This is a genomic window from Ancylobacter lacus, from assembly GCF_018390635.1.
In the GTDB taxonomy this organism is placed as follows: Bacteria; Pseudomonadota; Alphaproteobacteria; order Rhizobiales; family Xanthobacteraceae; genus Ancylobacter; species Ancylobacter lacus.
Genome location: NZ_JAHBGE010000087.1, coordinates 1 through 54,906, shown reverse-complemented (window position 1 = coordinate 54,906; position 54,906 = coordinate 1). Strand labels below are relative to the sequence as shown.

The window sequence follows — 54,906 nt, the reverse complement described above, 5'->3', positions numbered from 1 at the left end:
GCTGGCCGGATGACGATTGGAAACCCGGCCGGATGAACGTCGGAATCTGCAGGCGACATAGACCCGCTCGCGTTGGAGATAGTCCGCGACCGCCTGGCGCAATCCCGGATCGGCAATCCAGTGGGCCGAGCGTGTTGTCACCGGCAGGTAGCCGCGGGCCAGCTTATGCTCGCCCTGCGCTCCGGCCTCGACGACGCGGAGCCGATGGGCGATGGCGTATTCGATGGCCTGATGGTAGCAGACCTCGAAATGCAGGAAGGGGTGGTGCTCGATCGCGCCCCAATGGCGACCGAACAGGGTGCCGGCACCGATGAAATTGATCGCACCCGCGATCCAGCGGCCCGCGCGCCGCGCCATCACCAGCAGGATGCGATCCGCCATCCGCTCGGTCACCAGCGAGTAGAAGCTCCGGGTGAGATAGGGACGGCCCCATTTGCGCGAGCCGGTCTCCTGATAGAAGGCAAAAAAGGCGTCGAGCGCCTCCTCGGTGATGTCGGAGCCGGTGAGCCAGCGAATGTCGATGCCGCTTTCCACCGCTTCGCGCCGCTCGCGCCGGATCGCCTTGCGCTTGCGGGAGGCGAGCGCGCCGAGAAAATCCTCGAAGCTGCCATAGCCCTCATTGTGCCAGTGGAACTGCTGGTCCGTGCGCGGCAGGAAGCCGACCGCCTCAAGGGCGCCGGCATCGTCCGGGCGCAGGAAGGTGGCGTGCACAGAGGACGCGCTGCGCAGCTCCGCCAGCGCGGTCAGTCCCTGCGCCAGCGCCCCCCGAACGGCAGCCTCCCCGGCGCCCGGCCGTGCCAGCAGACGGGGGCCGGTAGCCGGGGTGAAAGGCACCGACACCTGGAGCTTGGGATAATAACGGCCGCCGGCGCGCTCATAAGCGTCGGCCCATCCCTCATCGAAGACATATTCTCCGCGCGAATGCGACTTCAGATAGGCGGGGCAGGCGCCCAGGATGCGGCCCTCCGCATCCTCCAGAACGAGATGCTGGGGGAGCCAGCCGGTCTTCGCCGTCGCCGAGCCGGAATCCTCCAGCGCCGAGAGGAAGGCGTGGGTGACGAAGGGGTTGGCACGCGCGTCTGGAATAGCCGGCGGCATGTGTCCATCCGGCGATAGGGCTGCGTCTGCGTTCGGCGATGTTCGATTTTCCCCCGCGCAGGCGTCCCACTCGGCGGCGGGAATAGCGGCGAGCCGGTTCTCGACGCGGAGGCGGAGCGGTGCTTCATGCATGGTCGGGAGCGGCCGGCATCAGGCTGGAGAGGCGCGGCGACAGGCCGTGCGGGGACAATTAGTGTCACCCGGAACGAACCGAGGCGGAAGCCCGCTCACGACCTTGGGAAGGGCAGGTTCCGCTTCAGGGGATAAATCCCTCGAAGATGATCTGGTCGGCATGACGCCGCGCGCTCTGGCGGTCGTCTGCGGTGCGCACCGTCCAGGCCAGCACGGGGGTGCCGGAAACCGCCCGCGCCATCGCCACGACAGGCGAGTCGATCTCACGGACATAGTGGGCGAGGAAGTGCGGGCGGGTGTGCGGCGCGTGCCGAAGATGCGCCCAGGCGAACTTGGTCTCGTGATCGAGGAAATCCCATTCGGGGTCCTCGTAATGCTGCTCCATGGTGAAGCCGCGCGGTAGATGCGGCGCCATGTGGCGGACGGCGGCGACGAGATCGGGATCGAACGACATCAATGCGACCGGCCCACGATAGCCAGCCAGCCGGGTGCATGTGTTGGCCGCGACCTGGGTGGCGCCGTCGAAGCGGCTTTTCAGCTCGATCAGCAGCGGAACCCGACCGGCCACCCGCTCCAGCAGGTCGGTGAGGGTCATCACCCGCTCCGGCGTCTGCCGGAACGCCACCTGCCGAAGCTGGTGGAGCGTGTGGTCCTTCACCCACCCGGTGCCGAGGGTGAGCCGTTCCAGCGTGTCGTCATGGAATACCACCACCTCACCATCCGCGGTGAGCTGGACGTCGACTTCAATCGCGTAATCCCGGGCCACGGCAGCGTCGACCGAGGCGGGCATGTTTTCGATGCGTCCGGCAGCCGCGTCATGGAGCGCACGATGGGCGATCGGCCGCGCGAGCAGCCAGTCGAGGGAAGGGGACGGCTCCATGGAACGCTCCGCAGGATGGATCAGGCGATCTCGACGACCGCCTCGACCTCGACGCTGACATTGAAGGGCAGGGCGGCCACACCCACCGCCGAACGCGCATGGCGGCCGGCATCGCCGAACACGTCAACCAGCAGGTCAGAGCAGCCGTTCACCACCTTCGGCTGGTCTGTGAAGTCCGGCGCCGAATTGACGAAGCCGACCAGCTTCACCACGCGCTTCACCCGGTCGAGATCGCCGAGGGCGGCCTTCATCTGGGCGATGAGGTTGATGGCGCACTGGCGGGCGGCGGCGCGGCCCGCTTCGACATCGGCGTCGTCGCCCAGCTTGCCGGTCATCAGCACGCCGTTGGCGATGGATATCTGGCCGGAGATCCAAAGCTGGTTGCCGGTCTGAACCGTCGGCACGTAATTGGCCGCAGGGGCGGTTGCCGTGGGGATGACGATCCCGAGGGCCGCCAGCTTCGATTCGACCGTTCCCGACATGTGTTGCTTCTCCGCCAGAGGGCTGAAACGATGGCGTTCCAACTTTCGCCCTTGTTCTCGCCTGTGTTCGGGCGGGATGTTTGGACGATCCGCCGCTGCCACGCAAGGAGGTTTACCTCCGGCCGCGGCCCATCTTTCACGGGAGCCGTGCCGATGACCGTCGTCTTCCCCGCCAGCCTCGTCCGCCTGGTGCTCGCGGCCCTGCTCAGCGCCCTTCCGCTCGGCGTTGCCGAGGCCGTGCAGCTGACGCCGCACCGCGCGGTGTACGAGCTGTCGCTCGACGGCTCCAAGGCGGCCAAGCGAGTCGAAGCGGCGCGGGGCGAGATTGTCTACGAGCTCAAGGGCAACGCCTGCAGCGGATATTCCGTGAATCTGCGCCAGGTCACGGAGCTGGAGACCGATGGTGGCGACCGCGTCCGCAGCGCGTTGAACACCGTGACATGGGAGGACGGCGCTGCCGATACCTATCGCTTCCGCATCCAGAACACCGTGAACGACGAGCCGCAGGACGACGCCGACGGCGTGGCCGAGCGCAAGGGTGGGGTGCTCGACGTGCGCACCACCAAGCCGGAGGCGGGAAACGCGATACTCGGTGACGCCGTTGTCCTGCCGACGCAGCACGTCGTAAAGATGATCACGGCCGCCACGCAGGGCGATACGGTCCTGGAAGCGAGGGTTTTCGACGGCTCGCCGGATGGGCGGAAGGTGTACGATACGCTCTCGGTGATCGGAAAGGCGACCACCGCGCAGGACGGCGTCGAGCCCGCTCTCTCCAGCCTTGCCAGCCTCGCGCGCTATCCCGTGACCGTGAGCTATTACGAGCATGGCGCGGCCGCCGAGACGCCAGATTATGTGATCAGCTTCGATCTTTATGCCAACGGCGTCAGTCGGGCGCTGAAGCTCGACTATGGCGATTTCGTCCTGCGCGGCACCCTCACCGCGTACGAGGCGCTGCCCGAGGAGCCGTGCTCGAAATAGGTGACTCGCCGGCGGCGCGGGGGCGGTCGAGCCGCAACCCGGTCTCGATGGCGCCGGCACCGAATTTCTCCCGCAGGGCGTCCATGGCCCGTTCCGCCGCCCCCTTCTTCGCCGCGCTGGGGTCGATGAGGACAGGCGGGTCGGCGAGGGCGGGGTCGCACAGCTCCGACAGCCCCACCCCGATCAGCCGGTAGCGAACGGCGTCCGTCGCTTCGCGCGCGAGCAGGTCCCGCGCACTGGCGAAAATCCGGTGGGCGAGCTGGGTCGGGTTCTCCAGCGAGCGCGCCCGCGTCACCAGCCGGAAGTCCGCGGTCTTGAGTTTCAGCGTCACCGTCCGGCCGGCAAAGCCCGCCTTCTTCATCCGCGCCGACACCTTCTCCGCCAGTGGGTACAGCGATTGTTCCAGCGTTCGCAGGTCGTGGATGTCGCTGTCGAAGGTGGTTTCGGCGGAGATGCTCTTGGTCTCGCGCTCCGGGTTCACGCGCCGGCTATCCTCGCCGCGCGCGAGCCGGGCCAGCCGCAGCCCTTCCGCGCCATAGCGGCGGGCGAGATCGTTCTCGCCAGCGGCCTGAAGGTCGGCGATGAGGCGATAGCCGTCGCGGGCGAGACGTTCCTGCGTTGCCCGTCCCACGCCCCAGATGGAGCCGACCGAGCGCGGGGCTAGAAAGGCCTGCGCCTCCGCGGCGCCAATGACGGCGAAACCGCGCGGCTTGTCGAGATCGGAGGCGATCTTGGCGAGGAACTTGTTGGCGGCGAGACCGATCGACAGGGTGATGCCAATCTCGGCCTCAACCTCACGCGCCAACCGGGCCAGCGTCCGGGCTGGTGGCTCGCCGTGCAGGCGTTCGGTGCCGGCGAGGTCGAGAAACGCCTCGTCGATCGACAGCGGTTCCACCAGCGGTGTCAGGCGCAGCATCCGCTCGCGCACCTGCCGGCCGACCGCGACGTATTTCGCCATGTTCGGGCGGATCACCACCGCCTCCGGGCAGAGTTCGCGCGCCCTGAACATCGGCATGGCGGAACGCACCCCGCGGATGCGGGCGATGTAGCAGGCCGTCGACACCACTCCGCGCCGGCCACCACCGATGATCACCGGCCGGTCGCGCAGGGAGGGATCGTCCCGCTTCTCGACCGCTGCATAAAAGGCGTCGCAATCGATATGGGCGATGTGGAGCTTGAACAGCTCGGGATGCCGGATGACCCGCGGGCTGCCACAGGAGGGGCATCGTCCCTCCCGCGTGACGGAGGCGAGGCAATCCCGGCAGAAGGCCGCCAACGACATGGTGGTCTCAGCGCTCGCGCCGGCCGGCGCCTTCATGGGTCAGAATTTCGCGCGCGGCCACCACATGGCCGGGGTCGATGCCGGCGCCGTTGGCATATTCGATCAGCAGGTCCTGCCGCTCGATGAGATAGTCCAGCACGCCCACCTGAAAAGCGGTGGAGCCGACAGCGCCCCGCAGGTCGCCCGGCGCCATGCCGCTCGCTGCCAGCATCGGGCCGATTCGCTCGGGGTCGGAGACGAGGAAGGTCAGCGCGCCGACGGCAACTTCGCGCGCCGCGGCTGCCGTTGTCAGGGACCGGGTTCTTCCGGGTGATCTGCCGAGCGCCATTTGCGGTTCCGTAAGGAATGGAGGGTAGGGTCGGGCGGTCGAAATCCACCGTCCACGCGGCCTTTTTCGTTCCGAGTCTTATAGCAGCCGCGCGCCGCCGGGGCGAACGGCCGGGGATCACGCTTCCATGCCGAAGACCGTCATGATCGTGGAAGACAACGAGCTGAACATGAAGCTCTTCCATGATCTGCTCGAAGCCCATGGTTACGCCACGGTGGAGACACGCAGCGGCGTCGAAGCGCTGGAGCTTGCGCGCGAGCACCGGCCGGATCTGATCCTGATGGACATCCAGCTGCCGGAGGTATCCGGCCTCGACGTCACCCGGCAGCTCAAGGCCGATCCCGAGCTCCGCGCCATCCCCGTTGTCGCCGTCACCGCCTTTGCCATGAAGGGCGATGAGGAGCGGATTCGGGAGGGGGGCTGCGAGGCCTATCTGTCGAAGCCGATCTCGGTGGCCAAGTTTCTCGAGACCGTCCGGCATTTCGTCAACGACGAGTGAGCGGCGCAGCCACGCACAGGGTAAGCCCAGCGCCCGCAATGCGCTCATAATTCGACATTGCAATCATTAAGCATTGGATTAGCTTCGAAGGGCTCCGACAGCCCTGCGGGGTGCCCGGGTTCGCCGCATCTCCCGGGTCCGTAGGGTCAGGCCGGCGAGCGCCGCCGGCGGATAGCCTCTCCAGCCCCGTCGCTCGCCGGCCACCCCATCCGGGGGGGAGGTATCCCCTTGGCGACGACTTGCCGCTGGCCGCACTCAGCGTTCACAACAAAAAAGGCGCCTTATGGCGCCTTTTGTCGCTACCGAACCCGGTTGGTTCAGATCACTTGATCTTGCCTTCGCGGAATTCGACATGCTTCTTCGCGACGGGGTCGTACTTCTTCACGACCAGCTTGTCGGTCATCGTGCGCGAATTCTTCTTGGTCACGTAGAAAAAGCCGGTGTCGGCGCTCGACACGAGCCGGATCTTGATGGTCGCCGCCTTGGCCATGGCCGGTCTCCTTGTGGGTGGCGGGGACGATTCCGGCCGCGCCTATATGAAACGGATCGCGCGACCACACGGCCGCTCGTTGGCGTTCGTATCGTAGATCGCGGGACGAATGTCAAGGAACGCGCGCCACCCGCCAGGCCACGACGGCCACATACAGCGCCATCAGCGCCGCCAGCGTCAGGGCAAAGCCATGGGGATCAACGGTGTCCATGCCGATGCCGACCAGAGGCGGGCCGATGGTGAGGCCGATGGCATAGAGCATCACGAACACCGAATTGGCCGCCGCCAGCTCCGCTCCGTGGAATCGGGCGCCGAGATGGGCAAGGCCCACGGTGTAGAGCCCGGCCACCACGCCGATGGAGACGAACAGCACCGCCCGGATCGTCCACCCGTCAATGGCGAGCCAGGGCAGAATCAGTGCGCCGGCCAAGCCTGTGATGCCGCAGGCGAGCAGGAGCTTGCGGCGGCTCATCCGGTCACTGAGCAGGCCCAGCGGAAGCTGGAACACGACGCCACCCAACAGGGCGATCGTCATCAGCATCGCGGCGCTCGATTCGTCGAGCCCGCGCCGGATGCCGTAAATGGCGAGGAAGCTCATCTCGCCCGTCTCGACGGCGCCGAAGATGAAGGCGGCAAGGCTCGCGCTGGGGGCGATCCGCAGCAGGGCGAAGACGCTGAGCCGGCTCTCTTCATGCACCTCGGGCGCGCCGGAGGCCCCGATGATCACCGGCACCATGCCGGCGCTGAAGATCACGGCGCCGGCGATGTAGGGCGCCCAGCCTTCCGACCCCGTCACCCCGAGAATGGCCGGGCCGGCCGCCACCGCGAGCGACATGGCGGTGGCGTAGATCCCCATGACCAGTCCCCGCCGCTCCGGCGGGGCGGCGGCGTTGATCCAGAACTCGCTCACGACGAACAGCACGCAGAACGCCGCGCCCGCGATGAAGCGCAGGGCACACCAGACGGCGAAGGAGGAGGTGAGCTTGAAGGCGAGCAGGCTCAACGCCGCGAGCGCCAGAGCGCCGAACAGCAGCGTGCTCACGCCATGGCGCCGCACCATTCCGGTGACGAAGGGAGCCACGACGATGTTGGCGATGCCGGCCACAGCCGTGTTGAGCCCGATCAGCGTTCGCGGTACGCCCCGCGACTCCATCTCGATGGCGAGCAGCGGCACGGTCAGGCCGAGGCCCACGCCGACAACGGCGATGGTTCCGATCGCGGCGGCGATGGAGGCGCTTCGGGAACCAGTGACGGGAGCAGGGGCAAGCATGCGCGCCTTGTAGGGGCCGCGCCTGTCTCAGTCCAGCGTGTCCCGGTGGAAGCGGTTCCCCCGCATATAGTAGAAGGGCACCACCGGGCGGGCATAGGGGCCGGCCGACAACAGGGCCTCGACATCCTCAAGCACCGCTTGGGTGATGATCGGAAGGTCGAGCCGACGCGCTTCGTCGAAGCCGGCCCACACCAGTTCCGTCAGCTCCGATTGCGGCCCGACCACGTCGCCGAGCCGGTGGGCGATGGCGCTGGCCTCCGCGAGGAAAAAGCGCGTGTCGTAGCGGCGGGAGCGGCGCGGGGGGGTAACGGCGCGGGCGACGAAGCGCAGGGCCTCCAGGTCGGGATAGAGCCCGGCCTCTGCGAAGGGTCGCCACGCCTCCGGCACGCCCTCGGGAGCGCCGGCATCGCGGGTGCCGAGCAGCAGGCCGGTTTCCTCGCAGGTTTCGCGAATGGCGGCGAGAGCCAGTGCCCGCGAGCGGGCCGCGCTGGGGCGCACCACGCGCGCCGCCAGCCGGCGCTCGCTGTCGGCATCCAGCATGCCGAACACCGGCATGCGCCGGTCCACCGGGTCGACCCGGCCGCCGGGAAACACGTATTTCCCCGGCAGGAATACCTGCTGCTCGTGGCGCCGGCCGAACAGGATCCGCGGCTTGCGCCCACTGCGGTCGACCAAAATGAGGGTTGCGGCATCGACCGGACGCCGGTTCGCATGAGCGCCGGTGGCCTTGATGCCGGCGAGTTTCTCGGCAACGTCCGCGGAGCTCATGCGATCGGCGCGTCCGCCTGCACCGCACGCCGGCTGGGCGGCACCGGGTCGTATTCGTCGCTGCTGCGGTCGAAGCCGTGCATGCGCACCGCCCATTGATAGCCGATCAGTGCCCCCTTAAGCGGTGGTAGCAACAGCAGGCTGAGCACAAGGGTCAGCGGCAGCCAGATCGCCAGATGCAGCCATTCGGGCGGATGCCAGGCCATCTCCACCGCCAGCACCAGCGGCACGATGATGTGACCCACCACGGTGATGACGGCATAGGGCGGCGCATCGTCGGCGCGGTGGTGCCACAGCTCTTCGCCGCAGGCCGGGCAACGCTCGTTCACCTTGAGGTAGCCGCCGAACATCGCTCCTTCGCCGCAGGCGGGGCAGCGCAGGCGAAAGCCGCGCGCGATGGATTGACCCATCGGGCGGGGCGGGGCGGGTGGGCTGCGGCGTGGCGTATTCATCGGCGTCTCCCCGGGCGTGGCGGCCCGCGGCGCGCAGGAGTGTCGCCGTGGCGGCCATGGCCGCGTTCGCTGCGGCGCGCGCCGCGTATATGGTGGCCCTCGGACAGAAGCTCAAACCGCAGCGCGCCGGCAACCGGCGCGGCCTCCACCAGACGGACTTCGACCCGGTCGCCGAGCTGGTGGGCTTCACCCGAGCGCTCGCCGATCAGGGCGTGACGAGCTTCATCATAGCGGTAGTAGTCCTGTCCCAGCGTTGCCGCTGGAATGAATCCGTCGGCTCCGGTGTCGTCCAGTGCCACGAACAGCCCGGCCTTGGTGACACCGGCGATGCGGCCCTTGAACACCGCGCCGACCTGTTCGGCGAGGTGGTGGGCGATCAGCCGGTCGATCGTCTCGCGCTCGGCCGCCATGGCCCGTCGCTCGGCGGCCGAGATGCGGGCCGCCACTTCGGCCAGCACCTCCGGCGTCGCGCTGTCCGGCAGGCCGTCGCGCCCCAGTTCGAGCGCCCGGACCAGAGCCCGGTGCACGATGAGGTCGGCGTAGCGGCGGATCGGTGAGGTGAAATGGGCATAGCGGCGCAGGTGCAGGCCGAAATGGCCGTAATTCTCGTGGGCGTACTCCGCCTGCGCCTGCGACCGCAGGATCACCTGATTGACCAGCGGCGCGATCTCGGTGTCCACCACCCGGGCGAGAATGGCGTTGAAATGCGCAGGGCGAACCGTGTCGATCTTCGGCAGCTTTATGTCCATGGTCTGGAGGAACTCGCGGAGTGCCGCGACCTTCTCCAGCGAGGGAGCATCGTGCACGCGGTAGAGCAGGGGCGTGCGCTTTTCCTCCAGCGTCTCCGCCGCGGCGACATTGGCGAGGATCATGAACTCCTCGATCAGCCGGTGGGCGTCGAGCCGCTCGGGCACGATGACACGGTCCACCGTGCCCTCGGGCGTCAGCAGCACCTTGCGTTCGGGCAGATCCAGCTCCAGCGGCTCGCGGGCGTCGCGCGCTTTCTTGACCAGGGCGTAGGCGGCATAGAGCGGCCGCAGCACCGGCTCCAGCAGGGCGCCGGTGACATCGTCGGGCCGGCCGTCGATCGCCGCCTGCGCCTGGGCATAGGCGAGCCGCGCGGCGGAACGCATCATGATCCGGTGGAAGCTGTGGCTCCTCTTGCGCCCGTTCGGCCCGATCACCATCCGCACCGCCAGCGCCGGGCGGTCCTCCAGCGGGCGCAGCGAGCACAGGTCGTTCGAAATGCGCTCGGGCAGCATCGGCACCACCCGGTCGGGGAAATACACCGAGTTGCCGCGGACCAGCGCCTCCCGGTCCAGCGCGCTGCCGGGACGGACATAGCTCGCCACATCCGCAATGGCGACCGTAACGACATAGCCGCCCTCATTGGCCGGGTCCTCGTCGATCACCGCGTGAACGGCGTCGTCATGGTCCTTGGCATCCGGCGGGTCGATGGTCACGAGAGGAAGGTCGCGCCAGTCCTCGCGGTGCGCCAGCGTCACCGGACGGGCAGCGTCCGCTTCCGCCAGCGCGTCGCGGCGGAACACGTGGGGAATGCCGTGGGCGTGGATGGCGATGAGGCTGAGCGCCTTCTCCGTTGCCAGCGAGCCGAGCCGCTCGCGGACCTTGGCGGTCGGCAGCCCATAGGCGTGGTGACGCAGGATTTCGACCGCGACGAGATCGCCGTCCTCCGCGCCATTCTCCTGCCCGTCGGGAATGGCCAGCTCGCGCCCCATGTTGCGCTTGTCCACCGGCACGAGGCGACCGCCGCCCTCCCGGCCGCCCTTGCGGTAGATGCCGAGAACCTGTGAGCGCGCCTTCTCCAGCAGCTTGAGAACGCGGCCGGAATGGCGGACCTCGCCTTCGGCATCGGCAATCTCTTCCGTCCGCAGCAATACGCGGTCGCCGATGGTGGGCGCGGGGCCCGGCAGCCGGCCCCCGATGCGGCTGCTGCGCGCCAGCTTCACCAATATGCGCGGCGGGGCGCCGTGCTCGTCCTCGTCCCAGTCGACAGGGACCGCGATCAGCTCGCCATCCTCGTCCCGCTCGGTCACCTCGGCGAGGACGGCGGCGGGCAGTTCGCCGGGCACATGGAGCTTGCGGCGGCTGCGACTGACGAGGCCTTCATCCGCAAGCTCGCGCAGCATCGCCTTCAGTGCGATCCGCTCCTGGCCGTCGAGCCCGAAGGCGCGCGAAATCTCCCGCTTGCCGACATCACCACCATGGGCGGCGACATAGGCGGTCAGTTCCTCCTTGGAGGGCAAACCGCGCGGCATGCGGGGCTTCGGGGGCGCTTTGGGCTTGGAAGGCTTGCGCACGTGCGGACATGTCTCCTTGGCGTAATGGCTGCGACGCTAGCCGACCCTCGTCGCCGCGTCGACCGGGGAACGCACCGCGACCCATCGCGTTCGTTCATGGTTTTGATCATTCCATTCATGGAACCCAGAAGTGATCGCTCTGTGCTTGCATTCCCTCGCGACCGCGGCATGGTGCCGCCGTCGCCGGGGGGCGATAGCTTCAATGTGACGGACCCCATCGATGGATGCGCGCACCCCGCAAGACCAAGCCCCGGCCGCGTTGGACCATGCCGCGATTCGCACGATCATGATCGGCATCATGCTGGCCATGTTCCTCAGCGCGCTGGACCAGACGATCGTCTCCACCGCATTGCCGACCATTGGCCTTGCCTTTGGCGACGTGGCGAACCTGCCCTGGGTGGTGACGGCCTATCTGCTGACGGCAACCGCCGTGACGCCGTTGACCGGCAAGCTCGCCGATATCTACGGCCCCCGGCCGGTGCTGCTGGCGGGCATCGGCCTGTTTCTGGTCGGTTCGGTGGCCTGTGCGCTGGCGTCCAGCATGGTCGGCCTCGTGCTCGCCCGCGCCCTTCAGGGCGTTGGCGGTGGCGGCCTCATCTCGCTGGCTCAGACCATCATCGGCGTCATGGTCGCACCACGCGAACGCGGACGCTATCAGGGCTATTTCGCCGCCGTCTTCATCTCGTCCAGCATTGCCGGGCCGGTGATGGGTGGCTTCATGGCCGAGCACCTGCACTGGTCTCTGATCTTCTGGATCAATGTGCCGCTCGGCCTTCTCGCCGCCGTCATGAGCGAGCGCTCGCTGCGGCGCCTGCCGCCCCATCATCATCCGCACCGGCTGGACCTGCTCGGCGCGCTGCTGATGGCGGGCGCGACGGTCGCGCTGCTTCTGGCGTTGAGCTGGGGCGGCGGGCGGTATCATTGGCTCTCGCTGCAGGTGGGCGGGCTGATCGCCGCGTCCGCTGCGCTGTGGGTGCTGTTCGGCGTGCGCATCCGCTTCGCCGCGGAACCCCTGTTGCCGCTTTCGGTACTGGGCAATCAGGTCGTGCGCACCGGTGTGGTCGCCGCCGCCTTCGCCATGGGAACGCTGATCGGCCTGTCGATCGAGATCCCGCTCTATCTCGAAGGCGTGCTGCATCTGTCGGCCAGCCAATCCGGTGCGGCTTTGATTCCGCTGATGGCCGGCGTGGTGGTGGGCGCCACCGGCACAGGACGCATGATGGGGCGTATCACCCATTACAAGCGCATCCCTATGGTAGGCCTCACCGTCGGCACGCTGGCGCTGGTCGCGCTGGCCGCCGGCTCGACCAGGGTGCCGGTTGCTGGGCTCGTCGTGCTGCTCGGCTTCGCCGGGATCGGGCTCGGCACGGTTCTGCCGATCTCCACCGTTGCGATCCAGAACGCGGTGCCGCTGCCGCAGATCGGCACCGCAACGGCGGCCATGAACTTCTTCCGCTCGCTTGGCGGGGCGGTGCTGACCGCCGCCTTTGGCGCGATCCTGATTGGCGGTGCCGGTCTGGAGGGCGGCTCGCTCGGCGAGCGGCTTCTGCTCCACCACGGCGACGCGGACGTGCTGGCTGCCGCTTTCCGCTGGGTCTTCGCCGCGGCGGCGCTGGCGCTTGCCGGCGCGCTGTTGGCGGTGGTGGCAATGGAGGAGCGGCCGCTGCGCACCAGCGTTCATGCCGCGGCCGCGATCGAGTGAGCGCCGGCGCGTGGCAGCGCGCCGGTCTTCCGTTTTTGCGCCTCCCCACGCCCTGACCGGCTGAGGCGGACGAGGGAGCCCTTCGGAAGGTCAGCCTTCCGCGGATTTGCGCGTGGTCGCCGGTTTCGTGGCCGGCTTCTTCGCCGATTTCGCCCCAGACGTGGCAGTTTTGGCCACGGGCGGCTTTTTTGCGGTGGTTTTGGCCGCAGCTTTCGGGCTCGATGTCTTCTCGGCCGCAGCCACTGTTTCCGCGGGCGCCTTCGATGCAGCAGCCTTGCCCGTCGCCCTCGGTGCGCGAGCGGGCCGGGCAGGAGCGGCGTCCGCCTTCGCGGCGATGAGCGCGACCGCCTGTTCCAGCGTCACCTCGTCCGGCGGCATGTCCTTGGGCAGCGTCGCATTGACCTTGCCGTGATTGACATAGGCGCCGAAACGGCCGGGCCGCACCGTGATCGGCCCGCCAAGCGTGGGGTGGTCGCCCAGCGCCCGCCCCGCCGGGGTGCCGCGCCGGCCGGGGCCACGGTTCTGCTTGTCGGCGATCAGCGCGATGGCGCGGTTGAGGCCGATGGCGAGCACATCGTCGTCGGCTTCCAGATTGGCGTAGGTCTTGCCGCTCTGCACATAGGGGCCGAAACGTCCGATGCCGGCGAGGATGGGTTCGCCCGATTCCGGATTGCGCCCGATCTCACGCGGCAGCGACAGCAGGGCCAGCGCGGTCTCAAGGTCCACCGCCGCCGGGCTGAGCCCTTTGGGCAGGCTGGAGCGCTTCGGCTTTTCCCCGTCCTTGGCTTCGCCGAGCTGGAGATAGGTGCCGAAGCGGCCATCGCGGACCGTCACTTCGAGCCCGGAAGCCGGGTCGACACCCAGCGAGCGCGTGCCGGTTTCCGCTTCGCCGCTCTCCCCCTGCTGAACGGCGAGGGGACGCGTGTATTTGCACTCGGGATAGTTCGAGCAGCCGATGAAGGCGCCGAACTTGCCGACCTTGAGCGAGAGCCGCCCGCTGCCGCAGGTGGGGCACAGCCGTGGGTCGCTGCCATCCTCCTTCGGCGGGAAGATATGGGCGGTCAGCATCTCATCGAGGGCGGAGATGACGTCCGAGACGCGCAGTTCCTTCGTCTCGCCGACCGCGGCGGAGAAATCGCGCCAGAAGTCGCGCAGCACGTCCTTCCAGTCCAGTTCGGCGGCGGAGATGCGGTCGAGCTTCTCCTCGAGCCCGGCGGTGAAGTCGTACTCAACGTAGCGCTCGAAGAAGCTTTCCAGGAAGGCGGTGACGAGTCGTCCCTTGTCCTCCGGCACCAGCCGGCGCTTGTCGAGCCGCACATATTCGCGCTCGCGCAGCACGGCGAGGACCGAGGCATAGGTCGAGGGGCGGCCGATGCCGAGCTCTTCCATCCGCTTGACGAGGGAGGCTTCCGAATAGCGCGGCGGCGGCTCGGTGAAGTGTTGCTCGGCCTTGATGCCCCGGTTGGCCAGCGGCTCGCCCGCGGTCATGGCCGGCAGGCGACGGTTTTCCTCATCGTCGCCTTCGGCGGCGTCGTCACGCCCTTCGCGGTAAAGGACGAGGAAGCCGTCGAACTTCACCACCGAGCCAGTGGCGCGCAACTCGAGGTTGCGTCCTGCCACGGCGGCTTCGATGTCGACCGTGGTGCGTTCGATCTCGGCCGATTCCATCTGGCTGGCGACGGTGCGCAACCAGATGAGCTCGTAGAGCTTTGCCTGGTCCGGCTCCAGAATGCGCGCGACGTCCTTCGGCCGGCGCGACAGGTCGGTCGGGCGCACAGCCTCGTGCGCCTCCTGGGCGTTCTTCGCCTTGGTGGTGTATTTGCGCGGTGCCGACGGCACATAACGCTCGCCATAGTCGCGGCCGATCACGGCCCGGGCGGCATCGACCGCTTCCGGCGCCATGTCGACGCCATCGGTACGCATATAGGTGATCAGGCCAACGGTATCGCCGCCGATATCGACGCCTTCATACAGCCTCTGCGCGATCCGCATCGTGGTCGCCGGGGCAAGGCCCAGCTTGCGGCTGGCCTCCTGCTGCAGTGTCGAGGTGGTGAAGGGGGGGTAGGGGTGCCGCCGGCCGGGTTTTGCCTCGACCGAGCGCACCCGGAACGCCGCCGCCTCCAGCGCGGTGCGGAAGGCCGCGGCCTCCGCCGCCGTGCCGACGTCGAGCCGGGTGATCTTCTGGCCGTCGGCACCGACCAGCCGGGCCTCGAACACGTCCTGGCGGGGCGTGGCGAGCTGGGCGGCGATCGACCAGTATTCCCGCGTGACGAAGGTCTCGATCTCGCGTTCGCGGTCGCAGACCAGCCGCAGCGCCACGGACTGCACCCGCCCCGCGGAGCGTGCTCCCGGCAGCTTGCGCCACAGCACCGGCGACAGCGTGAAGCCCACGAGATAGTCGAGCGCCCGGCGGGCGAGATAGGCATCCACCAGCGCGGCGTCGATGACGCGCGGGTTCTTCATCGCCTCGGTCACCGCCTGCTTGGTGATGGCGTTGAACACCACGCGCGAGACCGGCTGGTCCTTCAGCGCCCGCTTTTCCCGCAGCACTTCGAGGACATGCCAGGAAATGGCTTCGCCTTCCCGATCCGGGTCGGTGGCGAGGATCAGCGCGTCGGCGCCCTTCACGGCCCGGGCGATGTCGGCGAGGCGCTTCTGCGCCTTGGGGTCGACATCCCAGAGCATGCGGAAATCCTGCTCCGGGTCCACCGAGCCGTCCTTGGCCGGCAGATCGCGCACGTGGCCATACGAGGCGATCACCTCGTAGCCCGGCCCCAGATATTTGTTGATCGTCTTCGCCTTGGCCGGCGATTCGACGATGACGACCTGCATGCACCCGCCGCGTAGGTTGGAGGAATTTCAGCCCCGATGGGAGGCCGGAAAATGGGGGAGCCCTCCCGCTCTGTCAAATGCCGCTCCGCGCACAATGGTGCTTCGAGGGTTTCGAACGGAGAGCCCGCCCAGATCGCGGCCGGCCGCCGAAAGGGAAGGAGTGCACGTTATGGTGTGTTCATATATGATATTGTAATCGGAGGTTGTGTCACCAGACGGGCCGGCGCTATGGTGCCGCGGTGTCGCAGGTGGGGGCTTGGACGAATGCCGGAGAGCCCGGACGAACAGCGGGTGGCTGCAGAATATGTCGCTGCCCTGGTTGGCGAGCTGGCGCGCATCGCCCATGGCCAGGGGTGGGACACGCTGCGCTATCTCCTGGAAATGGCGCGGGAGGAGGCGAGGTCGATCGTTGTCGCCCGTGAGCCGACACGCCGCCGCAAGTGAGCGACCTCTCAGAGAAGGGATACGCCCCCGCCGGGGTGCCGCTCGAGCCGTCCGGCAAGTTCCAGCTCAAGCAGGATGATGTGCACCTCTCCGGCTCCGGCACCGGAAAGGACGATGAGATCGTCAACGTTCACGGGGGAGGGGCCGAGCAGGCCAAGCACGCGGGTGCGGGCTCCCTCGCTCGGCTCGCCGTCGTCGAGGGGCACGTCCGGCTCGTCGAGGCTGCTGTCGGGCCCGCGCTCGCGCAGCGGCGAGAGCGCCTCGATGACATCCGCGGCGCTCGTGATGAGGGAGGCGCCCTGCTTGATGAGCCGATTGGCTCCCGCGGCGCGTGGATCCAGCGGCGAGCCGGGAACCGCGAAGACCTCGCGACCCTGCTCGGCGGCCAGCCGCGCGGTGATGAGCGAGCCCGAGCGCTCGGCCGCTTCGACGATGATCACGCCCAGGGCGACGCCCGAGACGAGCCGGTTGCGGCGCGGGAAGTCGCGTGCGCGGGGCTCCCAGCCCATCGGCATCTCGGTAAGGATCGCGCCCTCCTCGGCGATGCGCTCGAGCAGGGCAAGGTTTTCCGGCGGGTAGGGGCGGTCGTGGCCGCCGGCAAGGACGGCCAGCGTCCCGGTGGCAAGGCTGGCTTCATGGGCGGTGGTGTCGATGCCACGGGCGAGACCGGAGGCGATCATCCAGCCGGCGAGGCCAAGGTCGCGCGCGAGACGGGCCGCCATGGTGCGCCCCGCGCCCGACGCGTTGCGCGAGCCCACGATGGCCACCATCGGCTGGGTCAGCAGATCGAGCCGGCCGCGTATGGCGATGAGGGGCGGGGCGTCCTCGATGGCGCGCAGCGCCGGCGGGTAATCGCGTTCGCCGAGCGCGACGAGAGTCCCGCCCAGCCGGGCCAGTGCCGCCATCTCGGCGTCGGCCTCCGCGATCGAGAAGATGCGCGGCGGCAGCAGGCCGCCACCCTTTCGCGCGAGCTGGGGCAGGGCCTCGATGGCCGCCGCGGCCCCGCCGAAACGGTTGATCAGGCTGCGAAAGGTCCGGGGACCGACATTCTCGCTGCGGATAAGGCGAAGCCAGTCGCGGCGCTGGCGATCGTCGAGGCGGGTTCCACCGGCTGATCGCGCCGCGCCCGTCATGTCATTTCTGCCCGATCCGGCCTTCCGTCCCGGCCAGCAGGCGCTGGATGTTCGCGCGATGCTTGAACCAGAGCAGAGCCGTGAGGAGGCCGAGGAGAATGGCTGTCGGTGCCCCGGCCAGATAGCCGCCGGCGGAGGTGGTCGCGACGGAGGCGATCAGCGCCGAGAGCGAGGAATAGCGGGTGGCGAAGGCCACCGCCAGCCACACCGCGGCAAAGGCCAGCGCCGCGGGCCAGGCCAGCGCCAGGCTCACGCCGAGAAAGGTCGCGACGCCCTTGCCACCCCTGAAGCGGAGCCAGACCGGAAAGACATGGCCGAGAAACGCGCCCAGTGCCGCGATCAGCGCCGCGTCATCCCCGAAAAAGTGCCGGGCGAGCAGCACCGCGGCCGTGCCCTTCAGCGCGTCGCCTAGCAGCGTGGCGGCCGCCAGCCCCTTCCGGCCGGTGCGCAGCACGTTGGTGGCGCCGATATTGCCGGAGCCGATCGAGCGGATATCCGCCGTACCGGCAGCGCGGGTGAGCAGCAGCCCGAACGGGATGGACCCGAGCAGATAGCCGATGACCAGTGCGGTCAGGCTCGCAGAGAGCGGCAGCGTCCCGTTCATCGCCGTGGGCCTTCCGTTCGGGAGTTGCACTCCCTTGGGTCAAACGTATTCGTACACCGTGCGCCCGGCAACAAGGGTGCGCACCACGCGGCCCTGAAAGCGGGCCTCGTCGAACGGCGTGTTCCGGCAGCGGGATTTCAGGGTCGCGGCATCGAGGATCCACGCTTCGTCTGGCGCGATCACCGCAATATCCGCGGCGGCGCCGGGCTTGAGCGTGCCGGCGTCGAGGCCGAGGATTTCAGCAGGCCGGGTCGACATCGCCCGGACCAGCGTCATCAGGTCGAGCGCGCCGCCATCCACCAGCCGCAGCCCGGTGGCGAGCATGGTTTCCAGCCCGATGGCGCCGAACGCCGCCTCGGAAAAGGGGAGGCGCTTCACCTCGACGTCCTGCGGGTTGTGGTCCGACACCACGACATCGATCAGCCCGTCGGCGACCGCCGCCAGCAGCGCCTCCCGGTCTTCCTCCGCGCGGAGCGGCGGGGCGACCTTGAAGAATGTGCGATAGCCCACGACGTCGCGTTCGTTCAGCGCGAGATGGTTGATCGAGGCCGAGGCGGTGACCGCCAGCCCCTCTTCCTTCGCCCGGCGCAGCACCGCCAGCGATTCCGCGCAGGTGAGCGACGCGGCATGGTAGCGCCCGCGAGTGATGGCGGCGAGACGCACGTCCCGTTCCAGCACGATGGTCTCGGCCGCCTTGGGAACCCCGGCGAGGCCGAGGCGGGAGGCGAGCTCGCCCTCGTTCATCACGCCTTCGCCGGTCAGCGTGGCGTCCTCGGTGTGGTGCACGATCAGTGCGTCGAAGTCGCGGCCATAGGTGAAGGCGCGGCGTAGCACCTGGGCCGAGGCGATGGAATGGGCGGCGTCGGTGAAGGCCACCGCACCGGCCGAGGCCAGCAGGCCGATCTCGGTCATCTCCCGCCCCAGCAGCCCGCGGGTGAGGGCGGCCATGGGGTGGATGTTGACGATGGCGGTGTCGCGGGCGCGTCGTTTCACGAAGTCCACGATGGCGGGATCGTCGATCACCGGGTCGGTGTCGGGCTGGCAGATCACCGTGGTGACGCCGCCCGCCGCCGCCGCCTGGCTGGCGGAGGCGAGCGTCTCGCGGTGCTCGGCGCCAGGCTCGCCGATGAAGGCGCGCATGTCGACGAGGCCCGGGATGACGATCTGGCCGGCGCAGTCGATGCGCTCGGTCCCGTCAGGAAGTCCGGCAACGCCGAGGCCCTGCGCGATGTCCTTGATGACGCCGTCGGCAATCAGCACGTCGGCGTGGCGGTCGAGGTCGCGGGAGGGGTCGACGACCCGGCCGCCGGTCAGCAGGATGGGGCGGGACTCACGCATTGGGCAGGTTCCTCGACAGGGCGTCGAGCACCGCCATGCGCACCGCGACGCCCATCTCCACCTGCTCGCGGATCAGCGACTGCGGGCCATCGGCGACGGCCGAATCGATTTCGACGCCGCGATTCATCGGGCCGGGATGCATCACCAGAGCGTCCGGCCGGGCATGGCGCAGCTTGGCGGCATCGAGCCCCCAATAGTGGAAATATTCTTTCACCGAGGGCACGAAGGAGCCGCTCATCCGCTCGCGCTGGAGACGCAGCATCATCACGATGTCGGCGTTGGCGAGCCCCTCGCGCATGTCGCGGTACACCTCGACGCCGAAGCGCTCGATGTCGCGCGGCAGCAGGGTAGAGGGCCCGATCACCCGCACCCGTGCGCCCATCGTGTGCAGCAGCAATATATTGGAGCGGGCGACGCGGGAATGCAGGATGTCGCCGCAGATCGCGACGGTCAGCCCTTCGATGCGACCCTTGTTGCGGCGGATGGTGAGCGCGTCGAGCAGGGCCTGGGTGGGGTGCTCGTGGGCGCCGTCGCCGGCGTTCACCACCGCGCAGTCGACCTTGCGGGCCAGCAACTCCACCGCGCCCGAGGCGCTGTGCCGCACGATGATCATGTCGGGATGCATCGCGTTCAGCGTCGCCGCCGTGTCGATGAGCGTCTCGCCCTTTTTCACCGACGAGGTGCTGATCGACATGTTCATCACGTCGGCCCCGAGCCGCTTGCCGGCAAGCTCGAAGGAGGACTGGGTGCGGGTCGAGGCTTCGAAGAACAGATTGATCTGGGTGCGGCCCCGCAGGGTCGCCCGCTTCTTCTCGACCTGGCGGTTGAGGGTCACGAACTCCTCGGCAAGGTCGAGAAGCCCGGTGATTTCCTCGGCGGACAGGCCTTCGATGCCGAGCAGGTGCCGGCGCGACAGGCTGAAGGGTGCGGTCGGGTTCGATGTCATATCGAAGTCGGCTGGATAGACGCACGGGCGCCCCTCCGCAAGACGCGTGAGGCGTTTTGGGCCTTTGTCCCATCATTCCTGATGTGCGACGGCGGCGCGGCGGGGGTGGCGTTGCCGTCGCGGTAAAATGACGCCATCTTCATGACGGACGATCGAACAAGAGCCACGAAAGCGCCACCGTGCATTCAGACCGTGTTCACCGGAATCGGTGCATTGTCGGGCCAATCGCATCGGGCTCGGTGCGAACCAGGGAGTAGCTTCCATGATGACTTCGCGTTTTGGCAGGGCCATGGCGCAGGCGGGCATCGCCGCCGCGCTGATCGGCTCGCTGGCCTCGCCGCTGGCCGCCGCCCCGCTCGGCGCCGTCAACCTCGCCTCGACCGTTGTGCCCGCCGCGCCGGTCGAGAACGTGACCTGCACCGGCTGCTACGTGGCGGGCGGTCTCGCCGCCGGCCTCCTTGCCGGTGCGGCGATCGCCAACGCCCAGCCGCGCTACTACGCGCCGCCGCCGCCGCCGGTCTATTACGCCCCGCCGCCGCCGCCGCCGGTGGTGTATGCGCCCGCGCCCCGCTACTACGCCTATGGCAAGTGCTGGATCCAGACCGGCCCCTATCAGGGCCAGGGCTATTACGGCCGCTGCTGACCGCTCCGCCGGATTGAACGTGCTGTGACATTGGATGAGGCAATGCCGTCAAGGCATTGCCTCATATGTGTTTCTGGATGATCTCTATCGCGGCGATCACGAGCGGCATCGTCACTGCGGCCGCCAGGGTCTGGACGGTGAGCATCTCTGCGAGCAGCGGCGCGTCCCCGCCCATCTGCCGTGCCAGCACGTAGCCGTTGGGCGCGGACGGCACCGCCGCCGCGACGGCGACGATGAGCAGGTCCACCCCGGCGAGCCGCCACCAGACCCCGATCGCGACGGCGAGCGCGGGCAGAACGGCCAGTTTCAGCACGCTCGCCACCCAGGTCGCCGCCCGCGGCCGGCGGAGGTCGCCGAGCCGCAGCCCGGCCCCCACCACCAGCAGCCCGAGCGCCAGCGAGGCGCGGCCGAGGATGTCGCCGAAGGTCACGATCACCGGCGGCACCGGCAGGTGGAAGGCGTTGATGGCGGCGCCGGCGGCGCAGGACCAGATGAACGGGTTGCGCACGACCTGCAGGCCGATGCGGCGCAGACCCGGCGCGGCATTGTGGCCGTGCCGCGCCAGCGTGATGACGCTCAGCGTGTTCAGCGCCGGGATCATCACCGCCAGCCCCACCGCCGCCACCGCCAGTCCCGCAGGGCCGGCGAGACCGCCCGCCACCGCTAGCCCGACATAGGTGTTCCAGCGCACAGCGCCTTGAAATACCGAGGTAAATCCCGGTCCGTCGAGCCGCAGGGCGCGGCAGAGGGCGGGCCGGGCGAGCCACAAGCCCGCGGACATGAGGGCGATGGCGCCCAGCAGCGCGACGCACACCTCCAGCACCGCCACCCCGCCGAGATCAGCGCGGGCGATGTTCACCACCAGCAGGGCGGGGAACAGGACGTAGTAGCTGAGCCGCTCCAGCGCGACCCAGTGCGTATCCTCTTGAAGCAAAACGCGTTTCAGCACCGCGCCCAGCGCGATGACGAGGAAGACGGGCATGAGGGCGGAGAGCACGTTGGCCATGGCGGAGCCGTCAGCGCGCCGCGCCGAGCATCCGCAGCCGGTCGAGCGCACCCTGCAGGATGAACGCGGCCGCGTGCTGGTCGATCACCGCGGCGCGGCGGGCGCGGCTGACGTCGGCGCCGACCAGCTCGCGCTCGACCGCAGCGGTGGAAAGCCTTTCATCCCAAAGACATATGGGCAGCTCGGTGAGCCGCGCGAGGTTGCGCGCGAAGGCCCGCGTGGCCTGGGCGCGGGGGCCTTCGGAGCCGTCCATGTTGATGGGCAGGCCCAGCACCAGCCCCACCGCGCCGCGCGCGGCGGCAAGCTCCAGCAGCCGCGCCGCGTCGGGCGTAAACTGTTTACGGGCAATGGTTTCGACCCCCGCCGCCAGCCGCCGGTCGGGGTCGCAGCTGGCGATTCCGATGGTCTTGGTGCCGAGATCGATGCCGATCAGGCTCCCGCGCGGGGGCAGGAGGGCGGCGGCGTCGGCGAGGGGCAGGATCGGGGCGCTCATGGCTTCTGCGCTAGCACGCCGCCCCGGCCGACGCCATCGGACAACGGTGCGATGAGTGCGGTGAGGTGGACGATGAGTCCGATCATGCCGAACCGGACGGCGCGCGCCGGTGCATTCCCGACCGATGGCGGCGGCCCGCGACCGCTGCGCAGCCGGCCTCCGCACCGCGCCGCCACGCACGCCAGGCGTGCGCCGCGCCGCCGCGCTTCTCCTCGCGCTCTCGCGCCGGGGGCTGCCGCCGTCGCCGTCCCGTCGCCGTGGCGGCGGTAGGCTTCGCCCTTGTGTCGCGGGTCGCCCGCCCTATCTTGCCCGACCGGTAACAACGGAGCTGCCCATGAAGATCACCTGGTATGGCCACGCTGCCTTCCGTCTCGACTTCGCGGACAAGGTCGTGCTGATCGATCCCTTCCTGTCGGGGAACCCCGGCTTCACCTCGAGCCGCGACGTCGCCGTGCTCGGCACCACCCATATCCTGCTCACCCATGGCCATGGCGACCATGTCGGCGACACGGTGGCGATTGCCGAGGCGACCGGGGCCAAGGTGGTGGCCAATGCCGATCTCTGCGGCTGGCTGGCGAGCCAGGGGGTGAAGGCGCTCGATTCCATGAACACCGGGGGCACCACCGATCAGGGCGGCTTCACCGTGACGATGGTGCGGGCCGACCATTCCTCGGGCGAGATGGTGGAGGGGCGGCCGGTCTATCTCGGCAATCCCAACGGGCTCATCCTCCACGCGCCGGGCGAGCCGACGGTCTGGCACATGGGCGACACCGACATCTTCTCCGACATGGCGCTGATCGCCGAGCTGCACCAGCCGGAGGTCGTGATCGTGCCGATCGGCGACCGCTACACCATGGGGCCGCGCACCGCCGCCGTCGCGGTGCGGCGCTATCTGCCGGGGCTGACGGTGATTCCCTGTCACTACGCCTCCTTCCCGCCGCTGGAGCCGACCGCCGACCGCTTCGTCGAGGCGGTGGGCGAGGAGGCGACGGTGAAGGTGCTGGAGAGCGGCGTGCCGGTGGCGTTCGCCAAGCCCTGAGGCCGGCGCCGGGGAGGGCCGGCCAGTCGCTGCCCCCAAGCGGTGCGGCCGGCCGCCTTCGCTCCTGGGGAAGGGCCGCAAACGCGGTGACCCCGCCTTGAGAGGGACGCGCCGCCGGCCCGGCCGGCATCGGCGCTCCGGGGGCTCGTGGCCCACGGCGAGGGAGGCCCCCCGCCGTGGGCCCACGGTTCGCCCTCGGGGTCCGGTGGGCCGGCGGCGGCTCGGCCGCAGCGGGCGCGGGTCGGGCCGGGCTCTCGCACCAGGGCGGGGGTGTCGACGGGCCCGCCCGAAAGGCGGCGGGTTTCGATGGGCGGGGCGGTTCGCTCTTCCCGCCGTTCCGACGGCGTCGCGGTCGCCCCGGCGCCGGGGCGCAAGAAGGCGGAACCGGCGAGGGCGGAACGAACGAGGGCGGAGCGGGGAGGGTGGAACGGGCTGGGGCGCAGCGGGCCAGACCTGAACCCTGTGTGGCTCTCGCGCGCCGCCGGCCCTTGCGGGGTGCGGCACGTCTCGGCTGGTGGCACCTCGGGTGCCGGCGGGGAGACGCTGCCGGCCGCTCGGAGGCCCTGCGGCGCGGCTGCCCGCCCACCGGCTCGCCACCGCCCAGGAACCCGGCAGCCCGGCTGGGTGGGCCGCGCGGCTGTTGATCGGCGGCCGCGCCGCGCCGGCGCGATCTTCCCCGTCCCTCCGCCGCTGCCGCTCCGCCGCCGCCTCTTCGGACCCCGCCTCCCGGGCCCCGCCGTTCCGGTGCCGCCTGTCGCGCGTTCCCCGCCGCTCCGGCCCCGGCCCGACACGTCCGTCGCCCGCCGGCGCCCGGGCGCTACGGCGGCGGGGTGCCGTCGACGGCGGCATAGCCGCGGCGGATGCCGGTGGTGTGGCGCACGAAGGCGGTGGCGGCCAGATGGTCCAGCGCGTCGGCGAGCGTCGGCAGCGCCTCCACCGTGCCGGCCGTGCTCTCGATGCGGCGCACCAGCCCCACCTCGGCGGCGCCGCGCAGGATGCCGAGCACATGGGAGCGCGACACCCGGTAGGTCCGCGCGATCTGCGAGATGGAGCGGGGCGTGCCACTGCGCGCGGCGTCGTACAGCTCCAGCGCGATGACGAGGCCGCCGTCACGATCGGCGAAGCCGCGCAGCGCCGGCACCTCGTCCACCAGCCGCCAGCCATTGCGGAACGGCTCCAGCAGCGTGTCGACGAAGGCGCCGACGAAGCGGTCGTCCTCCAGAAGGGTCAGCGCCCGCGCCGCCTCCGGCCACAGCTCCACCAGCGGCTCGAACAGCGAGCGCCAGCGCTGGCGGTGGAGCGCGATGAAGCGTTCCGTCGCCACCAGCCGGCGCCGGCGCCGGTCGGCGTCGGGCGCCGGCGCCAGCAAGCCGAGCAGGCGGAAGGTGGCCACCACCGCCGCCACCCGGCCGGGGCTGCACACGCCGAGCGCGGCGGCCTCCGCCTTCAGCCGGCCGGTGGTGAGGCCGCGCGCCTCCGGTCCTGATTCGAAATGCATGCTGAGCATCATCAGCCCGAGCGCGACCCGGCCGCGGTCGTTGAGCAGGCGGGCGAGCAGAAGATTGCCGCGGTAGCTGTTCGCCATGCCGCGGGCGGCCCGCAGCGCCGCCTCGGGAAAGGCCGGAAGCGTGCGCAAACGGGCGCGTTCGGCGCGTTCGGCAGGGCTCAACCGGCCGCTTTCGCCGTCGGTTTCCAGCCGAACCGTCATTTCGATCGCCGCCATCGCCACCCAGCCCCGCTGCCTCGGGTCACCCGTTCCGGTCATTACGATCAAGAATCGACATTGCGGTTATGGCGCGAAGAAGACTAATGCGGCACCGTCCCCTAACGGAATTTTCAACGGAGGACACGCCATGTCCAGTTTCTCCCACCCGCTCGCCGGCCTCTCCCGCCGAGCACGTCGTCCCGGCCGCCTGCTGCCGACCGGCTTCGCCCTCGTCGCCGCGGCGCTCGCCCTCGCCAGCTTCGCCGGCGCCGACAACGCCGAAGCGGCGGTGGTCTACTGCACGGCTCCGGGCGTGCCGGCCGGCTGCGTCGTGCGGCCCACCCCGGCCGCGCGGGCGACGGTCTACTGCACCCGTCCGGGCTATCCCGTCGGCTGCACGGCGGGCGCCGATCCGGCCGCCCGTGCGGTCGCCCGGCCCGGCGCCGGCGTCAATGGCGGCGGTCCGGTGAACCGGGCCGGCCTGCGCTGACGATCCCGCCTTCGACACCCTACACGACGCGTTCCAAAAATACCTGTTTCCAGGGAGTTACCCCATGAGCCTTTCCCTCGTCCTGCGCCGCGGCGCCGTTGCCGCCACCTGCCTCGCCGCCCTGCTGGCGGCGGGCGCCGCCCAGGCCAACCGCGCCGCGGGCGATGCCTGCGCCGCCGGCCTCAGCCCGGACGCCAAGGCGATCTATTCCTCCGTGGTCGGCCAGCTCGGCTCGGGCGACCTGCGCTCGCTGGTGACGGACACCACCAAGTCGCTCGCCATGTCCGGCAAGATCGACCGTGGCAACGCCCGCAGCAATGCCCAGGCCGCCGGAAAGTGCCTCGAGACCGCCGCCAACTGAGCGGTGTTTCCCCCGCCGGCCCGGCCGGATGAACACGGATCGGCACGCCCTGCGTTGCGGGGCGCGCCGACGCCCTGCTATACGGCGCCCGGTTGAAGTCCAGCTTGGCGGGATTACGGGATGTCGGTCGATCAGGCGACGGTTCGGCGGGTGGCGCATCTGGCGCGCATCGCGGTCACGGACGAGGAAGTGGCCCATCTGCAGGGCGAACTGAACGCCATCCTCGCCTTTGTGGACGAGCTGGCGGAAGTGGACGTCACCGGCGTCGAGCCGATGACCAGCGTCACCCCCATGAAGCTGCCGCTGCGCGCCGACGTGGTCACCGACGGCGACTGCGCCGACAAGGTGCTCGCCAACGCCCCGGCGGCCGAAGACGGCTTCTACGCCGTTCCCAAGGTCGTGGAGTGACCGCGATGACCGACCTCACCTCCCTCACCCTCACCGCCGCCCGCGAGGGCCTCGCCCTCGGCCATTTCACCGCGGTTGAGCTGACCCAGGCCTATCTCGACGCCATCGAGGCGGCCGGCGCCCTCAACGCCTATGTCCTCGCCACCCCCGAGAAGGCGCTGGAGATGGCGAAGCTGAGCGACGCCCGCCTAGCCGCCGGCGAGGCCGGCCCGCTGGAGGGCATCCCGCTCGGCGTGAAGGACATGTTCGCCACCGAGGGCGTGCGCACCACCGCCGCCTCCGGCATCCTCGCCCATTTCGTGCCGCCCTATGAATCCACCGTCACCGCGCGGCTGTGGGCCGATGGCGCGGTGCTGCTGGGCAAGCTGAACCAGGACGAGTTCGCGATGGGCTCGTCCAACGAATCGAGCGCCTTCGGCCCGGTGGTGAACCCCTGGCGCAAGACCGGCTCGACCCAGAAGCTGGTGCCCGGCGGCTCCTCCGGCGGCTCGGCGGCGGCGGTGGCGGCGCATCTGTGCGCCGGCGCGGCCGGCACCGACACCGGCGGCTCGATCCGCCAGCCGGCGGCCTTCACCGGCACGGTCGGCATCAAGCCGACCTATGGCCGCTGCTCGCGCTGGGGCATCATCGCTTACGCCTCCTCGCTGGACCAGGCGGGGCCGCTGGCCCGCTCGGTGAACGACGCCGCGGTGCTGCTGCGCTCCATGGCCGGCTACGACGCCAAGGATTCCACCTGCGCCGACCGGCCGGTGCCGGATTTCGAGGCCGCCGTCGGCGCCTCGGTGAAGGGCCGGCGCATCGGCATTCCCCGCGAATACCGGGTGGAGGGCATGTCCGCCGAGATCGCCGCGCTGTGGGACAAGGGCGCGCAGATGCTGCGCGAGGCCGGCGCCGAGATCGTCGAGATCAGCCTGCCGCACACGAAATACGCCCTGCCGGCCTATTACATCGTGGCGCTGGCCGAGGCCTCCTCCAACCTCGCCCGCTATGACGGCGTGCGCTATGGCGAGCGCGTCGCCGGGCGCGACATCGTCGACATGTACGAGAAGACCCGCGCCAGCGGCTTCGGCGCGGAAGTGCGCCGCCGCATCATGATCGGCACCTATGTGCTCTCGGCCGGCTATTACGACGCCTATTACGTCCGCGCCCAGAAGGTGCGCAGCCTGATCAAGCGCGACTTCGAGGCCGCCTTCGCCGAGGGCATCGACGCGGTGCTGGCCCCGGCGACGCCCTCGCCGGCCTTCGGCATCGGCGAGAAATCCGGCGCCGACCCGGTGGAGATGTATCTGCAGGACGTGTTCACCGTGACGCTGAACATGGCGGGCCTGCCGGGCATCGCGGTGCCGGCCGGGCTTTCCGCCGAGGGGCTGCCGCTCGGCCTCCAGCTCATCGGCCGGCCCTTCGACGAGGAGGCGCTGTTCGCCCTCGCGCAGGTCATCGAGGAGGCCGCCGGCCGCTTCCCGGTTCCCGCGCGCTGGTGGGCCTGATGGCCCGGCCGCTGCCCGAGGAGGAGCGGCCGCTGGCGCCGTTCCGCGCCGAGATCGACGCCATCGACGCCGAGATCGTCGCGCTGCTGGCGCGCCGGCTCGACGTGGTGCAGCGGGTGGTGGCGGTGAAGCGGGCGGAGGGCCTCGCCGCCCTGCTGCCGGAGCGGGTCGAGGACGTGGTGGAGAAGGTCCGCGCCGAGGCGCAGGCTCGCGGCGTGCCGCCGGAGCTGGCGGAGCGGCTGTGGCGCGAGCTGATCGCCTTCGTCGTCGCCTATGAGGAAGAGCGGCTCGGCTGAGCGGGGGGCGCCACGAGGCGGTTGACACCGGACTCCCGCGCCGCGCTGCGGCCCCCGTTGCCCACGCGCCATGGTGTCGCGCCTCCCGCGCCGGGTCGCCGCGCCCCGCCGCCGCCCCGCCGCTGCGGAAGATCGTTGCAGGCGGCCGCGTTGAGGCGCACTCTTGGGGCCGTGCCGGTGGCATCCCGGGGGGCGGGATGCGCCCGCGCGGGGGCGCGTTGCCATGGAGTGGCTGGGGGCACTGTTCCAGAACGGGCCGGACATCATCCGCGCCGCGAGCGAGACCGGGCTCGGCATCGTGGCGCTTTGCTGCCTCGTCATCGGCTGCGCCGGCGTGGTCTATCTCGCCCGCACCCGCACCTCCCACCCCTGGATCGGCTTCGCCATCTTCGTGATGCTGGTGCTGGGCTCGCTCGGCCTCTCGGTGGTGGCGCTGTACACCGGGGCGCGCCGCCCGCTCGCGCTCGGCAGCGCCACCGCCATCGCGTTCAAGACGCCCTATTACAACGAGCAGACCCACACCTACCGCCTGCTCGACGCCACCGTGACCAATGTCGGCGACAAGCTGTGGCGCGAGCTGCAGGAGCGTCCGGACGGCAATGCCGAGTACTACCACATCGTGAAGGCGATCGAGCCGGACCGCATGCTGTTCGTGCGCCGGCCTCCGGCCGACGGCAGCACCGACAGCACCGAGCTGATCGTCGATGTCAGCCGCAGCCTGCTGTGCTACCGCGACAGCCCCGGCACCGCGACGCTGCAATGTCCCTACGCGCTGGTGTCGATCCACTGAGGCGCCGGCCGTCCCCCGGCCCGCCCGTCCCCCGGCCCGCCCGCCCCGGCCGGCGGTTGCCATCGGCCCGTGCCCGGGAGTAGGGAAGGGCGCGACCCTTCGATCACAGCAGGCCCGCCGCCATGAACATGTATGCCCGTCCCGCCGACCCGAAGAAGCTCATCAAGGGCGCGACCGGCGACTGGGAGGTGGTGATCGGCATGGAAATCCATGCCCAGGTCACCTCCAACGCCAAGCTGTTCTCCGGCGCCTCCACCGCCTTCGGCGGCGCGCCGAACAGCCACGTCTCCCTCGTCGATGCCGCCATGCCCGGCATGCTGCCCGTCATCAACGAGGAATGCGTGAAGCAGGCGGTGCGCACCGGGCTGGGGCTCAAGGCGGAAATCCACCTGCGCTCGGTGTTCGACCGCAAGAACTACTTCTACCCCGACCTGCCGCAGGGCTACCAGATCAGCCAGTACAAGAGCCCCATCGTCGGCGAGGGGGCGGTGAAGGTGGACCTGCCGGAGGGCGGCATCGAGGTCGGCATCGAGCGGCTGCACCTCGAGCAGGACGCCGGCAAGTCGATCCACGATCTCAGCCCGACCCAGTCGCTGGTCGACCTCAACCGCTCGGGCGTGGCGCTGATGGAGATCGTCTCCAAGCCGGACCTGCGCTCCTCGGAAGAGGCCAAGGCCTATGTGACCAAGCTGCGCACCATCCTGCGCTATCTCGGCACCTGCGACGGCGACATGGAGAAGGGCAACCTGCGCGCCGACGTCAACGTCTCGGTGCGGCGGCCCGGCGAGCCCTTCGGCACGCGCTGCGAGATCAAGAACGTCAACTCCATCCGCTTCATCGGCCAGGCGGTCGAGGTCGAGGCGCGCCGGCAGATCGGCATTCTGGAGGATGGCGGCGTCATCGAGCAGGAGACCCGGCTGTTCGACCCCGGCCGGGGCGAGACCCGCTCCATGCGCTCCAAGGAGGAGGCGCACGACTACCGCTATTTCCCCGACCCCGACCTGCTGCCGCTGGAATTCGACGACGCCTTCGTCGAGGCGCTGAAGGCGCATCTGCCGGAGCTGCCGGACGAGAAGAAGGCCCGCTTCATCGCCGATTACGGCCTCTCCGCCTATGACGCCGACGTGCTGGTGGCGGAGAAGGAGACGGCGGATTACTACGAGGCCGCCGTCGCCCATGGCGGGGTCAGGCGCGACGCCAAGGCGGTGGCGAACTGGGTGATGGGCGACGTCTCCGCCTTCGCCAACGCCTCGGGCCTCTCGGTCTACGAGACCCATATCACCCCGGCGCAGATCGCCGGGCTGGTCGATCTCATCGCCGACGGCACCATCTCCGGCAAGATCGCCAAGGACGTGCTGGCGATCATCATCGCCGAGGAGAAGGAGGGCGACCCCCGCGCCATCGTCGAGGCCCGCGGCATGAAGCAGGTCACCGACACCGGCGCCATCGAGGCGGCGGTGGACGCGATCATCGCCGCCAACCCCGACAAGGTGGCGCAGGTGAAGGCCAAGCCCACCATGCTCGGCTGGTTCGTCGGGCAGGTGATGAAGCAGACCGGCGGCAAGGCCGCTCCGCAGCTCGTCAACGACCTGCTCAAGGCGCGGCTCGACATCGCGGGCTGACGCTCACTCCCCCGGGACGGCGCGGCGCCCGCCGCGCACTTCCCCTCAACTCGCCCCCGGTGCACCCGCGTGACCCTTCCCGACGCCGATCTCACCTTCGCGCCGGCGAGCCGGGCCGACCTGCCGGCCATCGTCGCCATCCTCGCCACCGACCGTGCGTTCGGCGAGCGCGACAGCGCCGACCCTGCCTTCGCGGCGGAGTATGAGGCGGCGTTCGACGCCATCGCCGCCAACAACGCCACCACGCTCTATGTCGCCAAGCGGGGCGGCCGGGTGGTCGGCACCTTCGAGCTGATCGTGGTGCACGCCCTGCTGCGCCATGGCCGCTGCCTCGCCATCGCCGAGGCGGTGCATGTCGCGCCCGATATGCGGGGCCAGGGGGTGGGCAAGGCGATGATGGCCTTCGCCCGCGCCGAGGCGCGCCGGCTGGGGGCGGGCTCGCTGCAGCTCACCACCCATCTCAAGCGCCTGCCGGCCCATCGCTTCTATGAGGCCGCCGGCTTCGAGCCGCGCCATCTCGGCTTCAAGGTCGAGCTGGACTGACGCCGGCTTCCCCATGGGAAATATAATGGCGCTGCCGATGTCGGATCGGCCGCGCGGCCCGCGTCCTTGGCGTGGAGAGGCCGTGGGGCCTCGCGGATGTGGGAGAGCACGATGCGGGTGATGGTTCTGGTGAAGGCGACCGCCGACAGCGAGGCGGGGGTGCTGCCCTCCAGCGCGCTGCTGGAGGCGATGGGCCGCTTCAACGCGGCGCTGATGGAGGCCGGCATCATGCTGGCGGGCGACGGGCTGAAGCCCTCGGCGCTGGGCAGGCGCGTCGCCTTCGACGGCGACCGCCGGGTGGTGACCGACGGCCCCTTCGCCGAGACCAAGGAGGTCGTGGCGGGTTACTGGATCTGGCAGGTGCGCGACATGGCGGAGGCGGTGGACTGGGTGAAGCGCTGCCCCAACCCCATGCCCGGCCCCAGCGAGATCGAGATTCGCCCGCTCTACGAGATGGAGGACTTCGCCGAGGTGATGACGCCGGAGGCCGAGGCGCTGCATCGCCGCTGACGCCGGGCCGGCCCGCCGCCCCGCCGCCCCGCCGCGCGGCATGGGCGCGGGGGCGGCGGATGGCGGGGGAGGCTTGCCAGCCGTTGCGGCTGGCCCTACCTGTTGTGGTTGACGAGGGCAGCCCAGCCGCCCGGGCGAATGGAAGGCGTCAACCCATGGCTCCGCTGCAGACCCAGCCGATCGAGCTCTATTACTGGCCGACGCCGAATGGCTGGAAGATCAGCATCATGCTGGAGGAGTGCGGGCTCCCCTACGTGGTTCACCCCGTGAACATCGCCCGCGGCGAGCAGTTCAGGCCGGACTTCCTCGCCATCTCGCCCAACAACAAGATGCCCGCCATCGTCGACCCGGAGGGGCCGGACGGGGCGCCGATCTCGATCTTCGAATCGGGCGCGATCCTGCAGTATCTCGGCCGCAAGACCGGGCTGTTCTACCCCGCGGACGAGCGCGGCCGGGTCGAGGTCGACCAGTGGCTGTTCTGGCAGATGGCCGGGCTCGGGCCGATGGCGGGGCAGGCCCACCATTTCCGCATCTATGCCCCGGAGAAGCTTCCCTACGCCATCGACCGCTACACCAACGAGGTGCACCGGCTCTACGGCGTGATGAACGGCCGGCTGAAGGACCGCGAATTCCTCGCCGGCGCCTATTCCATCGCCGACATCGCCTGCGTCGGCTGGGCCAAGCTGTGGCAGCGCCAGGGCCAGGACATCGCCGAATTCCCCCATTTCGCCCGCTGGCTGGAGGCGGTGCTGGCCCGCCCCGCGGTGAAGCGCGGCTTCGCGGTGAATGCCGAGGACCGCGGCAAGATCGACCTCGCCACCGACAAGGAAGCGCAGAGCGTGCTGTTCGGCCAGCGCGCCCGCTGAGCCCTCACGCCGGCCCCGCGCGGGGGCCGGCTGATCCCGGCGGGACCGGCTCAGTCCGGCTTCGCCGTCGGCGCCCCGTCCTCTTCCGGCGTGCCGCCGGCCTCCGGTTTCCCGCCCTTCTTCGCCGCACGCCTGGCCTTGGGCGGACGGGGGCCGACGCAGTGCGGGTCGATCGCCCGCCCGGCCATCGCCCGGAACGAGGACCACGGGCAGAAGCCGTTGCTGCCGCCGGTGCAGCTTTCGATGGCGACCAGGGTCGAGCTCGGCGGCGCGGCGTCGCTCAATTCGGCATCGGAGCGGAGCTGGTCGAGGGTCTGGGCGTAATAGACCGGGCGCAGCATCGGCTCGCCGGTGGGCGGCTGCCACAGCTCGAAGGCGATGCCGCCGCCCGGCGGCACCTGATAGGGGTGGAAGCCCGGCAACTGCCAGCTCAGCCCCAGCAGCCCCGCCGCGTTGAGAATCAGCGTGTCGTGGCTGGAGAAGAAGGTGAAGGCCGGCCCCCGGCCGTCCGCGAGCTGTTCCAGCGCCTTCAGCACCGGCGCGGCCACCGGCGAGCCGAGCTTCTCCGCCTGGTAGTGCGGCATGTTCATCAGCCGCTCGCTGGTGGCGTGCAGCAGATTGACCGCCCCCACCGCCTCGCCGAGCGGCAGGCCGGTGGCGCCCGGCAGCCGGCCCCACGCCACCTCGTTCTCCGGCAGGCCCATGCCGTACTGCATCAGGAACTGCTCGGTGAGCGGGGAGGCGAGGCGGATCGCCCCCGGCGTCTCGGCGCGGCGCGGCAAGGTGGCGAGCGAGCAGGGCGCGCTCGCGCCGTTGGCGGCGCAGCCTTCCGGCCGGAACGGGCCGAGCACCTTGTCGAGCTGGGCGATGGCGCCGGCCAGCGCGCCGTCTTCCAGCGCGGCGAAGGAGCCCCCGGCCAGCGCCTGCGAGGCCGCCATCGCCGCGGCGGGCTCATAGCCGCATTTCGGGCCGTGATAGAGGCCCGGCTTCACCTTCAGCGGGTGCAGGAAGCAGCCGGGGAACATGCCGTCCATCATCGCGCCGGCGGTGACGATGGTGCGCTCCACCCCGTCGGTGACATAGGCGACGCGGTCGGGATCGGGGCAGCCCTCCGCCGGAAACAGGCCCTGCCCGGCATAATGCGCGCGGTAGAACTGGGCGAGCCGGCGGCTGCGCTCCGAGCCGGAGATGGTGAGGTGGCCGGCGGCGACGCCGAGCGTCGGCCAGGGCTGCTCGGCCACCGCGTTGAGGCAGTTGTCCGCCGCCGCGCCGTCGCAGTGCACCGAATGGGTGGGCGCGCGCATGCCGTGCCGGCTCAGCACCACGACGCCCTTCAGCGTCCAGCCCGCCGGCGCTGCCGGCAGCGGCGGCAGCGCCGATGGCGAGGCGGGTGGCGAGGCTTCCGGCGGCGCGGGCGACGGCTGCGCGGCGGCCGGCGCCGTCGCGCCGGCGAGCACGGCCAGCATCAGCGCCAGCCGCGTGCCCCATCGCCCCGTCCGCCCGCGCGTCACCCTGTCCGCCCGCCCGGCCGCCGCCGGTGTCACCGTCCCGTTTCGACTGCTCGCCATCATCCGCACTCCACCGAATCGCGAACCGCTACCCTATACCGGCGGCAGTGTCCGGGGATGGGGGCGCCGCCGGCCGTCGCGCCGGTGGAAGGCCGGCCGGGGCGGCCGCCGGGCGGCCTCATTCGCCGGTGCGGTAGCCGACACCGGGCTCGGTGATGACGATGGTGGGGCTGGCGGGGTCGGGCTCCAGCTTGGCGCGGAGCTGGCCGACATAGACCCGCAGATACTGGGTGTCGTGCTCGTGGGCCGGCCCCCACACCTCGCGCAGGATCTGGCGGTGGGTCACCACCTTGCCGGCATGGCGGGCGAGGAAGGCGAGCAGGTCGAACTCCTTGGGGGTGAGCTTCACCTCCTCGCCGGCCCGGCTGACGCGGTGGCGCGGCACGTCGATCTCGATGTCGCCGAGCCGCAGCACCGGGGTCTCGCCGCGGCTCTGCAGGCGGTGGCGCGGCGCGGCGCGCAGCCGCGCCATCAGCTCGCCCATGCCGAACGGCTTGTTGATGAAGTCGTCGGCGCCGAGGTCGAGCGATTCGATCTTCTCCGCCTCGCGGTCGCGGGCGGAGAGCACCAGCACCGGCACCTCGGACCACGCCCGCAGCCGGCGGATCACCTCCTTGCCGTCCATGTCCGGCAGGCCGAGATCGAGCACCACGATATCGGGGCGGCGGTTGGCGGCCAGCGCCAGCGCCTCCGCCCCGGTGTCGGCGCGCAGCGCCTCATAGCCGTTCGCGGCCAGCGCCGGGCCCATGAAGCGGTGAATGGCCGGCTCGTCGTCCACCACCAGCACGCGGAGCGGGTGCGTCATCGGTCGTCCTCCGGCGGCGGCGCGGGCCGTGCCTCCGGCACCGGAGCCCGCCCGGGCGGCGCCGGGGCCTGCGCCGGGGCGGGGGGGCGTTTCAAGGGCAGCCGCAGCGTGATGCGCGCGCCGCTGGCGTGGCCGGGCGGCGGGCTCTCCGCCGCGACCGTGCCGCCATGGGCCTCGACAATGCCGCGGGTGATGGCGAGCCCCAGCCCGGAGCCGTCGCCGCCATCGCCGCTGCCGCGGCTGGCGCGCATGAACTTCTCGAACACATGGGGCAGGGCGGCCGCCGGAATGCCCGGCCCGTCATCGGTGACGGCCAGCACCATCTCCCGCGCCGAGGCTGCGGCGGCGAGCACCACCCGCGCCCCCGGCCCGGCATGGCGCACCGCATTGCCCACCACATTGCCCACCGCCTGCTCGATGAGGGTCTGGTCGGCGAAGAGCAGCGGCAGCCCGGCCGGCGCCTGCACCTCGAAGCGCTGGGTGGCGCCCCGCGCGCGGGCGAGGGCGACGGCGCGGTCCAGCACCTCGCGCATGTCGATCCAGTCTTCCCGCAGGTCGAGCGCGCCGGCTTCCAGCCGGGTCATCGAGAGCAGGTTGCGCACCATCAGGTCGAGCCGCTCGGCCTCCTCGCGCATCTGCAGCAGCAGGTCGTGCCGCGAGGCCTCGGGAATGCCGGCGCCGTAGTCCAGCAGGCTGGTCGCGGCGCCGAGGATGGAGGCGAGCGGGGTGCGGAAATCATGGCTGATCGAGGCCAGCAGGATGTTGCGCACCCGCTCCGTCTCCGCCGCGGTGCGGGCGGTGGCGACCTCGGTGGAGAGCCGGGTGCGCACCAGCGCCGCGGCGGCCTGCTCGGCAAGCGTCGCCAGCAGCGTGGTCGTCTCGGCGTCGAGCGGCCCGGTGACGGCGCCGCGCTCGATGCCGACCACGCCGATGCGCCCGGAGGGGGCCGTTCCGGTCATCGGCAGGAACAGCCAGGGCGCGCTCGGCAGCGTGCCGGTGCCCGCCCCCGCGGCCTCGCCATGGTCGAAGGCCCAGCGCGCCGCGGTGGTCGAGGCGGTGTCGAGCCGGTCTTCCGGCGGCCAGGCGGCGGCGATGGCCAGCTCGCCACCGACCGCCTGCAGGATGACCGCGGCCCGGCCGGTGGCGGTGTGGATCTCGATGGCCGCGGCATCCGCCACCGAGGTGGCGTCCGGCAGGGCGGAGAGCTTGCGGGTGAACTCGTAGAGCCGCCGCGCCGCGCGGGTGCGCCGCGTCGCCGCCCGGGCCTGCTCGCGCGCCCGGCCGGCGATGGTGGAGATCAGCACCGCGATGATGAGGAAGATCAGCAGCGCCAGCAATTCATGCGGGCGGGCCACGGTGAAGGTGTCGACCGGGTCGATGAAGAAGAAGTTGTAGGCGAGGAAGGACAGGCCGGAGCCGAGGATGGCCGGCCACACCCCGTGGCGGATCGCCGGCACCACCACCGCCAGCAGATAGAGCATCGAGACGTTGGGCAGCGGCACCACGAGGCCGAGGCCGAGCCCGGCGAGGGTGGCGAGGGCGACGCACAGCACCGCCCCCACATAGCCCGCCGCCGGCCCGAACGGCGGCAGCTCCGGCATCTCCCAGCCGGGGGGCTGCGGCGCTTCCGCGGTGACGACGTGGATCGCCACCCCGTCCGCCTCGCGCACCAGCGCGTCGGCGAGCCCGGCGCGCCACCCGCCGGCGAGGCGGCGCAGCAGGCCGCGCGGGCGGGCCTTGCCGATGACGATCTGGGTGATGTTCTCGAAGCGGGCGAGCCGCAGCAGCTCAGCGGCGATGTCGGCGGCGACCAGCGAGCGGGTGTCGGCGCCGAGGCTGGCGGCGAGCCGCATGCCGGCTTCCAGCCGCGCCCGCTCGGCGGCGCCGGTGGCGGCGCCGGGGCGCTCCACCGTCACCGCGATCCAGGTGGCGTCCAGCCGGTCGGCGAGGCGCTTGCCCTCGCGCACCACCCGCTCGGCGGCGATGTCCGCGCCGACGCAGACCAGCAGCCGCTCGCCCGCCGCCCACGGCCCGGCGATGGCGGCGCCCTGCATCCGCTCCAGCAGGTCGCTGTCCACCCGCGCCGCCACCCGCCGCAGCGCCAGCTCGCGCAGGGCGGTGAGGTTGCCGGGCTTGAAGAAGCCCTGCACCGCGCGGCTGGCGGTGTCCTCGACATAGACCTTGCCGTCGGCGAGCCGCTTCAGCAGCTCGTCGGCCGGCAGGTCGACGAGAATGATCTCGTCGGCCTTCTGCAGCGCGGTGTCCGGCACGGTCTCGCGCACCCGCACCCCGGTGATGCGCTGGACCACGTCGTTCAGGCTCTCGACATGCTGGATGTTGAGGGTCGTCCACACGTCGATGCCGGCGGCGAGCAGGTCCTGCACGTCCTGCCAGCGTTTGGGGTGGCGGCTGCCCTCGACATTGGAATGGGCGTATTCGTCGAGGATCAGCAGCGAGGGACGCCGGCGCAGGGCGCCCTCGAGGTCGAATTCCGGCACCAGCCGGCCGCGATAGGCGATGCCGCGGCGCGGCAGCAGCTCGAAGCCGTGCACCAGCGCCTCGGTCTCGGCGCGGCCATGGGTTTCGACCAGCCCCACCACCACCTCGCGGCCGCCGGCCCTGGCGGCGCGGGCGGCCTGCAGCATGGCGTAGGTCTTGCCGACCCCCGGCGCGGCGCCGAGGAACATGCGCAGCTTGCCGCGCGTCTCCCGTTCCGCCGCGGCGAGGAGGGCGTCGGGCGAGGCGCGCGGCGCCTCCTCAGCGCTCATCGCCGCGCCCCTCACGACGAGGGGGTGAGGCCCGGCGTGCCGCTCGTGCCGGGCGGGGCGGCGGCCGGCGCGCTGGCGTCGTCGAGGGCGATGTTGAGGTCGAGCACATTGACGGTCGGGTCGCCCAGGAAGCCGAGGGTGCGGCCCTCTATGTGCGCGCCGACGAGGCCGCGCACAAGCGCGGCGTCGAGCCCCCGCGCCGCCGCCACCCGTGGCACCTGCGCCAGCGCGAACTCGGGCGAGATATGCGGGTCGAGTCCGCTGCCGGAGGTGGTGATGGCGTCGGCGGGAATGGGCCCGTCGAGCCCCGCGGCCCGCAGGGCGGCGGCGTCCGCCTTCAGCCGGTCCGCCAGCTTCGCGCTGGTGGGGCCGAGATTGCTGCCCGAGGAGGCGGTGGCGTCGTAGCCGTTGCCGGCGACCGAGGGGCGGGGGTGGAAATAGCCGGCCCCGGCGAAGGGCTGGCCGATCAGCCGCGAGCCGACGGCGGCGCCCTGGCGCGTCACCAGGCTGCCATGGGCCTGACCGGGCAGGACCGCCCCGGCCAGCCCGGTCATGGCGAGGGGATAGGCGAGGCCGGTCAGCACCGTGAAGACGGCGAGCAGGCTGGTGGCGGGACGAAGGTGCGTGAACATCGCGGTCTCTCCTCAGACCAGACCCAGGGCGACGATGGCGAGATCGACGATCTTGATGCCGGCAAAGGGCACCAGAATGCCGCCGAGCCCGTAGATCAGCAGGTTGCGGGCGAGCACCGCGCCGGCCTCCCGGGCGCGGTAGGCCACCCCGCGCAGGGCGAGCGGGATCAGCGCGATGATGATCAGCGCGTTGAAGATCACCGCGGAGAGGATGGCGCTCTGCGGCGAATGCAGCCCCATGACGTTCAGCACCCCCAGCTCCGGTATGGCGGCGATGAACAGCGCGGGGATGATGGCGAAGTACTTCGCCACGTCGTTGGCGATGGAGAAGGTGGTCAGCGCCCCGCGCGTCATGAGCAGCTGCTTGCCGATGCCGACGATCTCGATGAGCTTGGTGGGGTCGCTGTCGAGGTCCACCATGTTGCCGGCCTCGCGGGCGGCCTGGGTGCCGGTCTGCATGGCGACGCCGACATCGGCCTGGGCCAGCGCCGGGGCGTCGTTGGTGCCGTCGCCGCACATGGCGACCAGCCGGCCCTGGCGCTGCTCGTTGCGGATATAGGCCAGCTTGTCCTGCGGGGTGGCCTCGGCGATGAAGTCGTCGACGCCGGCCTCCGAGGCGATGGCGGCGGCGGTGACGGGGTTGTCGCCCGTCACCATCACGGTGCGGATGCCCATGCGGCGCAGCTCGGCGAAGCGCTCCTTGATGTCCGGCTTCACCACGTCCTTCAGGTGGATCACCGCCAGCAGCCGGCCGTCCTCGGCGAGGCCGAGCGGGGTGCCGCCGGAGCGGGAGATGCGCTCCACCGCGGCGTCGAAGGCGGGAATGTCCGGGGCGCCACGGTCGGTGACGCTCATGACGAAGCGCTTGACCGCGTCGATCGCGCCCTTGCGGATGCGGCGGCCGCCACTGTCGAGCCCCGACAGCCGGGTCGCGGCGGAGAAGGCGATGACGCCCGCCCCCTGCGGCGCCCGGGCCGGCACCTCGATGCCGTAGTGCTGGCGGGCGAGGGCGAGGATGGAGCGGCCCTCGGCGGTCTCGTCGGCGAGGCTGGCCTCGACCGCGACGCGCGCCGCCTCCGCCTCGCTCACCCCCGGCACCGGGATGATCTCGCTCGCCATGCGGTTGCCGAAGGTGATGGTGCCGGTCTTGTCCAGCAGCAGCGTGTCGACATCGCCCGCCGCCTCCACCGCCCGGCCGGACATGGCGAGCACGTTGTGGCGGATCAGCCGGTCCATGCCGGCGATGCCGATGGCCGAGAGCAGGCCGCCGATGGTGGTGGGGATCAGCGTCACCAGCAGCGCCACCAGCACCGGCACCGGCACATCCGCGGCGGCGTAGCGGCCGAGCCCGGCCAGCGCGACGACGGTGATGAGGAAGATCAGCGTCATGCCGACCAGCAGGATCGAGAGCGCGATCTCGTTCGGCGTCTTCTGCCGCTCGGCGCCTTCCACCAGCGCGATCATGCGGTCGAGGAAGGAGGAGCCGGGATCGGCGGTGATGCGGATCACCAGCCAGTCCGACAGCACCGTGGTGCCGCCGGTCACCGCGGAGCGGTCGCCGCCGCTCTCGCGGATCACCGGGGCGGATTCGCCGGTGATGGCCGCCTCGTTCACCGAGGCGATGCCCTCGATGATCTCGCCGTCGCCGGGGATCAGCTCGCCGGCCTCGACGAGAACCACGTCGCCGCGGCGCAGCTCCAGCGCCGGGACGGTCTCGCTGCGGGAACGGTTGGCCGGGTCGCGCAGCCGCCGGGCCAGCGTGTCGGTGCGGGCGCGGCGCAGCGTGTCGGCCTGGGCGCGGCCGCGGCCTTCCGCGATCGCCTCGGCGAAGTTGGCGAACAGCACCGTGAACCACAGCCATGCCGCGATCTGCCCGGTGAAGCCGAGCGGATGGCCGGCGGCGACATCGCGCAGGAACAGCACGCTGACGAGGGCGGCGACGACCTCGGTGACGAAGATCACCGGGTTGCGCATGAGGTGGGCGGGGTTGAGCTTCACCACCGCGTCGCGCGCCGCGCGGACGACGAGTTCCGGCGAGGCGAAGGCGGAGCGCGGGGCGGCGCCGGGATCGGCGGCGATGTGGGGCGCGGTAGGGGTCTTGGCTGACATGGGATGTCTCCGGGCCGGCTCAGAAGGTCTTGCCGGCCAGCATCTGCACCTGCTCGGCGATCGGGCCGAGGGCGAGCGCGGGGAAGAACTGGAGGCCGCCGACGATGAGGATGACGCCGACCAGAAGCCCGACGAACAGCGGGCCATGGGTGGGGAAGGTGCCGGAGGAGGCGGACAGCCGGGTCTTGGTCGAGAGCGAGCCGGCAATGGCCATCATCGGCACGATGTAGCCGAACCGGCCGAGCATCATCGCGATGCCGAGGGTGGTGTTCCACCACGGGCTGTTCGCCGAGAGCCCGCCGAAGGCCGAGCCGTTGTTCCCCGCCGCCGAGGAATAGGCGTAGAGGATTTCCGACAGCCCGTGCGGGCCGGCATTGCCGAGCCCGGCCAGCGCCGCCGGCAGCACCGCCGCCACCGCCGAGAAGCCGAGGATCGCGGTGGGCAGGATGAGGATGGCCAGCATCGCCATCTTCACTTCCTTCGCCTCGATCTTCTTGCCGAGATATTCCGGCGTGCGCCCGACCATGAGCCCGGCGACGAAAACGGTGATGATCGCCATCACCAGCAGGCCGTAGAGCCCGGAGCCGACGCCGCCCGGCAGGATCTCGCCGAGCTGGATGAGGAACATCGGCGCCAGCCCGCCGAGCGGGGTGAAGGAGCCGTGCATCGCGTTCACCGCGCCGTCGGAAAGCCCGGTGGTCACCGCCGCGAACAGGGCGGAGCCGGCGAGGCCGAAGCGCACCTCCTTGCCCTCCATGTTGCCGCCGGCGGGATCGAGCCCGGCCGCGTGCAGCATCGGGGTGCCGGCCGCCTCGGCCCAGTAGGTGACGGCGATGCCGGCGAGAAGGATGATGCCGATCGCCGCCACCAGCGCCCGGCCCTGCCGCCGGTCGCCGGCCAGCCGCCCGAACGCGAAGACCAGCGCGGTGGAGATGACCAGCATCTGCCAGATTTCCAGCGCGTTGGAGAAGGCGGTGGGGTTCTCGAAGGGGTGGGCGGCATTGGCGTTGAAGAAGCCGCCGCCATTGGTGCCGAGCTGCTTGATCGCCATCTGGCTCGCCACCGGGCCGAGCGCGAGGGTCTGCCGGGCGCCTTCCAGCGTGGTGACGCTCGCGGTGGCGTCCAGCGTCTGCGGCACCCCGGTCCACACCTGCACCAGCGTCGACACGATGGCGAGCGGCAGCAGCAGGTAGAGCACCGCGCGGGTGAGATCGACGAAGAAGTTGCCCACCGTCGGCGAGCCGGAGCGGGCGAAGGCCCGCACCAGCGCGACCGCGAGGGCAAGGCCGGTGGCCGCCGAGAGGAAGTTCTGCACGGTGAGCCCGGCCATCTGGCTGAACAGGCTCATCGTGGTTTCGCCGGCATAGGACTGCCAGTTGGTGTTGGTGACGAAGCTCACCGCGGTGTTGAAGGCGAGGTCCGGCGAGAGGCCGGCGAAGCCGAGCGGGTTCAGCGGCAGCACGCCCTGCAGGCGCAGCAGCCCGTAGAGCAGGGCGAAGCCGGCGGCGTTGAAGACGAGCATCGCCAGCGTGTAGCCGAGCGCGCTCTGTTCACGCGAGGGATCGACCCCGGCGAGCCGGTAGAGCGCACGCTCCACCGGGCCGAGCACCGGCGTCAGGAACGTGGGCTCGCCGCCGAACAGCCGCGCCATGAAGGCGCCGAGCGGGGCGGCGGTGAGAAGCACGATGGCAAGGATGATGGCTATCTGAAGCCAGCCGAGAGCGGTCATGGCACACGGTCTTTCGGGAAAGGGGCGGCGTCAGAACGTCTCGGGCCGCAGCAGGGCGACCACGAGATAGACGGAGAGGCCAAGGGCGACGGCGGCGCCGAGGGTGAGGTCCAGCATGGCTCAGGCCTCCGCGGCGAAGCGGGCATAGGCCATCAGCGCCGCGAAGAGACCGAGGCCGAGGGCGAGGAAGAGGAGGTCGGGGAACAGGATGTCGGACATGGGGCGAGCCCTCCTTTGGGGTTCGCCGCAGCATGTAGCCCCGGGCCGCATAAGGGCGCGATCCGGTTTGCCGGGGGGCGGCATAAGGAAGGCGTAAAGACGCCGCGGCGGCCGGGCGCGGCCGGCGCCTCGGGCGAGGCGGCGATCCCCGCCGCGGGTCAGCCGGGCCGGGGCCTTACACGCCGCGGCCGCCCGCGCCGGCGGGTCCGGGCGCCGGCGGCCGGGCGGGGAAAATCCCGAGCGTCTGTCGTATCTTGCGGGGCGATGCCGCCAGATCGATTCAAGCGGGGCGCCGTGGTCTAGGGCTCGCTGCGGCCGATCGCCGGGCGGGCCACCAGCAGCGCCGCGCCGAGCGCGATCCAGCCGAGCACGACATAAGGCCAGAGATTGCCGGGGAAGGACGGCACGGGATAGACCGAATTGTAGAGCGGCCAGGCCATCGCCAGCGTGCCGGCGGCGCCGAGCACCAGCCACAGCCGGCTGCCCGCACGTATCGCATGGACCGCCGCCGCGGCGGTGACGCCGAGATAGGCGACGATCAGGGCCAGCACGCCGATGGTGCCGACGCTGTCGTAATAATCCGCCGGGCCGATGAAGGGCGCCCACGCCAGCAGCCCCGCCAGCATCAGCGCGCTGACGATGCCGACCGCGACCGCCGGCGTGCCATAGACCGGGTGCACCACCGCCGCGCGGGCGGACAGCCCGGCCCGGCCGAGCACGAACAGCATGCGGGCGCCGGCCGAGAGCGTGCCGATGACGCAGGACACCGCCGAGACCGAGGTCGCGATGTCGAGCGCGGTCGCCATGCGCAGCGTGCCGAACTTCAGCGCCAGGGTGTTCAGCGGCGCTTCGCTGGCGACGAGTTCCTTCACGTTACCAAGGCCGAAGCCGACGATCTGGATGTAGGAGGCGAAGACGAAGAACAGCCCCGCCAGCACCACCGAGCCCACCAGCGCGAGGGGGATGGCCCTGGCCGGCTGGCCGGTTTCCTCGGCGAGGGTGGTGGCGGCTTCGAAGCCGGCAAAGGAGAGCACCGCGAACACCACGGCATAGCCGACGCCCCACCAGCCCAGCGTCGGGTCCGGCCGGAACGGCGCCGCGCTCAGCCCCTCGGTGCCGCCCACCGCGATCAGGATGCGGACGCCGAGGATGATGATGACGGCGATGGAGGAGAGCTCCAGCACCAGCATCAGCCGGGTGGCGAAGCTCATGTCGCGCCAGGCGAACACGGTGGCGAGGCCGAGCGCGCCGACCCCGAGCGCCAGCCACCCGCCGCCGATGTCGACGCCGTGGTCGAGCAGGGCGGCGCGCAGGAAATTGCCCACCAGCGCCGCGCTGCCGGAGCCGCCGGCGATGTAGAGCAGCAGCATGCACCAGCCGGCGATGAAGCCGGCACGGGGGCCGAAGGTCTTGCCGATATAGGCATAGCCCGAGCCGGCGCTGGTGATGCGGCCGGCGAAGAAGACGAAGGACAGCCCGACCACCGCCACCACCACCGTGCCCACCGCGAAGCCGAGCGGCGCGGCGATGCCGGCGGCGCCCGCCGCCAGGGTCACGTTGAGCGCCATGCCCATGGTGGGCGCCATGACCGACAGCGAGAGCGCTATCGCTTCGAGTGGCCCGAGATCCCGCTTCAGCTTCGCCATTCCCGCCCTCCTGACGTACCGCCCGTCTTATCCGGCGGCGGGCGCCGATCGGCAATGGCGGAGTTTGGCCGCATCCGCCGCCGGGGGTCGACCGGGGGCGGGCGCCGGGCGTGTGGCTGGCCGCTCCGGCGCGGGCTTTAGCGTCCTGCGCGGGCGGCGCCGTGCGGCAGGCCCGCCACCGCCGCCGCGGCGACCATCAGCCCGCCGGCCAGCAGGAAGGTCTGCCGCAGCCCTTCCGCCAGCGCGGCGGGGGCGGCGTGGATCAGGTCGCCCGTCCCGGCGCCGGCGGCGAAGACCGCACCCATCAGCGAGGTACCCGCGATGAGTCCGGCGTTGCGCGACAGGCCGAGCAGCCCCGCCACCGTGCCGCGACGGTCCGCCGCCACGGGAGCCAGCACGGCGGTGGTGTTGGCGGCCTGGAAGAGCTGGTAGCCCGGTGTCAGCACGAGGATGGCGAGGACATAGCCGCCGACGCCGAGCCGCTGCGGCAGCAGCGCCAGGAGGAAGGCGCCGGCGCCGAGGAGGCCGAGCCCGATGCCGAGCACCCGGCCGCTTCCCAGCCGGTCCACCAGCCGGCCCGACGGCACGCCGCTCGCGATCGACACCGCCGGGCCGACCGCCATGACGAGGCCCACCGCCGTCTCGGTCAGGCCGAGGCCACGCCCGAGGTAGAACGGCCCCACCACCAGCGTCGCCATCATGACGGCGGCGACCAGCAGGTTGACGATCAGGCCCGGCACCAGCCCGGTGCCCAGCGGCGGCCGCCGGGAGGGCGCCGGCGGCGCTTCCCGGAGGCGTTCGCGCGGCAGGGTCGCGGCGGCGAGAGCGAGGCCGGCGGCGGCCAGCGGCACCTGCGCCCAGAAGATGCCGCGCCAGCCCGCCAGCGCCAGCATCAGCCCGCCGAGCGGGGGCCCCAGCGCCGTGCCGAGCGCCGACATGGTGCCGAGCAGGCCCATCGCCCGCCCCAGCCGTTCCGGCGGCGCGGTCTGGCGCATCAGCGCCAGGGCGAGCGTCATCAGGAAGGCCGCGCCGACGCCCTGAACCGCGCGGGCCATGACCAGCAGCCAGAGGGTGGGCGCGAGGCCGCACAGCAGCGCTCCCGCCGCGAAAAGGCCGAGCCCGGCGAGGAGGGCGGGCTTCAGCCCGTAGCGGTCGCCCAGCCGGCCGGCGAGAACGACGGCGAGGGTCAGCGTGCCGAGATAGGCGACCACGACCGCCTGCACCTCGGCGAAAGGCGCCGCGAAGCTCACGGCGAAGGCCGGAAGCGCGATGTTGGCGATGCTGGTGCCGAGCGAGGCCAGCAGCATCGCCAGCGCCAGGGTGAGCGAAACGCGCCTCCGCGGTGCTGCCGTCTCTTTAATGTCAACCGTTTCCACCCGATCACCCCTTGTCCTGCGACTGGTTCGGGCGCAGCCTGCCACTTCAAGCCAGGTTGAGGTCAAGCATGGCGTTGCTGGATATTGGGGAGGTCGCGGCGCGCAGCGGGATACCGCCCTCGGCGTTGCGCCATTACGAGGAGGCCGGGCTCATTGCCTCGGTCGCGCGGCGCGGCCTGCGCCGGCAGTTTGCGCCCGAGGTGCTGCTGCAGCTCGCCCTCATCTCCATGGGCAAGACGGCCGGTTTCTCGCTGCAGGAGATCGCCGGCATGTTCGGCCCGAGCGGCTCGGCGGAGCTGCCGCGCGCCACGCTGCACGAGAAGGCGGAGGCGATCGACCGTCAGATCCGGCAACTGGCCGCCCTGCGCGACACCTTGCGCCATGTCGCCGACTGCCCGGCCCCCTCGCACATGGAATGCCCGACCTTTCGCCGGCTGGTGGAGGTGGCGGGAAAGCGCGCCGCGCGCGGGCGCGGTCCGGCTCGGCGCCGCTGAGGCCGGGCGTCGGGACCGAGAGGGCGTCGCCGTCGGGCGCCGGCCGCGTTGGGCCGGCCTCAGTTGCGGTCGGCGGGGCCGGTCCAGCCCGGCTCGCCGGCAAGGCGGGCCGAGAGCATGGTGCGGTTCGAGACCTCCATCTTCTGGAAGATGTGCAGCAGATGGGTCTTCACCGTGCCGAGCCCGATATTGAGGGTCTCGGCGATGTCGCGGTTGGCGAGCCCGTCGCGGATCAGCTCGGCGATCTCGATCTCGCGGCCGGTCAGCCCGTAGACGCGCTGCAGCTCGCGCTGGCGGCGGCGGTCGCGCGGGCGGGGATGCCGGCCGAGCTGGTACTCGATATAGGGCTGCATCGACTGGGCGACCCGCAGCGTCTCCCCGCAGATGAGCGGGTCGCTGCGGTGCTTGAGGATGCCGAGCCCGGCGATCGGCTCGTCGTCCTGCCAGAACACGAAGTCGAGCACGTCGGCGATCTCGCTGTCGCTGAGATAGCGGCTGTAGCGCTCGAAGGCGCTGCGCGGCGCCAGCGAGCGGTCATGGCTCATCGTCGCCACCCGCTTGCCGGAGGAAACCAGCCGGTCGATGTTCAGCGGGTCGAATGCCTGCATGTCGTGCAGATAGCGCCCGATGTAGCGGCAGCAGGGGCCGGTGGTGTCGGCCACCACCATCGAGCGGTCGTCGTCGATCCAGTAGAACACCGCCGAGCCCGCCTGGAACACGGACAGTGCCACGTTGCGGATCTGCGCGATCTGCTCGTCCAGTGCGGGCGCGGGGTACATCGCCGGGGGCTGAAGCATGGCTGCGGTCTCGCATCGGGAGGTGCGTTCCTGCACGCGAGCCTTCACCAACGCAAAAACGCGGCCAGAACGGCGGGAAAATGCCCTCGCCCCGGCTTTCGACACCGCGTTACCGCGGCTCAGCCGGGGTGGTGGCAGCACACGGTGTGGCCGGGGGCGAGGGTGCGGGCCGGCGGGTCCTGTTCCGCGCAGAGCGCGCTGGCGCGGAAGCAGCGGGTGCGGAAGCCGCAGCCGGAGGGGCGCTGGGCCGGGCTCGGCACGTCCCCGGTCAAGACGATGCGCTGCCGCGCCTTCTCGCGCGCCGGATCGGGGATCGGCGCCGCCGAGAGAAGCGCCTGGGTGTAGGGGTGCAGCGGGCGACGGTAGAGCGCCTCGCGCGGCGCGCTCTCCACGATGCGCCCGAGATACATCACCGCCACCCGGTCTGACATGTGCCGGATGACCGCGAGATTGTGGGCGATGAAGAGATAGGCGATCCCGGTGCGCTGCTGGATGTCCTTCAGCAGGTTCAGCACCCCCGCCTGCACCGAGACGTCGAGCGCCGAAACCGGCTCGTCGAGGATCATCACCTCCGGCTCCACCACCAGCGCCCGGGCGATGCCGATCCTCTGGCGCTGGCCGCCGGAGAAGGCGAAGGGGTGGCGGTCGGCCTGCTCGGGAAGAAGCTGAACCTGCTCCATGGCGCGCAGCGCCCGGGCCCGCCGCTCGGCCCGATCCAGCGGCAGCATGCGCAGCGGCTCGGCGATGTTCTCGATCGCGGTCATCCGCGGGTTGAGGCAGGCATAGGGGTTCTGGAACACGAGCTGCAGGCGGCGCCGGTAGGGCCGCATCGCGGCGGGGGACAGGCCGGCGAGGTCGGTCTGGCGGAAGCGGACCCGCCCCGCCGTCGGCCGCACCAGCCCCATGATGGCGCGGGCGAGGGTCGACTTCCCGCAGCCGGACTCGCCGACCACGCTCAGCGTCTCGCCCGGCTGGAGCTGCAGCGAGACCCCGGCGACGGCGCTGATGGCACCGACCTGGCGGGGGAAGACGAGGCCGCGCCGGACCGGGAATTCGATGCGCAGATCCTCGACCTCGAGCAGCGGGCCGCCGGCATCGGCATCGGCATGGGCATCGGCATTGAGGGCGGCGGGTGGCATCACGCCTCCTTTGCCGAAAGCGTGGACAGCGACAGTTCCGCGGCGCGGTGGCAGGCCACCACCCCCTCGCCGAAGCGGGCCAGCGCGGGCTCGCTGGCGTGGCACAGCGGCACGGAGAAGCCGCAGCGCGGCGCGAAGGCGCATCCCGGCGGCCGGTTCTGCAGCGCCGGCGGCGCGCCGGGAATGGCGTAGAGCCGGTCCGCCACGTCGTCGATCGAGGGCACCGCGGCGAGCAGCCCCGCCGTGTAGGGATGGCGCGGCGCGGCGAAGACCGGACCGACCGGACCGCGCTCGGCGATCCGGCCGGCATAAAGCACGTTCATGCGGTCGGCGAGGCCGGCGACGAGGCCGAGATCGTGGGTGATGAGCACCACCGCGATGCCGCGCTCCTCCCGCAGTCGGGCGAAAATCTCCATGATCTGGGCCTGGATGGTGACGTCGAGCGCGGTGGTCGGCTCGTCCGCGATCAGCAGGTCGGGATCGTTGGCGATGGCGATGGCGATCACCACGCGCTGGCGCATGCCCCCCGAGAATTCGTGGGGATACTGGTCGAACCGCCGCTCCGGCGCGGGAATGGCGACGGCTTCCAGCAGGCCCAGCGCCCGCTCCCGCACCTCGGCGCCGGACAGGCGGGGGTTGTGCAGCCGGATCATCTCGGCGATCTGGGCGCCGATCGTCTTCACCGGGTTCAGCGCCGTCATCGGGTCCTGAAACACCATGGCGATGCGCCGGCCGCGCAGCGCGCGCATCCGCCGTTCCGGGGCGCCGCAGAGTTCGATGCCGTCGAACCGGATCGAGCCGGAGACCGAGACGTGCCGCGGCAGCAGCCCCATCACCGCCAGCATGGACAGGCTCTTGCCCGAGCCGGACTCGCCGACGAGCCCGACCACCTCGCCGCGACGGACCGAGAGATCGACATTGGAGACCGCCGCCCGCTCTCCGTCGCGGAACGGGATCGAGACGGTGAGGCCCTTGATGTCGAGAAGCGGCGCCTCCATGGTTCAGCGCCCCCGCGACTGCGGATCGGCGAGGTCGCGCAGCGCGTCGCCGAGGAAATTGGCGCTCAGCGAGACCAGGAAGATCGCGACGCCGGGACCGAGCGCGATCCACCAGTTGTAGAAGTTGGACGCCCCTTCGGCGATCATCTGACCCCATTCCGGCGTCGGCGGCTGGGCACCGAGGCCGATGAAGCTGAGGCCCGCCGCGAGCAGGATCACCTGCCCGACATCCATGGTCGTGTTGACGAAGATCGGGCTCCAGCACAGCGGCATGATGTGCCGGAACAGCAGCCGCGCCGGCCGCACCCCGCCGACGATGGCGGCGTCGACATGGTCGAGCTTCTTCACGTTCAGCACCTGCGCCCGCATCAGCCGGGCATAGATCGGCCACCACACGATGATGAGGGCGAGGGCGGTGTTGACGAGGCCGGGCCCCAGCGAGGCGGCGATCGCCATGGCCAGCAGCACCGGGGGAAAGGCGAGGGTGATGTCGGCAAGCCGCATCAGCACATTGTCCGCCAGCCCGCCGAGGAAGCCGGCAAGCGCTCCCGCCGCCACCCCGATGCCGACCGCGGCCACCAGCACCCCGGCGGCGATGGGCAGCGAGTAGCGCGCGCCATAGAGCGTGCGCACCAGCACGTCCCGCCCCAGCGCATCGGTGCCGAGCCAGTGCGCCGCGCTCGGCGGCTGCAGGCGGCGGCCGGCGAGGCCGATCGGGTCGTAGGGCGTCCACCAGGGAATGGTGAGCGCGACGATCACGAGCCCGGCCAGCACGGCGATGGCGAAGATCGCCGGCAGGTGCGACCAGCCGAGGCGGCGGAAGGCGCGGCCAATGCCGGCGGCGAGGCGGGGCCGAGGGCGCTCGATGGCGGGGAGGGTCGGACCGAACAGCATCAGCCGGCGTCCCTCATGCGCGGGTCGGCGGCGGCATAGGCGATGTCGGTCATGAGGTTGGCGAGGAGGAAGCCGAGCCCGCCGATGATCGTCACCCCGGTGATGGCGGGGTAGTCGAGGCTGCGCGCGGCATCCACCGCATAGGAGCCGATGCCGGGCCAGGAGAAGATGGTTTCCACCAGCACCGAGCCGGTGATGAGGTAGGCGAAGGTGAAGCCGAGGATGGTGAGGGCGGGGATCAGCGCGTTGGCGAGGGCATGGTGGACCAGCACCCGCAGCCGGCCGGCGCCCTTGGCCCGCGCCATGGTGATGTAGTCCTGCCCCATCACGTCGAGCATCGAGGCGCGCACCATGCGGGTGACGATGCCCATGACCGACCAGCCCAGCACGGCCGCCGGCAGCACGAGATGGCGCAGGGCATCGACGAAGCCGGCCCCGTCGCCCGCGAGCAGCGTGTCGACCAGCATGAAGCCGGTGACGGGGGGCGGGGCCACGGCGCGGATGTCCAGCCGGCCCGGCCCCGGCAGCAGCCGGGTCTGGACGGTGAACAGGAACAGCGCGATGAGCCCCAGCCAGAACACCGGCAGGCAGGAGCCCATCAGCGCGACCAGCCGGGCGAGATGGTCGGCGGCGCTGTCCTTGAACTCGGCGGAGACGATGGCCAGCCCGATGCCGCCGAGGGTGCCGACGAGCATCGCCGCGATGACCAGCTCCAGCGTCGCCGGCAGGCGCTGGGCGAGGTCGGTCAGCACCGGCTGCCGGGTGCGGAAGGAGGTGCCGAGGTCGCCATGGGCGAGGTTCCAGACATAGATGGCGTAGCGCTCGGGCACCGAGCCGTCGAGGCCCCATCGGGCCTTGGCGGCGGCGACGATCTCGGCATTGCCGAGATTGCGCGCGCCGATGATGGAGATGAGCGGGTTGCCCTTGGTGAACTGGGCCAGCAGGAAGGTCGCCGTGACGATCCCGAGCAGCAGGAACGGCATCACCAGCAATCGCCGCACGACGACCTTCAGCATGGCAGCTTCAATGCCTCACTTCTTCTCGATTTCGCCGAGCGGCAGGTTGCAGCACGCGCTGTAGCGCACGCCGCTGACCTCGTTGCGGTAGGCGAGCACGAGGTTCGGGCTGACCAGCGGCAGGATGATCTTGTCCGCGATCATCTTCAGCGCGAGGTCGTGATAGGCCTTTTCCTGTCCCGCCGTGTCGGTGGCGGCGAGGGCGGCCTGATACATGGCGAGCTGTTCCTTGCCGTCGAGGCCAGGCTCCTTGCCCACCCCGGCGCGCTTGGCCCACGGCATGTCGGGCATCATGCCGAAATACTGGACGTACTGGGCGCTGCCGAAATAGTCCGGCGCGAAGAAGCCGAGCGCGAAGGGCGCGCCGGGGCTGTCGATGTCGCTGGCCCACACCGTGAAGGGAACGGGCTTCAGCGAGAGCTTGATGCCGATCTTGCCGAGATCCTGCTGCACCTTCTGTGCCAGCAGGGAGAGGTCGACGCCGTAGACGTTCATCGCCGGCAGTTCGAGCTCCATCGCGAAGCCGTCGGGATAGCCGGCCTTGGCGAGCAGTTCCTTCGCCCGGGCGGGGTCGAACACCGGAGCCGGCAGGTCCTTCGTTCCGGGATAGCCGTTCGGGATGGGGGAGGGCTGTTCCTTGCCTTCGCCGCCGACGGTGAAGTCGATGATGCCCTTGTAGTCCAGCGCCAGCGCGATGGCCTCGCGCACCTCGAGGGTCAGCGGCACCGGCGCGCCCTTCGCCGCCGGGCTGATGGCGGCATAGACATAGTTGAAGGACGGCACCGCCTTGAAGGTGACGTCGGGCGAGGCAACCGTCTTCGCCGTGTCGGGATCGACCTGCATGGCGATGTCGGCGGCGCCGGACTGGAGCATCTGCGCCTGCGTCACCGCATCCGCGGTCTGCTTCAGCACCACGGCGGGAACCGCGGGCTTCTTGGCCCAATAGGCCTCGTTGCGGGCTAGGCGCAGGGAATCGTCGGGCGCATAGGCCTCCAGCACGAAGGGGCCCGCGCCGGCCGAATGGGCGAGGAACCAGGTGTCGGAGGTGTCGGAGGTCGCCGCATCGTCCTTGGCGTTGGCCCCGTTCGCGGTGGCGAGCCTGGCGTTGATGATGCCGGTATAGGGAGCGGCGAGGATGCCGAGGAATTCGGAATTCGGCGTCGTGGTGGTGATGACGACGGTCCTGTCGTCCTTGGCCTCGATCGCCTTCAGGCTGTCCATCAGATAGGACGGCCCGCCCTTCACGTTCTTCAGCCGCTCCAGCGACCATTTCACGTCCGCCGCCGTGACCGGGCTGCCATCGGAGAAGGTGGCGGCGGGGTCCAGATGGAAGGTGAAGGTCGTCACGTCCGGGCTCACCTCCCAGCTTTTGGCGAGGCTCGGGACGATGGTCTGGTTGTCGGCGGCCAGCGTCAGCAGGGTCGCATAGACCGCCGAGAGATAGATCTGGCAGGTGTCGCAATAGGCGCGGGCGGGATCGAGCGAGTTGATGTCCATGGCGCGGGCCACGACGAGGGGTCCGTCGGCGGCGGCCTTTGTCGCGCCCATCGGCAGGACGAAGACCGAGCTCAGCAGCGCGGCGGCGAAGCCCGTGGAGCGGGCGAAGCGGGGGGGCAGGGCCATGGGCGATATCTCCGGGCGGACGAGGGCGGGGAGCGGCAAGGTGGAGGCCGTCCGCCGCTGTGCCGACCGCCGCGAGGGACGACCGGCGACGGGGCGGCGGCGGAGCGGGGAGGCCGGCCCGGTCGCGCGGCGGCGACCCGGCCGGCGCCGGCTTCAGGCGGGGGTTGCGGCGCGCGCGCGGACGGCGCGGAAGCCGACATCGGCGGCTTCCAGCGCGCGGGCGATGTCCTCGGCGGTGTGCGCGGCGCTGAGGAACATGTTGTGCTGGGGGTGGAAATAGACCCCCGCCCTCAGCGCCGCGGCGCAGAAGGCGAACCCCTTGCGGTAGTCGGCATCGTCCTCGAACAGCACCATCGGCATCTGCACCGGGCCGGTCTGGCGGATGGCGATGCCATGGTCGGCGCTGAGCCGGTCGAGGCCCTCGCGCAGCGCGGTCCCCATCCTCTCCATGTGGTCGACCGCATTGTCGCGGCGCAGGATGTTCAGCGTCGCCACCGCCGCCGCCATGGACATCGCCCCGCACCAGAACGAGCCGGTGGTGAAGATGGACTGCGTCGCGGCGCGGAAGCGGTCATTGCCGGTCACCGCCGAAAGCGGGAAGCCGTTGGCGATCGCCTTGGACCACGCCGAGAGGTCCGGCCGCACCCCGAGCCGGTCCCAGCTTCCGCCCAGCGAGAGCCGGAAGCCGGCGCGCACGTCGTCCACGATCAGCGCGGCGTCGGCGGCATCGGCGGCGGCGCGGGCGGCCCTGGCGAAGGCGAGCGTCGGCAGCTCCTGGTCCTTGCCGTAGTCGTGGCGGAAGGCGCTGACGAGGATGCCGGCGAGATCGCCCTCGGCAAGCGCCACGGCGGCGTTCAGGCTGTCGATGTCGTTATAGTCATAGGTGAGGATGTGGGCGCGGTCCTCGGCGGTGACGCCGACGAGCGAGGGCGAGCACCACGGCACCGCGCCGTGATAGGCGCCGCGGGCGACCAGGATCTTGCGCCGCCCGGTGCCGGCGCGGGCGATGGTGGCGGCGGTGGTGGTGGCGTCGGTGCCGTTCTTCTCGAACTGCACCCAGTCGGCATGGGGAACAAGCTCGACCATCAGCTCGGCCAGCTCCACCATGGTTTCGGCCGGGCCGTTCATGGCGTCGCCCTGCTGGTACTGGGCAAAGGCGGCGGCGTCGACTTCCGGGTGATGGTGGCCGAGGATGATCGGGCCCCAGCTGCACATGAAGTCGAGATAGGCGTTGCCGTCGACATCCCACAGCCGGGAGCCCTGGGCCCGGGCGAAGAACTGGGGATAGCCCTCCGGCAGGTCCTTGGCGTGCATGTGGCCCCACATGCCGCCGGGAACCACGCGCAGCGCCCGCGTGCGCAGGGCGTGATCCAGGGAGTTGCTCATCAATGCGGCCCCTCTTGTGCGTGCCTATTTCTTGGACGCGAGGGTGTAAGCGCCGGGACCGGCGGTCAATCTACCGAAAGTAAGAGACGGGGCGGGAAGCGCCCGTTGGCGGGCTGGAATCCGGCCCCACCCGATCCTGTGGCGGTCATGAATCCGTTTCATCCGGGCCCGGCGGCAGCGCCATCTCGGACAGCGGCGGAAGCCGTGAATCCGCCATGGCGGCCGTGCGATGGCCGAGGCCGGCGCGGTAGCCCGGGTGGCTGGCGAAGGCGAGGAAGGAGGCGGTGCTGGTCTGCCGGACCAGCATGGCCGTGTCCCACCGCTCTTCGCCGGGCCCGATCAGCCAGTCTCCCCCTGTCCCGAGGAACAGCAGATCGCCGCCGCTTTCCCGCAGAAGGGGCAAGGTATGCCGGATGTAGCGGTCAAAGGCTTCGGCACCGCTGATCGGCGCCGAGGGCGCGAGGCCGGGATGGTGCGCATCGTCCGCCGTGTCCCGGAACCGCAGCCGATTGAGCATGATGACGGGGGCGGCAAGGCCACGCCGCACGAACCGCCGGCCCGCTTCCTGTGTCGGCTCGATATGGGAGAGGGAGGCGGATCCGCTCATGGCCGTTCCGCCTCCGGGGAGGGGTGCCCGCCCGGCGCGGGCGCGCCGAAGGCGAGCTGCAGGGCATAGGCCCGGATGTCCGGCGGCCACGCGGCGATCCGTTCTTCCATCTCGGTGCGGGCATCGGCGAAAAGGCAGCGTGTCGCCTCCTCGAAGCCGGGCAGGTCGCCGGCGATCGCCTGCATGAAGCGATAGGCCGCTTCCTGAGCCGCCCGGCGCCGCTCGCGCGGATGGGGCGCGTTGCGGGCGGCGTCGACGAGGCGGCGCAGGGCCGCGGACGTTCCGCCGGACTGCGCCGCCAGCCACTCCCATTGCCGGGGCAGCAGGGTCACCTCCCGAGCCACCACCCCCAGCTTGGGCCGCCCCCGGCCCCTCTGGCCGTCCTCCGTCGCCCCGGCCTCGGCGGTGGCGCCCGCCGTGGGACGATAGCGGCCGGCGGACGGTTTTGGAGGCTGCGACAGCCGTTCGAGAATCGCCGCATCGCTTCCGCGCAGGTCGAGATCGACGACAGCGCCCGTCGCGTCGTCGAAGACGAGGACCGGGTCCGCCTCCGGCGCCCGCGCGAGGGCAAGCGCCACCTCCGCCAGCGGGCCGGAAAACAGCCGTTTCTGGCCGGCGAAGGCGGTGCAGGGGTGGGTCGGGGACCGGGACATGGCGCGCTCACGAGAAGGATGCGCGATTAATATCCGGGTAAAATATACGCGTCAATTATATCCGGGTGATATTGGAGGCCCGAACGCGCGTTTCTCCGCGCGCGACGCAGCTGCGTCGCGCGGACATGAGCACAAAAGCGGGAGGCGGAAGGATCGTAAGCGTCGTCCTCAGGCCACGTTACTGAGGGTGGGCTTGGTGGGATAGGCCC

General features: G+C 70.8%; 53 protein-coding genes. 17 read left to right on the top strand and 36 right to left on the bottom strand.

Annotated features, from left to right (window positions below):
• The 3 genes from KHC27_RS21130 to KHC27_RS21120 form a co-directional block, all read right to left on the bottom strand.
• Positions 1 to 1,230, bottom strand: a 1,230-nt coding sequence (locus KHC27_RS21130; protein WP_213341989.1) for a GNAT family N-acetyltransferase, incomplete at its 3' end; no start/stop codon positions are given.
• A gap of 124 nt (positions 1,231 to 1,354) precedes the next feature.
• Complete coding sequence (locus tag KHC27_RS21125) at positions 1,355 to 2,110, bottom strand: glycerophosphodiester phosphodiesterase family protein (RefSeq protein ID WP_213341987.1); 756 nt, start codon at positions 2,108 to 2,110, stop codon at positions 1,355 to 1,357.
• 20 nt (positions 2,111 to 2,130) lie between these two features.
• Positions 2,131 to 2,592 carry a RidA family protein gene (locus KHC27_RS21120; RefSeq protein WP_213341985.1) on the bottom strand — a complete coding sequence of 154 codons (462 nt, stop codon included), beginning with the start codon at positions 2,590 to 2,592 and terminating at the stop codon, positions 2,131 to 2,133.
• Between the two features lie 153 nt (positions 2,593 to 2,745).
• Between KHC27_RS21120 and KHC27_RS21115 the strand changes: the two genes are divergently transcribed.
• Positions 2,746 to 3,570 (top strand): cell envelope integrity EipB family protein, encoded by an 825-nt coding sequence (locus KHC27_RS21115; RefSeq protein ID WP_213341983.1) that lies wholly within the window; start codon positions 2,746 to 2,748, stop codon positions 3,568 to 3,570.
• Here KHC27_RS21115 and KHC27_RS21110 read toward each other — a convergent pair.
• Together KHC27_RS21110 and KHC27_RS21105 are read right to left on the bottom strand one after the other, a co-directional pair.
• On the bottom strand, positions 3,527 to 4,852 hold the full coding sequence (locus KHC27_RS21110) for a DNA polymerase IV (RefSeq protein ID WP_213341981.1): 1,326 nt from the start codon (positions 4,850 to 4,852) through the stop codon (positions 3,527 to 3,529). The two genes, KHC27_RS21115 and KHC27_RS21110, sit on opposite strands and share 44 nt — an antisense overlap.
• A 7-nt stretch (positions 4,853 to 4,859) precedes the next feature.
• Positions 4,860 to 5,180, bottom strand: coding sequence for a DUF3572 domain-containing protein (locus tag KHC27_RS21105; protein ID WP_213341979.1), 321 nt, complete (start codon positions 5,178 to 5,180; stop codon positions 4,860 to 4,862).
• Positions 5,181 to 5,307: 127 nt separating this feature from the next.
• Here KHC27_RS21105 and KHC27_RS21100 point away from each other — a divergent pair, with 127 nt between their 5' ends.
• The gene (locus KHC27_RS21100) at positions 5,308 to 5,679 is read left to right on the top strand and encodes a response regulator (RefSeq protein WP_213341977.1); all 372 of its coding nucleotides are present in this window, start codon (positions 5,308 to 5,310) and stop codon (positions 5,677 to 5,679) included.
• A 322-nt stretch (positions 5,680 to 6,001) separates the two neighbouring features.
• Here KHC27_RS21100 and rpmG read toward each other — a convergent pair whose 3' ends face one another.
• The 5 genes from rpmG to rnr all read right to left on the bottom strand — a co-directional run bounded on the left by rpmG (position 6,002) and on the right by rnr (position 10,938).
• Entirely contained in the window at positions 6,002 to 6,169 is a 168-nt protein-coding gene (rpmG, locus tag KHC27_RS21095; RefSeq protein WP_213341975.1) for a 50S ribosomal protein L33, read from the bottom strand.
• 112 nt (positions 6,170 to 6,281) lie between these two features.
• On the bottom strand, positions 6,282 to 7,439 hold the full coding sequence (locus KHC27_RS21090; protein WP_213341973.1) for an MFS transporter: 1,158 nt from the start codon (positions 7,437 to 7,439) through the stop codon (positions 6,282 to 6,284).
• A 27-nt stretch (positions 7,440 to 7,466) separates the two neighbouring features.
• Complete coding sequence (locus tag KHC27_RS21085; protein WP_213341971.1) at positions 7,467 to 8,207, bottom strand: NUDIX hydrolase; 741 nt, start codon at positions 8,205 to 8,207, stop codon at positions 7,467 to 7,469.
• On the bottom strand, positions 8,204 to 8,659 hold the full coding sequence (locus KHC27_RS21080) for a DUF983 domain-containing protein (protein ID WP_213341968.1): 456 nt from the start codon (positions 8,657 to 8,659) through the stop codon (positions 8,204 to 8,206). Before KHC27_RS21080 ends, KHC27_RS21085 begins: the two co-directional genes overlap by 4 nt.
• A complete protein-coding gene (gene rnr, locus KHC27_RS21075) occupies positions 8,656 to 10,938 on the bottom strand; it encodes a ribonuclease R (protein WP_213341966.1) in 2,283 nt (760 codons plus the stop codon). The genes KHC27_RS21080 and rnr overlap by 4 nt, the downstream gene beginning before the upstream one ends.
• Positions 10,939 to 11,200: 262 nt before the next feature.
• On the opposite strand from rnr, the gene KHC27_RS21070 reads away from it, so the two are divergent.
• Positions 11,201 to 12,682 (top strand): MDR family MFS transporter, encoded by a 1,482-nt coding sequence (locus KHC27_RS21070; RefSeq protein WP_213341964.1) that lies wholly within the window; start codon positions 11,201 to 11,203, stop codon positions 12,680 to 12,682.
• A gap of 90 nt (positions 12,683 to 12,772) precedes the next feature.
• Here the strand turns inward: KHC27_RS21070 and topA are convergent, their stop codons facing one another.
• Positions 12,773 to 15,514, bottom strand: coding sequence for a type I DNA topoisomerase (gene topA / locus KHC27_RS21065; RefSeq protein ID WP_213341962.1), 2,742 nt, complete (start codon positions 15,512 to 15,514; stop codon positions 12,773 to 12,775).
• Positions 15,515 to 15,778: 264 nt separating this feature from the next.
• Here topA and KHC27_RS21060 point away from each other — a divergent pair, with 264 nt between their 5' ends.
• Positions 15,779 to 15,958: a hypothetical protein gene (locus KHC27_RS21060; protein WP_246520181.1), complete on the top strand. Its 180-nt coding sequence runs from the start codon at positions 15,779 to 15,781 to the stop codon at positions 15,956 to 15,958.
• 8 nt (positions 15,959 to 15,966) lie between these two features.
• Here KHC27_RS21060 and dprA read toward each other — a convergent pair whose 3' ends face one another.
• The 4 genes from dprA to KHC27_RS21040 are packed head-to-tail and all read right to left on the bottom strand — an operon-like array spanning position 15,967 to position 19,979.
• On the bottom strand, positions 15,967 to 17,091 hold the full coding sequence (gene dprA / locus KHC27_RS21055) for a DNA-processing protein DprA (RefSeq protein ID WP_213341958.1): 1,125 nt from the start codon (positions 17,089 to 17,091) through the stop codon (positions 15,967 to 15,969).
• Position 17,092: 1 nt separating this feature from the next.
• A complete protein-coding gene (gene plsY / locus KHC27_RS21050; RefSeq protein ID WP_213341956.1) occupies positions 17,093 to 17,695 on the bottom strand; it encodes a glycerol-3-phosphate 1-O-acyltransferase PlsY in 603 nt (200 codons plus the stop codon).
• A gap of 39 nt (positions 17,696 to 17,734) precedes the next feature.
• The gene (locus KHC27_RS21045; protein ID WP_213341954.1) at positions 17,735 to 19,033 is read right to left on the bottom strand and encodes a dihydroorotase; all 1,299 of its coding nucleotides are present in this window, start codon (positions 19,031 to 19,033) and stop codon (positions 17,735 to 17,737) included.
• Complete coding sequence (locus KHC27_RS21040) at positions 19,026 to 19,979, bottom strand: aspartate carbamoyltransferase catalytic subunit (protein ID WP_213341952.1); 954 nt, start codon at positions 19,977 to 19,979, stop codon at positions 19,026 to 19,028. Before KHC27_RS21040 ends, KHC27_RS21045 begins: the two co-directional genes overlap by 8 nt.
• A 262-nt stretch (positions 19,980 to 20,241) precedes the next feature.
• Here KHC27_RS21040 and KHC27_RS21035 point away from each other — a divergent pair, with 262 nt between their 5' ends.
• Complete coding sequence (locus KHC27_RS21035; protein WP_213341950.1) at positions 20,242 to 20,622, top strand: hypothetical protein; 381 nt, start codon at positions 20,242 to 20,244, stop codon at positions 20,620 to 20,622.
• Positions 20,623 to 20,683: 61 nt separating this feature from the next.
• Here KHC27_RS21035 and KHC27_RS21030 read toward each other — a convergent pair whose 3' ends face one another.
• Together KHC27_RS21030 and ruvX are read right to left on the bottom strand one after the other, a co-directional pair.
• Positions 20,684 to 21,628, bottom strand: a complete 945-nt coding sequence (locus tag KHC27_RS21030; protein ID WP_213341948.1) for an AEC family transporter — start codon at positions 21,626 to 21,628, stop codon at positions 20,684 to 20,686.
• Between the two features lie 10 nt (positions 21,629 to 21,638).
• Positions 21,639 to 22,121: a Holliday junction resolvase RuvX gene (ruvX, locus tag KHC27_RS21025; protein WP_213341946.1), complete on the bottom strand. Its 483-nt coding sequence runs from the start codon at positions 22,119 to 22,121 to the stop codon at positions 21,639 to 21,641.
• A gap of 334 nt (positions 22,122 to 22,455) precedes the next feature.
• Between ruvX and KHC27_RS21020 the strand changes: the two genes are divergently transcribed.
• Entirely contained in the window at positions 22,456 to 23,160 is a 705-nt protein-coding gene (locus tag KHC27_RS21020) for a metal-dependent hydrolase (protein WP_213341944.1), read from the top strand.
• 817 nt (positions 23,161 to 23,977) lie between these two features.
• Here the strand turns inward: KHC27_RS21020 and KHC27_RS21015 are convergent.
• Positions 23,978 to 24,868, bottom strand: coding sequence for a hypothetical protein (locus KHC27_RS21015; protein ID WP_213341942.1), 891 nt, complete (start codon positions 24,866 to 24,868; stop codon positions 23,978 to 23,980).
• Positions 24,869 to 25,013: 145 nt separating this feature from the next.
• On the opposite strand from KHC27_RS21015, the gene KHC27_RS21010 reads away from it, so the two are divergent.
• The 10 genes from KHC27_RS21010 to KHC27_RS20965 all read left to right on the top strand — a co-directional run bounded on the left by KHC27_RS21010 (position 25,014) and on the right by KHC27_RS20965 (position 32,238).
• Positions 25,014 to 25,355, top strand: a complete 342-nt coding sequence (locus tag KHC27_RS21010) for a hypothetical protein (RefSeq protein ID WP_246520179.1) — start codon at positions 25,014 to 25,016, stop codon at positions 25,353 to 25,355.
• Positions 25,356 to 25,419: 64 nt separating this feature from the next.
• The gene (locus KHC27_RS21005) at positions 25,420 to 25,716 is read left to right on the top strand and encodes a hypothetical protein (protein ID WP_213341940.1); all 297 of its coding nucleotides are present in this window, start codon (positions 25,420 to 25,422) and stop codon (positions 25,714 to 25,716) included.
• A 120-nt stretch (positions 25,717 to 25,836) separates the two neighbouring features.
• Positions 25,837 to 26,124, top strand: a complete 288-nt coding sequence (gene gatC, locus KHC27_RS21000) for an Asp-tRNA(Asn)/Glu-tRNA(Gln) amidotransferase subunit GatC (protein WP_213341938.1) — start codon at positions 25,837 to 25,839, stop codon at positions 26,122 to 26,124.
• 5 nt (positions 26,125 to 26,129) lie between these two features.
• The gene (gene gatA / locus KHC27_RS20995) at positions 26,130 to 27,611 is read left to right on the top strand and encodes an Asp-tRNA(Asn)/Glu-tRNA(Gln) amidotransferase subunit GatA (RefSeq protein WP_213341936.1); all 1,482 of its coding nucleotides are present in this window, start codon (positions 26,130 to 26,132) and stop codon (positions 27,609 to 27,611) included.
• Positions 27,611 to 27,907 (top strand): chorismate mutase, encoded by a 297-nt coding sequence (locus KHC27_RS20990; RefSeq protein WP_213341934.1) that lies wholly within the window; start codon positions 27,611 to 27,613, stop codon positions 27,905 to 27,907. Before gatA ends, KHC27_RS20990 begins: the two co-directional genes overlap by 1 nt.
• 223 nt (positions 27,908 to 28,130) lie before the next feature.
• Entirely contained in the window at positions 28,131 to 28,697 is a 567-nt protein-coding gene (locus tag KHC27_RS20985; RefSeq protein ID WP_213341932.1) for a hypothetical protein, read from the top strand.
• Positions 28,698 to 28,819: 122 nt separating this feature from the next.
• On the top strand, positions 28,820 to 30,319 hold the full coding sequence (gene gatB, locus KHC27_RS20980; protein ID WP_213341929.1) for an Asp-tRNA(Asn)/Glu-tRNA(Gln) amidotransferase subunit GatB: 1,500 nt from the start codon (positions 28,820 to 28,822) through the stop codon (positions 30,317 to 30,319).
• Between the two features lie 69 nt (positions 30,320 to 30,388).
• On the top strand, positions 30,389 to 30,862 hold the full coding sequence (locus KHC27_RS20975; protein ID WP_213341927.1) for a GNAT family N-acetyltransferase: 474 nt from the start codon (positions 30,389 to 30,391) through the stop codon (positions 30,860 to 30,862).
• Positions 30,863 to 30,973: 111 nt separating this feature from the next.
• Entirely contained in the window at positions 30,974 to 31,372 is a 399-nt protein-coding gene (locus KHC27_RS20970) for a YciI family protein (RefSeq protein ID WP_213341925.1), read from the top strand.
• A 155-nt stretch (positions 31,373 to 31,527) separates the two neighbouring features.
• Positions 31,528 to 32,238: a glutathione S-transferase N-terminal domain-containing protein gene (locus KHC27_RS20965; protein WP_213341923.1), complete on the top strand. Its 711-nt coding sequence runs from the start codon at positions 31,528 to 31,530 to the stop codon at positions 32,236 to 32,238.
• 50 nt (positions 32,239 to 32,288) lie between these two features.
• On the opposite strand, the gene KHC27_RS20960 is transcribed toward KHC27_RS20965, so the two are convergent.
• The 9 genes from KHC27_RS20960 to KHC27_RS20920 all read right to left on the bottom strand — a co-directional run bounded on the left by KHC27_RS20960 (position 32,289) and on the right by KHC27_RS20920 (position 45,021).
• Positions 32,289 to 33,806: a histidine-type phosphatase gene (locus KHC27_RS20960; RefSeq protein WP_213341921.1), complete on the bottom strand. Its 1,518-nt coding sequence runs from the start codon at positions 33,804 to 33,806 to the stop codon at positions 32,289 to 32,291.
• A 118-nt stretch (positions 33,807 to 33,924) separates the two neighbouring features.
• Positions 33,925 to 34,611: a response regulator gene (locus KHC27_RS20955; protein ID WP_213341919.1), complete on the bottom strand. Its 687-nt coding sequence runs from the start codon at positions 34,609 to 34,611 to the stop codon at positions 33,925 to 33,927.
• Positions 34,608 to 37,379, bottom strand: a complete 2,772-nt coding sequence (locus KHC27_RS20950; RefSeq protein ID WP_213341918.1) for a sensor histidine kinase — start codon at positions 37,377 to 37,379, stop codon at positions 34,608 to 34,610. Before KHC27_RS20950 ends, KHC27_RS20955 begins: the two co-directional genes overlap by 4 nt.
• An 11-nt stretch (positions 37,380 to 37,390) precedes the next feature.
• A complete protein-coding gene (gene kdpC, locus KHC27_RS20945; protein ID WP_213341916.1) occupies positions 37,391 to 38,011 on the bottom strand; it encodes a potassium-transporting ATPase subunit KdpC in 621 nt (206 codons plus the stop codon).
• A gap of 12 nt (positions 38,012 to 38,023) precedes the next feature.
• A complete protein-coding gene (gene kdpB, locus KHC27_RS20940) occupies positions 38,024 to 40,120 on the bottom strand; it encodes a potassium-transporting ATPase subunit KdpB (RefSeq protein ID WP_213341914.1) in 2,097 nt (698 codons plus the stop codon).
• Between the two features lie 19 nt (positions 40,121 to 40,139).
• Positions 40,140 to 41,849 carry a potassium-transporting ATPase subunit KdpA gene (gene kdpA / locus KHC27_RS20935; RefSeq protein ID WP_213341912.1) on the bottom strand — a complete coding sequence of 570 codons (1,710 nt, stop codon included), beginning with the start codon at positions 41,847 to 41,849 and terminating at the stop codon, positions 40,140 to 40,142.
• Between the two features lie 30 nt (positions 41,850 to 41,879).
• Positions 41,880 to 41,966, bottom strand: a complete 87-nt coding sequence (gene kdpF / locus KHC27_RS22140) for a K(+)-transporting ATPase subunit F (protein ID WP_213341998.1) — start codon at positions 41,964 to 41,966, stop codon at positions 41,880 to 41,882.
• 401 nt (positions 41,967 to 42,367) lie between these two features.
• On the bottom strand, positions 42,368 to 43,714 hold the full coding sequence (locus KHC27_RS20925) for an APC family permease (RefSeq protein WP_213341910.1): 1,347 nt from the start codon (positions 43,712 to 43,714) through the stop codon (positions 42,368 to 42,370).
• 137 nt (positions 43,715 to 43,851) lie between these two features.
• Positions 43,852 to 45,021, bottom strand: a complete 1,170-nt coding sequence (locus tag KHC27_RS20920; protein ID WP_213341997.1) for an MFS transporter — start codon at positions 45,019 to 45,021, stop codon at positions 43,852 to 43,854.
• Between the two features lie 137 nt (positions 45,022 to 45,158).
• On the opposite strand from KHC27_RS20920, the gene KHC27_RS20915 reads away from it, so the two are divergent.
• A complete protein-coding gene (locus tag KHC27_RS20915; protein WP_213341908.1) occupies positions 45,159 to 45,584 on the top strand; it encodes a helix-turn-helix domain-containing protein in 426 nt (141 codons plus the stop codon).
• A 59-nt stretch (positions 45,585 to 45,643) separates the two neighbouring features.
• Here the strand turns inward: KHC27_RS20915 and KHC27_RS20910 are convergent, their stop codons facing one another.
• The 9 genes from KHC27_RS20910 to KHC27_RS20870 all read right to left on the bottom strand — a co-directional run bounded on the left by KHC27_RS20910 (position 45,644) and on the right by KHC27_RS20870 (position 54,697).
• Positions 45,644 to 46,381, bottom strand: coding sequence for a helix-turn-helix transcriptional regulator (locus KHC27_RS20910; protein WP_246520177.1), 738 nt, complete (start codon positions 46,379 to 46,381; stop codon positions 45,644 to 45,646).
• Positions 46,382 to 46,500: 119 nt separating this feature from the next.
• Positions 46,501 to 47,520: an ABC transporter ATP-binding protein gene (locus KHC27_RS20905; RefSeq protein WP_213341906.1), complete on the bottom strand. Its 1,020-nt coding sequence runs from the start codon at positions 47,518 to 47,520 to the stop codon at positions 46,501 to 46,503.
• Positions 47,520 to 48,518: an ABC transporter ATP-binding protein gene (locus KHC27_RS20900; RefSeq protein ID WP_213341904.1), complete on the bottom strand. Its 999-nt coding sequence runs from the start codon at positions 48,516 to 48,518 to the stop codon at positions 47,520 to 47,522. Before KHC27_RS20900 ends, KHC27_RS20905 begins: the two co-directional genes overlap by 1 nt.
• 3 nt (positions 48,519 to 48,521) lie before the next feature.
• A complete protein-coding gene (locus KHC27_RS20895) occupies positions 48,522 to 49,412 on the bottom strand; it encodes an ABC transporter permease (protein ID WP_246520176.1) in 891 nt (296 codons plus the stop codon).
• A complete protein-coding gene (locus KHC27_RS20890; protein ID WP_213341902.1) occupies positions 49,412 to 50,428 on the bottom strand; it encodes an ABC transporter permease in 1,017 nt (338 codons plus the stop codon). Before KHC27_RS20890 ends, KHC27_RS20895 begins: the two co-directional genes overlap by 1 nt.
• A 15-nt stretch (positions 50,429 to 50,443) precedes the next feature.
• Positions 50,444 to 52,051, bottom strand: a complete 1,608-nt coding sequence (locus KHC27_RS20885; protein WP_213341900.1) for an ABC transporter substrate-binding protein — start codon at positions 52,049 to 52,051, stop codon at positions 50,444 to 50,446.
• A 153-nt stretch (positions 52,052 to 52,204) separates the two neighbouring features.
• A complete protein-coding gene (locus tag KHC27_RS20880; RefSeq protein WP_213341898.1) occupies positions 52,205 to 53,437 on the bottom strand; it encodes an aminotransferase class III-fold pyridoxal phosphate-dependent enzyme in 1,233 nt (410 codons plus the stop codon).
• Positions 53,438 to 53,582: 145 nt separating this feature from the next.
• A complete protein-coding gene (locus KHC27_RS20875) occupies positions 53,583 to 54,044 on the bottom strand; it encodes a DUF1330 domain-containing protein (protein WP_213341896.1) in 462 nt (153 codons plus the stop codon).
• Positions 54,041 to 54,697, bottom strand: coding sequence for a DUF2239 family protein (locus KHC27_RS20870; protein WP_213341894.1), 657 nt, complete (start codon positions 54,695 to 54,697; stop codon positions 54,041 to 54,043). The genes KHC27_RS20875 and KHC27_RS20870 overlap by 4 nt, the downstream gene beginning before the upstream one ends.
• Between the last annotated feature and the right edge of the window lie 209 nt (positions 54,698 to 54,906).

Excerpts from the sequence above, each read along its gene's own strand:
- KHC27_RS21120 (WP_213341985.1), bottom strand. The coding sequence starts at position 2,592 with ATGTCGGGAACGGTCGAATCGAAGCTGGCGGCCCTCGGGATCGTCATC.
- KHC27_RS21105 (WP_213341979.1), bottom strand. The coding sequence starts at position 5,180 with ATGGCGCTCGGCAGATCACCCGGAAGAACCCGGTCCCTGACAACGGCA.
- KHC27_RS20920 (WP_213341997.1), bottom strand. The coding sequence starts at position 45,021 with ATGCTGCTGGCCTCGCTCGGCACCAGCATCGCCAACATCGCGCTTCCG.
- KHC27_RS21010 (WP_246520179.1), top strand. The coding sequence starts at position 25,014 with ATGTCCAGTTTCTCCCACCCGCTCGCCGGCCTCTCCCGCCGAGCACGT.
- KHC27_RS20890 (WP_213341902.1), bottom strand. The coding sequence starts at position 50,428 with ATGCTGAAGGTCGTCGTGCGGCGATTGCTGGTGATGCCGTTCCTGCTG.
- topA (WP_213341962.1), bottom strand. The coding sequence starts at position 15,514 with ATGCAGGTCGTCATCGTCGAATCGCCGGCCAAGGCGAAGACGATCAAC.
- KHC27_RS21100 (WP_213341977.1), top strand. The coding sequence starts at position 5,308 with ATGCCGAAGACCGTCATGATCGTGGAAGACAACGAGCTGAACATGAAG.
- KHC27_RS21005 (WP_213341940.1), top strand. The coding sequence starts at position 25,420 with ATGAGCCTTTCCCTCGTCCTGCGCCGCGGCGCCGTTGCCGCCACCTGC.
- KHC27_RS20965 (WP_213341923.1), top strand. The coding sequence starts at position 31,528 with ATGGCTCCGCTGCAGACCCAGCCGATCGAGCTCTATTACTGGCCGACG.
- plsY (WP_213341956.1), bottom strand. The coding sequence starts at position 17,695 with ATGAACGGGACGCTGCCGCTCTCTGCGAGCCTGACCGCACTGGTCATC.
- KHC27_RS20960 (WP_213341921.1), bottom strand. The coding sequence starts at position 33,806 with ATGGCGAGCAGTCGAAACGGGACGGTGACACCGGCGGCGGCCGGGCGG.
- KHC27_RS21030 (WP_213341948.1), bottom strand. The coding sequence starts at position 21,628 with ATGGCCAACGTGCTCTCCGCCCTCATGCCCGTCTTCCTCGTCATCGCG.
- KHC27_RS20905 (WP_213341906.1), bottom strand. The coding sequence starts at position 47,520 with ATGCCACCCGCCGCCCTCAATGCCGATGCCCATGCCGATGCCGATGCC.
- ruvX (WP_213341946.1), bottom strand. The coding sequence starts at position 22,121 with ATGAGCGCCCCGATCCTGCCCCTCGCCGACGCCGCCGCCCTCCTGCCC.
- KHC27_RS20880 (WP_213341898.1), bottom strand. The coding sequence starts at position 53,437 with ATGAGCAACTCCCTGGATCACGCCCTGCGCACGCGGGCGCTGCGCGTG.
- KHC27_RS21090 (WP_213341973.1), bottom strand. The coding sequence starts at position 7,439 with ATGCTTGCCCCTGCTCCCGTCACTGGTTCCCGAAGCGCCTCCATCGCC.
- KHC27_RS20955 (WP_213341919.1), bottom strand. The coding sequence starts at position 34,611 with ATGACGCACCCGCTCCGCGTGCTGGTGGTGGACGACGAGCCGGCCATT.
- gatB (WP_213341929.1), top strand. The coding sequence starts at position 28,820 with ATGAACATGTATGCCCGTCCCGCCGACCCGAAGAAGCTCATCAAGGGC.
- KHC27_RS20875 (WP_213341896.1), bottom strand. The coding sequence starts at position 54,044 with ATGAGCGGATCCGCCTCCCTCTCCCATATCGAGCCGACACAGGAAGCG.
- KHC27_RS20990 (WP_213341934.1), top strand. The coding sequence starts at position 27,611 with ATGGCCCGGCCGCTGCCCGAGGAGGAGCGGCCGCTGGCGCCGTTCCGC.
- KHC27_RS21070 (WP_213341964.1), top strand. The coding sequence starts at position 11,201 with ATGGATGCGCGCACCCCGCAAGACCAAGCCCCGGCCGCGTTGGACCAT.
- KHC27_RS20895 (WP_246520176.1), bottom strand. The coding sequence starts at position 49,412 with ATGCTGTTCGGTCCGACCCTCCCCGCCATCGAGCGCCCTCGGCCCCGC.
- KHC27_RS20910 (WP_246520177.1), bottom strand. The coding sequence starts at position 46,381 with ATGCTTCAGCCCCCGGCGATGTACCCCGCGCCCGCACTGGACGAGCAG.
- kdpB (WP_213341914.1), bottom strand. The coding sequence starts at position 40,120 with ATGTCAGCCAAGACCCCTACCGCGCCCCACATCGCCGCCGATCCCGGC.
- KHC27_RS21035 (WP_213341950.1), top strand. The coding sequence starts at position 20,242 with ATGATGACTTCGCGTTTTGGCAGGGCCATGGCGCAGGCGGGCATCGCC.
- KHC27_RS21015 (WP_213341942.1), bottom strand. The coding sequence starts at position 24,868 with ATGACGGTTCGGCTGGAAACCGACGGCGAAAGCGGCCGGTTGAGCCCT.
- KHC27_RS20870 (WP_213341894.1), bottom strand. The coding sequence starts at position 54,697 with ATGTCCCGGTCCCCGACCCACCCCTGCACCGCCTTCGCCGGCCAGAAA.
- KHC27_RS21060 (WP_246520181.1), top strand. The coding sequence starts at position 15,779 with ATGCCGGAGAGCCCGGACGAACAGCGGGTGGCTGCAGAATATGTCGCT.
- KHC27_RS21125 (WP_213341987.1), bottom strand. The coding sequence starts at position 2,110 with ATGGAGCCGTCCCCTTCCCTCGACTGGCTGCTCGCGCGGCCGATCGCC.
- KHC27_RS20915 (WP_213341908.1), top strand. The coding sequence starts at position 45,159 with ATGGCGTTGCTGGATATTGGGGAGGTCGCGGCGCGCAGCGGGATACCG.
- KHC27_RS20985 (WP_213341932.1), top strand. The coding sequence starts at position 28,131 with ATGGAGTGGCTGGGGGCACTGTTCCAGAACGGGCCGGACATCATCCGC.
- KHC27_RS20900 (WP_213341904.1), bottom strand. The coding sequence starts at position 48,518 with ATGGAGGCGCCGCTTCTCGACATCAAGGGCCTCACCGTCTCGATCCCG.
- rpmG (WP_213341975.1), bottom strand. The coding sequence starts at position 6,169 with ATGGCCAAGGCGGCGACCATCAAGATCCGGCTCGTGTCGAGCGCCGAC.
- gatA (WP_213341936.1), top strand. The coding sequence starts at position 26,130 with ATGACCGACCTCACCTCCCTCACCCTCACCGCCGCCCGCGAGGGCCTC.
- KHC27_RS21045 (WP_213341954.1), bottom strand. The coding sequence starts at position 19,033 with ATGCGTGAGTCCCGCCCCATCCTGCTGACCGGCGGCCGGGTCGTCGAC.
- KHC27_RS21110 (WP_213341981.1), bottom strand. The coding sequence starts at position 4,852 with ATGTCGTTGGCGGCCTTCTGCCGGGATTGCCTCGCCTCCGTCACGCGG.
- KHC27_RS20970 (WP_213341925.1), top strand. The coding sequence starts at position 30,974 with ATGCGGGTGATGGTTCTGGTGAAGGCGACCGCCGACAGCGAGGCGGGG.
- KHC27_RS21020 (WP_213341944.1), top strand. The coding sequence starts at position 22,456 with ATGAAGATCACCTGGTATGGCCACGCTGCCTTCCGTCTCGACTTCGCG.
- KHC27_RS20950 (WP_213341918.1), bottom strand. The coding sequence starts at position 37,379 with ATGAGCGCTGAGGAGGCGCCGCGCGCCTCGCCCGACGCCCTCCTCGCC.
- KHC27_RS21085 (WP_213341971.1), bottom strand. The coding sequence starts at position 8,207 with ATGAGCTCCGCGGACGTTGCCGAGAAACTCGCCGGCATCAAGGCCACC.
- KHC27_RS20925 (WP_213341910.1), bottom strand. The coding sequence starts at position 43,714 with ATGGCGAAGCTGAAGCGGGATCTCGGGCCACTCGAAGCGATAGCGCTC.
- dprA (WP_213341958.1), bottom strand. The coding sequence starts at position 17,091 with ATGACGGGCGCGGCGCGATCAGCCGGTGGAACCCGCCTCGACGATCGC.
- kdpF (WP_213341998.1), bottom strand. The coding sequence starts at position 41,966 with ATGCTGGACCTCACCCTCGGCGCCGCCGTCGCCCTTGGCCTCTCCGTC.
- KHC27_RS21115 (WP_213341983.1), top strand. The coding sequence starts at position 2,746 with ATGACCGTCGTCTTCCCCGCCAGCCTCGTCCGCCTGGTGCTCGCGGCC.
- rnr (WP_213341966.1), bottom strand. The coding sequence starts at position 10,938 with ATGCCGCGCGGTTTGCCCTCCAAGGAGGAACTGACCGCCTATGTCGCC.
- KHC27_RS21040 (WP_213341952.1), bottom strand. The coding sequence starts at position 19,979 with ATGACATCGAACCCGACCGCACCCTTCAGCCTGTCGCGCCGGCACCTG.
- kdpC (WP_213341916.1), bottom strand. The coding sequence starts at position 38,011 with ATGTTCACGCACCTTCGTCCCGCCACCAGCCTGCTCGCCGTCTTCACG.
- KHC27_RS20885 (WP_213341900.1), bottom strand. The coding sequence starts at position 52,051 with ATGGCCCTGCCCCCCCGCTTCGCCCGCTCCACGGGCTTCGCCGCCGCG.
- kdpA (WP_213341912.1), bottom strand. The coding sequence starts at position 41,849 with ATGACCGCTCTCGGCTGGCTTCAGATAGCCATCATCCTTGCCATCGTG.
- KHC27_RS21080 (WP_213341968.1), bottom strand. The coding sequence starts at position 8,659 with ATGAATACGCCACGCCGCAGCCCACCCGCCCCGCCCCGCCCGATGGGT.
- gatC (WP_213341938.1), top strand. The coding sequence starts at position 25,837 with ATGTCGGTCGATCAGGCGACGGTTCGGCGGGTGGCGCATCTGGCGCGC.